Raw genomic sequence first — 50,005 nt, forward strand, 5'->3', positions numbered from 1 at the left:
GAATCGACTGGTTTAATGGTTACTATTTTATTTTCAAAGTTCATTTTTCTTTATTCATCAAGGCCTAAGCCCTTTTCTCAGTGGCGCCTGTGCGCTGCTGACTTGTACTATTATGCCCCATATAGATACATAAGTCAACCCCTTTTTCAAAAAAACTTCATCATTTTACGTTTTACGCCATTTTTCATAGACAAATCATCTACAAAGCACTGTTATATCAATATTTACCCCCTATTATCGTCCCTCTTTCTGATTATCTTTCTTCTATATAAATAGGTTCCTTCATAAACAAGTTTCTTCTGTTTTTTCTATAACCTTATATAAAACAGAAGAGGTTACCACTCTACATGGTATTCCTCTTCCAATGCTTTATTATGCATTAATTTGTTTTTTCTCTAATATATTTGAACTTATTCCGTAGGATAGTCCATAACAAATGAATATACCTATTAAAAAAACGATGCCTATTGAAGAAGGTATTTGAATTTGTGCAAATACCTCTGGTGTTTCAAATGGATTCACAATAACTTCCTTTATGATATTAATAACAACTGAACTTACTCCAAAGAGTACTCCATAAATTACAAACATCACCATACGCATTTTCATACAACCAAATCTTAAAATGATTGGAATAATAAGTGCTGTATAGAAAAGTGCTGATCCTATTAATATACTGCTCAAATTGATCCATCCCATTTGTTCAAATACTTTTATATACTCTTTCTCCATGACAAGTCCTGTACGTAGTACAAGGGTAACCCCAATACCTACTACTAATGAATACACCAATCCTAATAAGTACTTACTCATCCCTACTTCTTTTCTAGATACAGGTAATGTATGATTCAGCGCATTACTATGACTTTGTTCTTCATGTGCCATGACACCATATATTAAGAAGTAAGGTACAATAATTGTTGCTAACATACACATCTGTGGTGCAATTAAGGTAAAGACTGTCATAAATAATAAACTAATAATCCATGTAGACTTTAAGCATTTAAATAAATAGATTAATTCTTTTCTCATCAATAACCCTACATTACTCATTTACGATTTCCCCTTTCTAGATAAACCATTATATCTTCCAGACTAGCTTTGGCAAAAAGAAGATCTTTTCCAAACCGTCTTTCAAGTGTCTCTCTTTGATTGGTAAGTGCTTCAAATCCAAAAGCATTTTGATTAATTCCCTTTAATTCATTTCCTAAGCCCTTATCTAAAATTCTATTAGGTCCTTTAACCATAAAATATTTACTATCTATTGTTTCTTTATCCTCATACACGACTACTTTACCTTTTTGCAACATAACAATGTAATCACTCGCTTTATCTAAATCACTGGTAATGTGTGTAGAGTAAAAAGTTGAAACTTCTTCATTTTGCATATGTTCCATAAGTAAATCTAATATTTGATGTCTTACAACAGGATCTAAGTTAGCTGTAGGTTCATCTAATAATATAAGTTTTGGTCTATGTGACAATGCCATAATTAAAGAGAACTGTTTACCTTGACCTTGTGAAAGGTCCTTAATTTTTTTCTTAGGATCTAAGTCAAATAGTCTAGTATACTTATTGAACAGTGTCTCATCCCAAGCTTTATAGAATGGGGCTATCATTTTTTTTGTATCTTCTACAGTAGCTTCTGTTAAATAGCCCGTAGGTTCTCCTACATAGCCTATTAAGTTTCGTATAGCTACACCATCTTTTTTGACTGTCTTACCAAATATTTTAATTTCTCCTTGTTCTGGTGTAAGAAGACCCATGATAAGTCTAAGTGTAGTGGTTTTACCTGCTCCATTTTGACCAATAAAACCTGTGATATATCCTTCCTTAACAACTAAGTTTGGTATATCTAATGTAAAGCTTCCTAATGTCTTTTTTAAATTACTTATTTCTATTACATTCATTACAATTCCTCCTCATACATTAATTCAATACGCTCTTTTATCTCTTCTTTGGTAAGTCCTATACTTCTCGCACTTTCAATGACTTCACTCAACTTTTCTTCTATTTGACTAATTTTAGCTTCTCTTAAAATATCTACATTCACAGCCGCTACAAATGTTCCCTTACCTGGTAGTGTCTCAATAAATCCTTCTGCTTCTAGTTCCTCATATGCACGTTTAATAGTAATAATGCTTACTTTAAGTTCTTTAGCTAATCCTCTTATGGATGGTGTCATTTCTCCTGGTTTTAGAATTCCAGTAATAATGAGTTGCTTCATTTGCTCCATAATCTGTGAGTACAGTGGCACAATACTCTGATTACTAATAATAATATCCATCCAGTAACCTCTTTCTATATTTCTATTATATGTTTACTGCTTTTAAGTGTTCATAACTGTATATATTGAATATACACACATATTACATCCTTATTAATTCGTTGTCAATAGCCTTACCATACTTTTTAGCATGCAAAAAAGCCTACTTAAATCCATACCAACGTCATGGTTAAGTAGACTTTTTATAAGTTATAAAACCTTGCCTTCTACCCAAATTAACTTTAGGTAATTTAAATAGAAGGTTTATCTTTCTGGTGGCTCATCTCCAGCAGAAGAATCTGCTTTAGCCTCAGAGTTATGAATGCTTTGGTTAGTAGAACTTTTCATTGTACTTTCCTCCTACATTCAGGATTGGTTTTACAATAGTAGTTTATCCTGTATTTTCGTTTTTATACACAACACATTAAAATTAATTTAAATATGTTAATACTACAAACTCTGCTTCCACTAAATTTTTAAGCACTTCTGGTTGAAGTGTTACTTGAACCCCAACTTTACCCGCACTAAAAGTCATTTTTTCTAACTGAGTTGCTGACTCATCAACAAAAGTTTTCAATAACTTTTTCATACCTATAGGCGAACAGCCACCTCTTATATATCCTGTTGTCTTTTGCAAATCTACTAATGGTAACATATCTATATTTTTCTCACCAGTAAGTGTGCAAATCTTCTTAAAGTCTAATTCTTTACTTACAGGAATGACACACACATAGCAAGTTTTAGATTTACCTTGTACAATAAGTGTCTTAAAAACTTTCGATTCCTCTATACCAATTTTATGTGCTACTGCTACACCATCCATCTTTCCATCTTTCACTTCATATGTGCTACATTCGTAAGGAATCTTCTCCTTATCCAAAATACGAATTACATTTGTTTTGATAACTGCCATCCTTTCAGTCCTTTCGTATATCTCAAATTAAATTTAAGCCTATTATATCATAATTCACTTTAAATATTATCTTTCATAATTAAAAGGCCTAACCTGCTTTCTTCAGATTAAGCCTCTTAATTTTATTTTGTTGTATAAGTAGATTGTTTGGGCATTGTATGCTTAACGCGTTCATCTTGACTCATATTAGCTAATCGAATCACATCATTAAAATCTAATTTTAAAAATTGTGCAATGAGTTCTCCAAGTGTTTGGTCACATTTATAGAATAAAGCCGTTTCTCTATATTGCAAACTTAAATCTGCTTTTTTAAGACTGTTTACTACGTTATAAATGAGATGACCTTTACCTTCTTGATCTAGGTAATCTCTATAAAATTCTCCCGGCTGTATAAAGTCTCCTTCATCTGTCTCAATAGTATGGCGCTCAATTATGCCATCCACAGGAATAGGTGGTTGAGCATCTTGCGGTGTCACTTCCACATCGGCAAATGTAGTTGGATAATAATTAGGTGCATTACCCATATTGCCATTAACTTGCATAAATCCATCTCTTTGAGTGGTATAAATATTAGCATATTTCGGTGCATTAATAGGAATCTGCCTGCTGTTTACGCCTACTCGATAACGTTGTGCGTCTTGATATGCTAATAGCCTCCCTTGAAGGAGTTTATCTGATGAGGCCCATATTCCAGGAACAAAAGCTTGAGGACAAAATGCTGCTTGTTCTACTTCCTCAAAGAAATTAATAGGATTTTTATTAAGCACCATTTTTCCTAATGGTATAAGCGGATGGTCTTCCTCATACCATGTTCTTGTTACATCAAAAGGATTAACTGGATAGTTTACAGCTTCTTCAGGTGTCATAATCTGTACGTAGACTGACCAAGAAGGATACTCTCCTTTTTCAATGGCATTAAATAAATCCTTTGTAGAATAGTCAGGATCCATCCCATTCATTTGTTCTGCCTCTGCTGCTGTAAAGTTTTCTATCCCCTGATCTGTCTTAAAGTGATACTTAACCCATACATAATCTTTATTTTTGTTGTACCACATAAAGGTATGACTTCCGAACCCATCCATAAATCGTGGACTCTTAGGTGTACCCAAGTTAGAAAATAGTCTCGTAACTTGATGCAATGATTCAGGTGTAAGAGATAAGAAGTCCCAAAACATATTAGGATCTTTTAAATTGGTTTGAGGGTTTCTCTTTTGTGTATGAATAAAATCAGGGAACTTAATAGCATCTCTTATAAAGAATACAGGGGTATTATTCCCAACTAAATCATAATTTCCATCCTCTGTATAAAACTTAAGTGCGAATCCTCTAGGATCTCTAGCTGTATCAGCTGATCCTTTCTCTCCACCTACCGTTGAAAAACGTGCAAACATAGGTGTACGTTTACCTACCTTATTTAAGAACTTAGCCATTGTATAGTTTGATAAGTCATTAGTTACTTCAAAATAACCATGAGCGCCCATACCTTTTGCATGTACAACTCTCTCTGGTATACGTTCCCTATTAAAGTGCGCAAGCTTTTCATTTAAATAAGAATCTGCAAACAGTGTATACCCTACCTTCTTCCCTGTTGTTAGGGATGCTTGGTCATTAGTTACGGGTGTAGCTACTTCTGTAGTAAGCTGATTAACTTTATTTTTATCGTCGTTCACCTTACTTCCTCCTTATATATACTATCACCTTAAATCATATGAGGAGCTGCTCGTACACTATGTTTTATTTTATTCTACATTAATCTATCACTGTATCTATTTCTTTTTCTGTATAGACCTTAATATTATTCTTCTTTAATAATCTAGTGGTTAATCCATCCCCATCAACTAATGTCCCATTAAAATTTCCATCGTAAATTTTTCCACATCCACAAGAAGGACTTTTTGCTTTTAAAATAGCTACCTGCGCATTTAATACTCTCGCTATTTCTAATGTTTTTTCTGCTCCTATTATAAATTCAGATGTATATTCTTCCCCTGTTTCGCTTAATACCTTTTCTAAGCCATCTGCATCTTTTACTATTTCACAAGGTTTTCTAGGGATAGGTAATTCTCCAAATACTTCAGGACATACACTAATAGCCTTTCCCTCTTCAACTAACTTCACTACTTTTTCACAGGTATTATCTCTCCCATCATATCTACACTTCACACCAGCTAAACATGCACTTACAATATACATAACATCCTCCTTTATTTCTCAGGAAATACCATTTATATACTATTGATTATATTGTAGTATAACTTTTCAATCCTAACTTCGCAATTTTTCGATGCCTTCTTTACGTATTTTCTTAAGTGCTTTTTTAGACCCTCTAGTGATGTCATGTTCTAACTTACGTTCTTTATAGCTAGTAAATAAATTTTCTATCTCATAATCTACTGGATAAAGTTGTTCACACTTAAGATAGGGTTTCACAGCCTTTTCATGAACTTCTATAAACGCTTCCTTGTAAAATAAAATAATATGATTAAACTTATCCTGGTTCTGTACCACTTCCTATTTCATCAAATAGAAGCAACGTAGACTTATTCGTCTCTTTAATAATACTTGCTAAATTTTTTACATAAGATGAAAAAGTGCTTAAGGAATTTTCTAAGCTTTGGTCATCTCCTATATCTGCAAAAACTTTTTCATATACATGTTCATTCATTGCTTTCGATTCTCCTTTAAAATAACACTTAATTCAATTACTTATTTTTATAAAGATACCGAACTTAATCGGTAAATATCTTATTTTTGACATCAAAAAAGCAGCATACCTCGGTACACTGCATCAACTCAATTTATTATGCTCTATCCCCCTATTAAAAGGTATAAAGACATACAGCTCTCTAAATCATAAAAAGGATATAAAACTAAAGACTTCCGTTAGTTTTATATCCTTTTTATTTATAGATTAATCTACTTATTCACTTCCATAGAGTCTCTATGCATTAAGCAATAGTCTCTTTACTTTTTGTTCTTAAAGATTTTCAAATTTTTCAAAGCGTTCTTGTACTTTTTCTTCACCTAAAATCTGCATGATTGTGTATAGGTCTGGTGTATTACTTCTATGTGTTACAGCAGCTCTTACAGCACCTGCTACATCAGAAATCATTCCTTTGTAAGCTTCTGGATTGGCTTTGTACTCTTTACGGTTTGCACAGTATCCAAGTTCAACAGCAAAGTTTTTAAGTGTTTCAAACCATGTTTCTTGACTTTCTTCATTATGTTTGTACGCATCTTTGTAAGCTGCAATAATTTCTTTTGCAGTTTCAATTGTCATACCTTTTGGAAGTTCTACTTGCTCTGCTGTTTCTCCGTAGAAGAAATGATCGAAGAAGTATGCGATTTTTTCTTTTACTTCCATCCATTTAGCAAAGTCTTTTCTTGGTTTTAGGCCTTCTCTATCAATACTAAAAATTGCTTTTGACATTTCGGCATTAGCTGTTATAAGTTCATACATTTGTACATCATGTTCTTTAGCCCACTCTGTGTAAAGGTCATATACTTTTTCACCTGGCATTCTAGCAATAACATCTTTACTCACATCATTTAATTTAACGATATCAAAGAGGGCACCACTTTTGCTCATTTTATCAAGTGATACTTGGAAGTCATGGTAATCATCCATTGGGTTTTCTGTTCTCCACTCTTCATAAGTAGAGTTGATGATATTAAGAAGGTATTCAATAACACATACTGTTGGATAACCTTCTTCATCATAGTAGCTTACAGCACTTTCAGCATCTTTTCTTTTTGAAAGCTTACGTCTTGAATCTCCATCCATTTTCATGATTGTTGGAATATGTCCATATTCTGGTCTTTTGAATCCAAGGACTTCAAAAAGTTGTACGTGAATTGGAAGGGAGGATAACCATTCTTCTCCACGTGTAACGTGTGTTGTACCCATTAATGCATCATCAATTGCATGTGCAAAATGATAAGTTGGCAGTCCATCCCCTTTGATAATAACAATATCTTGATTATTTTCTGGGAATGAAGTATCTCCTTTAATAAGGTCATGGAACTCTACTCTTGTTTCTGGATTTCCTGGTGATTTAAGACGGATGATATATTTTTCACCTGCATTAATTTTTGCCATTGCTTCTTCTGGTGATAAGTTTCTATATTTTGCATACTCACCATAGTAACCTGGTGTTACTTTTTCTGCTGTTTGTTTTTCACGCAGTGCTTCTAACTCTTCTGGTGTTGCAAAACAGGGGTACGCTAAACCTTTTTGAATTAAAGCTTTTGCAAAAGCTTTATAGATGTCAGCTCTTTCACTTTGTTTGTATGGACCGTATTCACCGATTGATGTATCATCTCCTGTCATCCCTTCAGTGAAATTCATACCATATTTATTCATTGTACGGATTGTATCAGAAATAGCACCTTCTACTTCCCTTTTTTGGTCTGTATCTTCAATACGAAGATAGAATACACCTCCACTTTGTACCGCTGTTCTTTCAGCTACTAATGCAGCAAATACACCACCGATATGTTGGAATCCTGTTGGACTTGGCGCATATCTTGTTACACGTGCACCTTCTGGTAAATTTCTTTTTGCATAAGCATTAATATAGTCTTCTGGAGTTTTTTGAATGTCTGGGAAAATTAAATCTGCTAATTGGGTTAAGCTCATGTTCTTCTTCCTCTCATCTCTTATTATTTTATTTTGATTTACTAGATTAGTGATAGCAATCCTTTTCTTTTAACCTTCATATTTGTAGGCATAAAAAAAGCCCCTCATCCTAATCCTCTTAGGACGAAAGACACCTTCCGCGTTACCACCTAAGTTAACTAAGTCCTACTTAGCCCACTCTTAATCTTTAAGGGAATTACCCCATAAACTTACTCCTCACAAGTGAGATTTTCAGTTTATAGCTAAAGAGCTTCTTTCTAAATGATTCTAGCCTAGGTTCTCACCCTCCCTAAGTCTCTGTTCTTTCCTCAATTTATACTCTTCTCTTTAATTGCCTTACCTATATAATATATCTTCATTATACCTACCATATCTTTTATTGTAAAGGCTCATTATTTTAAGGCTATTCAACAAAGAATTTATTACCTATAATAAAGTTAAATAGATATATACTAGGGAGATTAGACTATGACTTTTTTAAAAGAAAATGATGTTATTCTGTTTCAAGGTGATAGTATCACAGATTGTGGTCGTAATAAATTAAAACGTACTGATTTGGGTGATGGATATGTCAATCTTATTCATCATTACTTAGAGACTCATTATAGTGACTTGCATACAACTTGTATGAATAAAGGTATTTATGGCAACCGTACAATAGATCTTAAACTGAGATGGCGCTTAGATTGTTTGCGCATTGAAAAAAATGTTCTTTCACTCCTTGCTGGTATTAATGATACTTGGAGACGCTATGATTTCAGTCTCGTAACATCTCCGGAAAGATTTGAAGAAAATTATCGTTATTTTCTAGAGAGTAGTTTAGAAAGAAATCCTAACTTACGTATTATATTACTTTCGCCCTTTTTACTTCCTCATAATGAAGACCAACTTAGATGGTTTGAGGACTTAAATCCTAAAATTGCTATTGTAAAAAAATTGGCTCAAGAATTTAACACCCTTTATATTCCTCTCCAAGAAATTTTCAATGAAGCTCTAACACCTGATCAAGATGTTTTTTACTGGACTATTGATGGTGTGCATCCAACACCTAAAGGTCATATGCTCATTGCAAAAGAATGGCTCAAAAGGAGTTTAACTTAATGGATAAAACTTTAATAGTTAAAGAAAGAGTTTACTTATTAGATAATCTTAAAGGACTTCTCATTTTTCTAGTTGTATTTGGACATTCTTTAGAACTTTTTAAAGACGATTACTTTGCAACTCAAGTCCTTTATACGTTTATTTACTTATTTCATATGCCTGCATTTGTATTTGTATCTGGTTACTTTTCAAAAAATCTAGATAAATCACGTGCTACTGCCTTCAAAAGTTTTCTTATGCCTTTCATTCTTTTTAATATCATTTGGAACCTTATAGCGGCAGTAGCTACATGGGATATGAGCCAATTTTCCTTCCTAACTCCAGGTTGGGCCCTATGGTATTTAATGAGTATGTTTTTCTGGAAAATCTTCTTAAAGGATTTGGTTAAAATTAAATATGTCTTACCTATTAGTTTTATTGTAGGGTTAGGTGCAGGCCTTTTTAGTGAGTTCAATGGCATTTTGTCTCTATCTCGTACACTTGTATTCTTTCCATTTTTCCTAATTGGTTATAAAACAAGTGAGGACAAGCTTTTTAGACTCAAAAAACCTACACGATTCTTTTCTTTTGCTATTACCTTACTTGCCTTGTCCTTTGCTATTTTTATATGCTACTTTAAAATATTTCCTATAGAGTTTCTCTATGGCAGTGATGCATTTGAGTCCTATACAGTACCTTTATGGCTCGGACTTATTAGCCGCATACTTCTCTATATTATAGGTTTCTCTTTTGTTTTTGTACTTGCAAATACTATGCCCGCTAAATCTACTTTCTTCAGCAAAATTGGTTGCAATACTTTACCTATTTACATTTTGCATACTTACTTGTTATGTATTCCAATTGCTATCAATTATTTTATTCCCTTTTTATGGGCTAAATTAGGTATTTCTCTTTTATCTTCTATTGCCATTACCTATTTACTTTCCCGTAATAAAACAAACTTTTATTTTATGAAGTATTTAAATGCTCTAATAAGTCATATGCTTCATCCTGAAAAAGATACTACTAAAAAGAAAACATAAAAAGAAGTGCAAGATTTTTATTCTTGCACTTCTTTTTGATGTACTGCCTCTTTCATTACTTCACAAGTCTTTTTAATCTCTTCATCTTTGCTATTAAGAGCTATTCCTTCAAATTAGTTAGGATCTTCCTTATAAATTTCTTTTAATATTTTATTCCTCTATTTCCCGAAGTTAATTTTAAATGCTGCTTCCTTAAAGGGCGTCAGCTCCGTACTATATAATTCTTCTTGCTTGATAAATTCTTGCATTTCTTCTATATCTTGTGTAAAAATTTTACTTAGTGAAGTAACTTGTAATACCACATCAATAAAAGCTCTTTTTAGCAACTTAAAAATCCTATGATTGAGGATTAGGAATTTGATATCTAAGCCGTTCTATTTATCAATAAATTGTTTTACTTTTTCCGATTCTATTCCTGCAGGAATGTAGTCACTATTTATCCACCTATATTTTTCTCGCAAGCGCTACAGTTTCCTAATCCTTGTACTACCTTTTTAGTGTCTATCTAATAATATACACAAAAAAACACTTTCATAACCTTACACATAATCCATCGTTTCATATTTGGGGTTTACACCTAGCATCATACAAATCTTTTCCCCTCCGGGTTTGAGTAAAGTAGGCTTTAATGTGCTAGGTATAATACCATAATCATGCTCTTTTCTTAAGGTTTGTTGAACAATAAGCTTGAAAAACTTGCATACTTCTAATAAATCAAATTTAAGATAAACAGTGACGCTCTTAGTTTAATCATTTTTATACACTTTATGTATTTAAACCATGTTCACCATTATATAACAATTACAGACGTGCAGATAAAAAGGGTGTATGCTTCAAGCCTACACCTTTTTTCTTTAATAATTATTGAGCGTTATTAAGGGTAATGATTTGATCAACAACTGCTGATGGATCTTCTGTTCCAGCTGCAATTCCTGAAACTTTACTTAATAAGTATTCCCAAGCTGGTTTTGCAAGCCATCCATCGATAGCTCCATCTACAGCTGTAGCATTACCTGCCATAGCAGCACCTGCAGCACCAAGTGGAGATAAGCCTGTAAGTTCACCAACATTAGCTGCTGGAGCACCACCACCTGCTAATGTTACCATTTCAGCAATCGATTCTGTTGTTGTCATAGCTTGAATAAATTTAACTGCTTCTTCACGTTTTGCTGGATCATCCCATGCTTTTTTTGTGATATAGAAACCACTTGAGAATCCTGAAATAAGTTCTTTACCATCACATTTACCATTACCTGTACCTGGCATTGGAAGAAGTGTAACTGTATCAGAATCACCAAATTTAGCTACACACCAGCTACCATCTACGAACATCGCAGCTTGTTTATTGATAAATTGAGCTTCTACAAGCTCATTTTGTGTTGTAGCTGTATCTACTGGGAATGCACCCATATCGTTAAATTTTTTGAAATAGGATAAAGCATTTACCCATGTATCTTTAACTGCAGTAATATCTCTGTTACTGTGATCTTTAACACCACCTTCAGCTAAGATAAGGTGCTCAATCCAGTAGTGTGGAATATGTCCTAATGCTACTGCAATAGGCGTAATATCTGTTTTAGCAAATTCTGTAATAGCATTTTCTAATTTAGTCCAATCTGTAGGAAGATCAATTCCATTAGCTTCAAATAGATCTGTATTTACATAGATACCTTCATAGTAACCATGTGTTGGAATAGCATATTGAACACCATCTGCACATGTAGCTGATGCTAATGCAGCCGGGTTAATATTTGACCCATAGTCTGGATATACTGCTTGAATTTCAGAAAGTGGCACAACTTTACCTTGCTCTACTATTGTTTTAGAGTTTACATCTGTAAAGAAATGAAGTACATCCGGTTCATTGCCTGCTGCAAAGTCTGTAAGTACATTTGATTTCCATGTTTCATCTGCTGTAGCTGCCTCAACCTCTAATGTAACATTTGCATTATCTTTTTGGAATTGATCAACTACTTTATCAAGTACTGCAGCCATTGGATCTGTACCACCAAACATTGATACAACTCTAAGCGTTACAGGGTCAGCTGATTTTTCTTCTGCTGGCTTCTCTTCTGCTGGTTTTTCAGTTACTGGTTGTTCTTCCGCTAGTTTTGAGTTACACCCTACAAATACTCCCCCAAGCATTGTAGCAGCTAATCCTAATGCTAATACTTTTTGAAATTTCTTCATTGAAATCCATCTCCTTTTACTTACTTAGTTTTTATAGATGATTTTATGTAAGTTAAATTATGTTCTACCAACGAGTCACCCCTCATAGTTATTCTGACAAATTGATTATAACATTTTATATAAATTTAGTAATAAGATAATTTTGCCTTTTATATTGTTTTCTTGGTGCAATTGTTAAATATCTATATAACACTCATTTCCATTTATTAACTCATATTTCTATTTTTTTATAGTTGCATTAGAAAAAGTCATTGAACCAGCTGCTTTAACTTTCTAGTTCAATGACTTTCTTAACGATACAAAATATTTCCAAGTTCAATATGAGAACTACTTAGTATCTCTCCATTATATACAATTTCTATACCATCTATCCAACTATAAGGGCTATTCCGTTGAAGCAAACTCTCTTCTAAAATAGTCATTGTAATCCCTGCTCCTGTTGAACCTTGGAAATATTGATTCATCCACTCTGATGTCTCTCCTATATCCTTTAAGTTAATTAAAGCTATTTTTTTATTTCCTATAGTCTTAATTTCTTCAACTTGTATTTTAAGTCCTTCAAATGCTAACCTTGAAATTTCATCTGCTATCTGTTGAATTTTCTCCTGTAAAGACATGTCTTTTTCTATTACTACATTACCTAGTTCTATAATTTCCCAAGAGTCTACATCTCTCGTATATAATATATAGTCCTCTTCTGATAACTTTTGCATTTCTGCTTTTAAATTTTTATTTTCTTCTATTAGTTGATTCACTTGTTTATTGAGCTTATCAATTTCTGCTTCTAACTGCTGCTTTTCTTCTTGTAGAACAATTATTTGCTTATCTGTGTCTTGTGGTGATTGTACTGGTTGTGTTGATATACATCCTGATAGAGCCATGATTCCAATAGAAAGTAAAATTATGCCGATTTTTTTATTCATGCTCTAGTCCTCCTATTTATATTTTGTTTAATTATAGCATATTTATTTTACAGTTTAATTAAGGTTACTCAACAACTCTATTACATCCCTAAGATAAACTTATTAATCACATATGCTACTCCATCTTCTTCATTAGATTTTGTTACAAAGTCTGCCATTTCCTTAACTTCATCAAAAGCATTTTCCATTGCTACTCCAAGCCCTGCATAGCGAATCATATGTTCATCATTTCCTGCATCACCCATGCAAATAATATCTTTTCTTTCAATATCTAAGATATGAGCCAATGATTCTACGCCCGTTCCTTTATTTACTTGTTTATGTAAAAATTCTAAGAAAAATGGTGCGCTTCTTACTACTGTATACTTTTCATAAACATCTTGTGGAAGTTGTGAAATCGCTTTTTCTAGTACATCAGGTTCATCTACCATCATAATTTTTATAATTTCTTCTTCTGGTGAAAGCTCGTTATAGTCTACTTCTTTAACCGGTATTCCATTAATTTCACCTTCATGAAGAGAATATTTACTCATCATTGGTGTAATACACCCTTCTTTTGAAAAGGCATGAATATTAACCCTTAATTTCTGTGCAAGTGTATAGAGCTCAACTAAATCTTGCCCATTTAAAGTAATTCGGCTAACAATTTCTTTTGTTTTTGTATTTTGTACAATAGCTCCATTAAAACTTATTACAAAATCTTGTCCGGATAATAAATCTAGTTCTTCTAAATAACGTTCAATTCCATCTATAGGTCTTCCTGATGCAAGCACAACCTTAACACCTCTATCTTTAGCTTGCTCTATTGCTTTTTTGGTAGCCTCTGATATTGTCTTATCATCTTTTAAAAGTGTACCATCCATATCTAGTGCAATTAATTTATACATAATAAATCTCCTAAGTTTCATTATTTTAAGTTAATCCTTTATATCTCCTAAAATGATTATACCAGTAATTATAGCAATCTCATACTTTTTGCTTACAAAATAAACTTTTCTAAGTTTATTTTTATAATTTATAGTTATTTAAACACTTCTAAATATCTATGTGATAGGAAATGTTTGATCTTATCAATTTTCTTTAAAGATTAATAAATGCAATGATTTTGTATACTTTAGCGTATAACCATATATATAAATAGACAAAAAACTTCCTTAAAACCTGGAACTTTGCCGCACTCATAAGCTACCTTATTTTAGTCTTAGTATTTGCCTGGAGTAGGCTACCTTAAGGTGGCTTATTGTGCCTTTCACATTAAATATCTCATGTATTACACGCAAAAAGGACTACTGCACTCAATTAGGCAATAGTCCCTTATCCGTTTATTGATTAAAAAAGATTGCACTTTTTTTAATCAACCATTTCAAATCATTTTCTCCAATATCTTTATCCTTCCATTTTGTCAACTCAGTTATAATTTTTTTATCTACTAATATTTTTAGTTGATCATCATAACTATTTTTTATTATTTCATTAACTAACTTTTGAATAATCGCTGTTGTATAATTTACGTTAAGCTTAGGTATCCAATCTGCCTTCGAATTAATAATCCCTCGTTTCACTAATATATCTACAGCTGTTTCATATTCTTTATCCACACCGTCTTTAACTACACTATCCTTAGCTACATCCTTGGAAGGTGTCTCATTAGGAGGTCGTTTACCACTATTTAAATCTTTGATAGATAGTCCAAAGGTATACTGAAAATGAGGTGTATCTGAAAATGATGACCAACTTCCTCCCCAGTCTAACCCTAAAGCTTCTCCTATTGTACCTACTTTAGCTAAAATACGCTTATCATATTCTGCTCCTTTTATATTCTGATAAACATCAAAAGCTAATCTCCATTGATGATAAGAGGACATACTACTCCCCCTAGCATTTGTCACAATACTTCCAGGTCTTGTTCTCCCTTGCTCATATAAATACTCCTGTCGTTCCATTGAGCGATATGTTTCACTAATCTTTATATTTAATCCTTGCTGTTGGCATTTATCTAGCAGTGCTTGTGCTAATTGTTTTACTTTAGGATGCAATTCATTTAAATCTCTACATATCTCTACCATTAATTTGCACTCCCTTTCCCTTATATATTCAATTATATTCCATAAATAAAGTTAAGGTTCATACTAAAGTTGTTTATTTTATAGATATAAAAAACGCTCCCTTATTGGGAGCGTTTTCATTAGGTTGGTATTATGAAATTTTACAGGTTGAATAGCATTACATACATCTTTATTATACCATATTTATCCATACTGTCTACATAATATCTGTATAAAAGTCTAAATAATTATTGTGTTTACTACATAAGTGGAGCAAAACATCTCATAATAGACCTCATTAATCTTATATACCATTTCACACGATAACATTCTTCTAGGGTTACAGCTATGCATTCTTCTAATGTACTCAAAAAATCATCTTTAATTTCTTGTATAGCCTCGGCTTTATACATAAATATACCACATTCAAAATGTAAATATAGGCTTCTAAAATCTAAATTAATTGTTCCTACCACTCCCAATTCATCATCTGCTACAAAGGTTTTGGAATGTATAAATCCTTGTGCATATTCATAAATTTTAACACCTGATTCTATAAGTTGTTGATAGTAGGCTCTTGTTAGTAAATGTACATACCACTTATCGGGAACATGCGGTGTTATAATTCTTATATCTACACCACCTTTAGCTGCTAATGTCAATGCTGTCATCAACTCATTATCAATAATAAGATATGGCGTATTGATGTATACATATTCTTTTGCTTTATGAATAATATTAAGATAGACATTCTCACCTACAGTTTCTTCATCCAAGGGGCTATCTGCATAAGGTTGGATATATCCATATCCCTCATATATTTGAGGTATTCTCACTAAATATTTCTCATAACTTTCTTTAAAGTCATCTTCTCTTAATCTATCGAAATTCCAACACTGTAAAAACATAATCGTCAAATTTTGAACAGCATCTCCTTTAAGTAAAATACTAGCATCTTTCCATTGTCCATAAGGATTCACTACATTAATATATTCATCTGCAAGATTTGCCCCTCCCATAAATCCTACTTTTCCATCAATTACTGTAATTTTTCTATGGTCTCGGTTATTAATTTTTAGAGATAATCTAGGCTTTAATTCATTAAATACCATAACTTCAATTCCTAATTTTTCAAGCTTTTCGTTATACTTATATGGCAATGTTTGAATACATCCTGCATCATCATAAATTAATCTGACTTCTATACCTTGATTTATCTTTTGTATTAATATTTCTAAAATGCTATCCCACATAATACCTTCTTCAATAATAAAATACTCCATAAAAATAAATTTTTGTGCCTTTTGAAGTTCTTCTTTAAGTATTTCAAAAAATTTTTCACCCGGAGTCAAATATTGAGTTGATGTATTTTTATGCATTGGAAAGCTTGAATATCTTCTTATATATTCTGTTTGATTTGAAATGTTTCTATCAACTTCTTGCAATTTGTTTATTATTTTTTCATCCTGGTATAAAAACTTTTTTGTATCTTCATAAGTCAATTGAACAGACCGTTTAAATTTAGCACCTGTTTTATCTCCACCAAATATAAGATAAAATAATCCTCCAAACACCGGAAATAATAAAATAGGAATTATCCACGCTAACTTATACGAAGGATTATCTTTTTTATTTAAAATATAAATTACAACTATTATACTTACAATAGTAAATACTACATAGAGATACACAAAATACTCACTTAGCTTCCAAATTCCTATACCTAATATAATCGTTTGCAAAAAAATTAATACTCCTACAATAAATAATCTACTAAATAACATTTTGAGTACTTTCTTCATATATCCGCCTCTATTCAAATCCCTATACTCTAAATAATATTATTTTTTACTTATTATATGCATTTTTATAAAAAAAAAATAAGTACTCAGATCAGCTCTGAGTACTTATTTCTCTTCTATTCTAAATCATAACTTCTACGTTAGCAATTAGTTATCTTATAAATTATTTTTAAGTTCTGTAATAAGGTTTTGTACCTCTTGTTCAATATCTACAATGTTTACTAGTTTTTTAACAGATTTATCTCTTGTCATAAGCTCAACTTGACCATTCTCAAGATTTCTTTCTCCTACTACAATGCGTACTGGAATACCCATTAAGTCTGCATCAGCAAATTTAGCACCAGGACCCATCTTACGATCATCTATGATTACTTCCCATTTATTATTTAAACGATTATAGATATCTGTACCCACTTCATTCATATCTACTTTTTTGCTACCTAATACACAAATGTGTACTTGCCATGGTGCAACTGAAATTGGCCATATTGGGCCATATTCATCATGATGAGATTCAATAATACATGCAAGTAAACGACCTACACCAATACCGTAACACCCCATAATAGGTGTCTTTGCTTTACCATCTTTATCTGTGTATGTCATTTGCATACTCTCTGTATACTTCGTTCCAAGTTGGAATATATTTCCTACTTCAACACCTCGTTTAAATTGAAGTTTTCCATCACAGCATGGGCATGTATGACCTTCATTAACTTCTGCTACATCATAGAAAGTCTCTACCTTAAGATCTCTTGGTACACTTACACCTGATAAATGATAATCTTCCTTATTAGCACCACATATAAGGTTTGTTTCACCTTCTAATGAACTATCAAATACAATTTGTGCATTTCCAGCTTCAAGTTCAGCAGGTCCCATAAAGCCAAAGCATAAGTTAGATTCTTCATAACTTGTAAATGGTGTTACATTTGCTTGTACAATCTTGCTAAGTTTTGATTCATTTACTTGTAAGTCGCCTCTGATAAATACAATAAGAGGTTCTTTTCTACCTTCTACTTCAAACACAGCAGCTTTTAATAATCTATGATTTGGTACATTAAAGAAATTTGCTAATGAATCAATATCCTTAATCCCTGGTGTATGATTTTCTTTTGTTTCTTCTTCTGCAATTTCATATTTATCAAGTTTAGAAGTAGCAACTTCCATATTAGATTGATAATCACAAGAATCGCAAATAATGATTGTATCTTCACCTATATCAGTTAGAAGCATAAATTCATGGGCCACTTTACCACCCATCATTCCTGTATCAGATTTTACACATACTACCTCTGGTACACCCGCTTTTCTAAACACATTATGATAAGCTTGTAAACAGCTATCATAGTATTGCTCTAAATCTTCTTGTGAAGTATGGAATGAATAAGCATCCTTCATAGTGAACTCTCTTACGCGGATAAGGCCACCACGTGCTCTTGGTTCATCTCTAAATTTAGTTTGAATTTGATAAATCATAAATGGATATTGATTATATGAACGAGCTTCCGTACGTGCTAAATGCACAGCTGCCTCTTCATGTGTCATCCCAAGCAACATATCTTTTCCACTACGATCTTTAAAACGTACAAGTTCATTCCCCACACTTTCAAAACGACCTGATTCTTGCCAAAGCTCAGCTGGCATTACAACCGGGAACATGACTTCTTGACCATCAATGGCATCCATTTCCTCACGAATAATGTCCTCAATTTTAGTTGCAATACGTTTTGCTGGCATTAAAAGTGAATAGATTCCATTAGACACTTGTCTAATATATCCTCCTCTTAAAAGATAAATATGGCTTATACTTGTTGCATCACCTGGTTTTTCTTTAATACGTTCGCCTAATAATTTACTAAGTAACATAATTTTTGTCCTCTTTTCTTCAATTTTATTATAATTAAATTATATACTTAAATATATTTATAAAAAACTTAAAGCTACTATAAAATTAAACGTTAATAAAAAAGTCCCTATGCAATATTGCATAGGGACCAAATTAACGTTTGGTGGTACCACCCTTGTTATAATAAAAGGCATTAAACCTCTAACTATCACTCTTTACTCTATATCGGGAGTATCCGTTACGCTTCATCACGTAATGCTCAGAGCTAGGACAATAAACCTTTTCTCTAGGAACCTCTCAGCCAGTGAATTCCCTTTCTGTTAAAGATTTTAATTCATTGATTTCTCTTCATCGCTGTATTATTATTCTAATCATATATTTTAATGAATTTTTCATAAAAAAGCAAGGATTCTTTTCTATTTTATTGTTAAATCCTCTATTTCTTTAATTAATGCTTCAGGTGTTGTTGTATTTGAGACATGAATACGCTTTATATCCGTTGTTTCAGTTTTTCCTTTATTTTTAATCAAATTAGTAGCTTGTAAGTCAATTCCTACACTTTGTGCCCACTCTTTAGTTTTTTTGTTATGCTGAAATTGTGGATATGCCAATACTTTTACATCACGTTCCCCTAATTGTTCTTCAATATGTGCAAAAGATGTACTTATTTGATATAATGCATCCCCTTTACCTATTTCATCTAATAATGCGTGTTGGAATGTATGACTTTGCATATCTATTAATCCGCTTTCTTCCATTTCCTGTGCTTGTTCCCATGTAAAATGAGGCATTGTCGTTTGTATTCCTACATATGCTGGTGTAATAAAATAGGTTGCTTGCATATCAAATTCTTTTAAGATAGGATATGCCTTTGTATAGTTACTCAAGTACCCATCATCTGTTGTAATAATTACTGGCTTATCTGGTAATCCCCCTACCCCATCTAAGTAATCTTTTAAAACTTTAAAGTTTATAGTTGTATATCCATTATCTTTAAGTTCTTGTAACTGCTCTCTAAAAAGTTGGGTCTCTACTGATATACTCTGTTCACTTTCTAAAGGCCCAACCTGGTCTTTAAATTCATGATACATCAATACTGGTATATAGTTTTTATCATAAATCATTGTATCTTTTTCAGTATATGCATTAGACTTTCTTTTAGCTCGTGGCTTTTTATTCACTGAATCACTACAATCAATATAATAATTTTGTACAACTGGATTTTCTTCATTTTTAAGTTTAATTATAATTTTTAATACATTTATTCCATCCATTAAGCTATAGTCTTCTGCATCCAACTTGAATGGATATCTGTAACTTGTAGTAAGTATATTTTCATTTAATTTATAGGTAACTTGTTCAATATTTTCATCAAAATTTAACATTAAATCTAAATTTTCTTGACTCATTACAATACTAATATCATCCTTATTTTCTAATTGTACTTCTATAGTCGCCTTATTTTGTATCGCCATATTATAAAGTTCAACAACTCTATAATGTGCCTTATTTATATCTGCTTGTTGAAATATCACTTCTATATTAGGTACTATTAATGGAATTTGGTAATATAAGCGGCTTATTAAATCTAATTGTTGGATTAAATCCTGTTGTTCTTCTAAGATACAGTCATTAATAATTATTTTAATACGATCTTTAAATTCTCCTGGTAATTCAGATAATACTTTAAGTTCTTCTTCTCCCTTAACATTTATATATGCATAGTTAATGTCTTGTTTCTTATATAATTTCAATGCATATTCAATAGGATATGCAACACTTAAATCAGCATATTTATCCTGTATATATTGAGTATGTTCAACGAGTTGATCTATACTTTTTTTATTCCAACTATCATCTATTTGAATAATTAAAATCACTTGTTGATTGCTATATTGATCTGCAATTTTCTGCAAATCTTTCTCTATATTAATTGTCGGTGTATACTTTATTTGTACATTCTCAAGACTAATCTTATGATTTTCTATCGTATCATCAAGACTAACCCATTCATATTTATTATTTTCGTTTAAAAATTTTTCATTAATTCCAATCTTAAAATTAGCTTCACTTTGAGTTCTAATTGCATATACATCTACTACGTTTTGTTTACCCTTACTTATTCCTATATAACTTCCTATTACTAAGATAGATACTCCAATAATTACACCTATGTATATCTTTTTTATAAGTTTTGACTTTTTCATTCCCTTCTCCTTTGAATCAATCATTAATCTTATTGTAACATACTTCTATTATTTTTTGCTTTATAATAATCTATTACAAAACACTTTATTATTAATAAAATGATAGTTATATTTTTTCCTCATTGACTTGTATAAAAAAATGAATTAATATAATTATAGATAATATATAATTATTATAAAACAAATTAATATTTATAAGTATGCTAGGGGAGCCCAAAAGGGCTGAGAGTGCATTTTGCAGACCCTCAGGACCTGTACACAGATAATGCTGCAGCAGGGAAGTGTGTAAACGATAAGTTAATAAACTGATGTGCTTAGTTGCATTTTTATTACTATGACTTTATATTAAATCCTCCCTTTCATATTTATAACAAAAGGGAGGATTTTTAATGTCTGATTTTTTAGTAGGGCTTCAAGAAACACCATCAATGATATGGGTATGTTTAGGTATCTTCTTAGTTATACTTGTTTGTATTAGCATTATCAAATTTAATAATCTAAAAGTATCTACACCAAAACTTACAACAAAGACTTTAGCTTTTGGTGGTATGTGTGTTGCACTATCCTTTATTCTTTCTTATATTAAATTATTTGAAATGCCTCAAGGAGGTTCTGTTACTTTAGTCAGTATGTTACCTATTATGCTTTTTGCCTTCGTATGTGGTCCTACTGCAGGTATTATTGCTGGCCTAGCTTATGGATTTCTTCAATTTTTCCAAGGTGCTTATGCTGCCCACTGGATTTCTATTCTACTAGATTATCCTCTTGCTTTTGCTTGGTTAGGCATCGTAGGTATCATTCCTAAAGCTATCAAATCTATACCTTTAAGGTTTGCTCTAGGATCTTTTATAGCTATTTTAGGTCGTTTCTTTATGCATCTACTTTCTGGTGCTATATTCTTTGGTGAATATGCTCCTGAAGGAATAAATCCTTGGATTTATTCTTCTGTATATAATGCTGGTTACTTATCTATTGAATTTATCACTACTTTAGTAATTGGAATTATTATTCTTACAACTCCTATTTATAAATATCTTAAGGTTTCTTTTGCATCATCTCATACTAATTCATTATAAATGTTTCACGTGAAACACTAGTATATATCTTTATTAATTCGCTCAGAGAGTATAGCTTCTATCTCTTTGGGCGTTTTATTTTGAGAATTAATCATCAGTACACCATGTCTAATGTTTACATGCTCATTATGTGCAAGATTAATTAAACTTTGCTGAATATCCTCAAAATTCTCTTCCTCTTTTTTTTCATAAATAAATGCATGGACTGGTCCAATATAATCTTCACAATTATAAATTTCATATTTGCCCGTACTTTCAAGATATTGCTTAATATAATATAAGTTTTTTTCTACAGTTACAATCATAGCACTCTCTCTTTTCATTTTTATCTTATTTTTTCCCATTCGTGCTAATTCATGCCTATAACTTATAAATAATTTTAATCTTAGGTAATAGTTGTGAGCTTACTATCGATAGATTCTCGCAAATTTATTATTGCGCTTTCAATTTATCTTTTCTAATCTAGTATATATTCTTTCTATTTTTATTATTCATGTTTACCCTTGAATAGTACATACTGTGCCTCTTTAGAGGCTCTTCCACCTATATGATTAAAAGGTATCAGGCCTAGCTATAATGGTACCTGTAATCTAGACAGCTAAATTTCTATTTCTTAATGAATCCTGTTATAATAACTTTAACTACAAAAGAACAGTATTCATATGAGAAAAAGACGAAATTTTACACCTGAGTTCAAAACTCAAGTTGTACTAACATTACTTAGAGAAGAAAAAGATCTTGCAGCACTCACTTCAGAGCATGATATTGCACCAAACATGCTTCGTAACTGGAAGAAGGAATTTTTAACAAATGTCTCTAGTGCTTTTTCTAATAAGAAAGAAGTTGCTTTTGAAGAAGAAAAGATTGCCTATGAAAATAAAATTGATCAGCTCTATAATACGATAGGTCAGCTCACTGTAGATGTGAACTGGCTCAAAAAAAATCTGAGCAAGCTCTTGGATCTGGCTGGGAAGAAATAACTGGTTACAAAGGACGATCCTAAACTTTCTGTATCCAAACAGTGTAAGCTGCTAGGCCTTAATCGTAGTAGTGTGTACTATAAGGAAAAATAATCCACAGAGCTTGAAATTCAGCTTAAACACGCTATCGATGAAATGCATACAGCTCATCCAGCTTGGGGAACTAGACGTATAACGGAAACCTTAGTAACGAAGGGCTATTGGGTAGGTCAGAAGCTTGTCAGACGCTATATGCAAGAAATGCGTATCTATGTCATCTATCCAAAACCAAACCTATCAATACTGAATAAACAGCATAAAGTTTATCCCTATCTTCTAAGAAATTTTTCTATCACCATACTGTAAGGTTACTTCCAAAACAATAAACTATTACACCTATTATATAGTAAAATATGGTTCATTAAGAAATTCTAAATAGTTGTCTTGACAAAGGAACCACTATATTATTTCTAATAAAACAGGCATAATCATCTTACTAAATACTAATTCTTTATTAGGTCTACTAAAGAATTAGTCGCAACTTCTATTTTAAAATAAAAAATCCGGTCTAAACATTATTACTTTAAAGTATATGTTTAGATCGGATTTTTTATTTTAGATAACTTGATTATTTTCCTGTGCTAGGCGAATAGCTTCTTTTTCTTCCTCAGATAGTTTATACGTAGATTGACCTGCCTTAACAGGTTTAGAGTAGATATAAGATCCATCTCTACTGTATATTCCATTTAATATGATTCCATTATTTTCTGCATCCATCATAGCAATTGCAAATGATAATTCTGCTCCTACATTTTCAATTGCATTATATCTTACTATCCCTACTTTTTGTGTACAGTATTTAAGTTGATTACTTAATTTATTAATCTCTTCCAGGATTTCTCCTTCTTTTTCTTTTACATGATTAACTTTTTTTGCATAATGAATAAGTAAATTTTCTAAGTCCACATCATCTTTTGTCATGAATGTTTCATATTTACGTTGAACTTTTTTAAATTTTGATAAGCTTACTAATAGTAAAACAAATAAAATCAAACAAAAAATTCCTAACCCAATTACAATATAGCCCATATACGGCTCCATCATACTAATTATACTTTCCATATTAAACTTGCACTCCCTTAGTCCTAATTACTGCTGTATTCTACTAATAATTCTTTCTAGCTCTTCACTACTGTAAAATTCTATCTCTATTTTCCCCTTACGTTTTCCTTGTGTGATACACACTTTTGTACCTAAGGATTTTTGGAGATTTTCTTGCACTTCGTTAATAAAAACATGACTTCCTGATTCTCTTTGAATCAGTTCTTCTACTTTTTTTTGTGCTTTTTTCTTATTTATTTCTTCTTGATTAAGTAACTGCTGAACATACTTTTCTGTATCACGTACAGTAAGTTCTTTTTCTATAATAAAATTAGCTGCTTCTTTTTGTATTTTGGGATCTTTTAAGATTAGTAAAGCTCTTGCTTGTCCATAGCTCAATTCTCCATCTCTAAGTTTTTGTTGTAGGTCTGTAGTGAGTTTAAGTAATCTCATAATATTCGTTACTTCTGACCTACTCTTACCTACTCTTTTAGCTACTTCTTCTTGAGTATAGTCAAATCTCTCCATTAATAAACTATACGCACAGGCCAATTCCATACTATTTAAATCAGCTCTTTGGATATTTTCAATAAGTGCTACTTCTAGTACTTGTTTATCATCAAAGTCTTTAATTAAGATCGGTACTTCTCTTATTTTTGCTAATCTTGCTGCACGATAGCGTCTTTCTCCTGCTACTATTTCATATTTATTATCTTTTACTCTCACAATAAGCGGTTGTAAAATGCCATGTTCTTGAATAGATGCCATTAATTCATTAAGTTCTTCTTGGTCAAAATTCTTTCTAGGCTGGTCATAGTTGGGCTCTACCTCATTAATATCTACCATCTTGATGCCTTCATTTTGATGACCTAGTACTACTTCTTCTGATAGTAATGCATTTAAGCCTTTTCCTAAACCTTTTTGTCTCATTTCTTTTTATTCCTTCCCAAAAATTCTTTAGCCAATTCTCTGTACTGTTCTGATCCCTTAGAACGCGTGTCATAGTTAATGCAAGACATTCCATAACTTGGCGCTTCACTCAACCTTACACTTCTATTAATTTTTGTTTCATATACAAATTTTGAAAAGTGATTATTAACTTCATTAACGACTTGTGTTGATAAGTTTGTTCTTGTATCAAACATCGTAAAAACAATGCCTTCTAATGTAAGATTTTTATTAGTAGATTCCTTTACTAATTTAATTGTTTGCATTAATTGTGAAAGGCCTTCTAACGCATAATACTCACATTGCATAGGAATAAGTACCGTCTCAGATGCTGTTAATGCATTAATAGTAAGAATATTGACTGCAGGTGGGCAATCAATAAAAATATAGTCAAACTTATCTTTTATACTTTCTAATGCTTTTTTTAGTATAAATTCTCGTTCTACTTTATCTACTATTTCAATCTCTGTACCTGCAAGATTCATATTAGAAGGAACAACTTTTATCTTTTCATTTGGTGATTCATAAATAACTTCATTTATGTCTCTATCCTCAGTGAATACATTATAAATTGTATAAGGTATACGATTTTTAACAAGACCACATCCACTTGTTGTATTTCCTTGAGGATCAATATCTACCACTAACACTTTTTTCTTTTTTTCTACTAGGGCAGCTGCCAAATTAATAACTGTCGTAGTTTTACCTACGCCCCCTTTTTGATTAACTACTGCAATGATTTTACTCATGTAGGTCTACCTCATTTTCTTAATTTATAACGCATATTTTATAATCAGTATATCATAAAATATTTAGTTATTACATTAATAATGCTTTTTTAGCATAAAATATCTCTTCTCTTTAATATAATAGAACAAGTCTTAAATTATTTTCGAATGTTTCACGTGAAACATTTGTCTTATGGAGAAGAAAAATGAAAAAAAATAAGTTTAATTTTTTATCAAAACTCTTAATTATTATTACAATCATATATGTTGTTATATTTATTATTTATCAATTTTATGGAGCTAATATTGGTACACTTAATATTTCTATCGCTAGTGATAAAGAACAGGTAGAAGCTGTTCAAATTTCTATTACTCCTACTAAAGATTTAAGACAATATTATCTTCTTATTTATGAAGACAACTTTTCTGATAGTTGGCTTTACTTTATTTCTAATACCTATAATAAAGATGCTCAACATATTTTAGAGGAAATTCTTCCTCCACATACTGATAAATATGTTTTTTTAGAAGGCTCTTCTCAAAAAAACACACATACTTTCACTATTAAATCAAAATATCCTATTAATCATCTCACTAATCAAGACCACGCTTTCCATGCCTATTTAATAGTTCCATATGAAATTTTTCCATTCCCTATATTTTATTATATTAAGCATCAAGTTTTCTTTATTAATATTGGAATTTAAGGAGTTAGCTTATGAAAACATTATTAGTTATATCTCTTATTATTTCTCTAACTTTAGAAGCTTCTAGACAACAAAAGGAACGAGAACCATTTTTTATTATTAAATGTGGAGCTTATCTATTTTGTAGTAGTATTCACTCTGTTATATTAGGTATTCCTGCACCTTTAGGTGCATTAATTATGTACTTTTGCTCCTTTTTTGATCCCAAGAATTATCACTTCAAACTAAAACTTATTCTATCTGGATTATTTATTTTTTTACTTTCTATTACAAGCTTTAGTAATTTTTCTGCACCTTTACAAAAAGCTTATTTAAATGCTAAGACTTATAATACTTCTAAAGTAGAAATATACAGTCAATTTAATGATCATTCAAAATATCTATTTTCTATTTCTACTGAACGCCAGCTCAATAAGTTAACTGATCTGCTTAACGATAGCATACCTTATATTAGCTGGTATCATAAATCTATTCCTGATGATATGGGATATTTACTTAAGCTTTATTCTTCTACTGGTATTACTGATATATATATAAGTCTATATTCAGCAAACAACTCAAATATTTATATTGGTAAATATTATTTATCCTATTACAATAAAGATATCATTCCCTACATAGATACACTATACTCTAGAAATCCATCTATTCTTACCTTAAATACCGCAAGAAATGCATCTATTAATATTACTAATTCTTCTTTATTATCTAATCTTTGGCGTTGTATCATATGGAATAAACCTATTGATGAGTTAAACCGTCCTGAGGAAAGCTTTAATATCCCTGGCTACTTATTTTTTGATAATTATCTTGGTTGTAATCTCAATTTTTCCTCTGATTTTAATTATGCACAGCTTTCTAATGGTGATATTATTGCTATTGCTCCTTTTCTACAGCATATGTTAAGTGAACAGCTTATTCTCTCTGAATTAGATTTAGTAAGTGAATTTCAGATATTTGATAGTGCACATACTTCTAATTATGATTCTGTTAATAGTAACTTCTCTATAGAGAGGGATCCTAATGACCAATACTATGGACTTTATCATTATAATTATAGAAAAGATGAAAAAGTATTTCTTCATACTGTGAATTCACCTTTTACAAAGTTTTTTATTCTGAAGTACCCATATATTCTTATCCTAGATCATGATATCAACTCAGAATATTATTTAATGCTTATTAATCAAAATGTGCCCGATAAGCATAGATATATTTCAAAGAATGAGGCCATTTTACCTAAATCCCTCTCAATTTGTCCTCAAAACACTAAATTTGCTTATATTACAGAACATGGTCAAAACTCCTCCTTATTTTTAGTAACAGACTATTATCATTCTCCTAAAGTAATTGCTACAGGAGGTATTATAGATTCTTTATTTCTATCCGATGACTATATTGTTTTTACACAAAAAATGAATGATTTAAATATCTTATGTGTCTATAGTATTGAACATGACCAGTTTATTAAATATACCCCTGTCCCTGGTGATATTACACTCATTAAAGCAACTGATAATAAAGTATATTTTTGTGTCCAACAAAAGAACCAAAATCATTTATATGAAAGTGTCTTTTATATCGATTTACTTTTAAAAATCTATAAAGTAAAATAATTAAAATCATTTCTTTTCAATAAAATAGACCTAAAGCTATTTAGTTTAACTTTAGGTCTATTTCTATTTGGGTAAATAAAATCTAATCAAATTTTGTTTTACTTCTATACTTAAAGGAAATTGTGGTCCCTCTTCCCCATCTATATCAGTAGCAAAATTTTTTTCTTGATTATGACATATAATATTCATTTTATCGGTTACCCAATAATCAATATTAGGATCTGTAAGATGTTCTCCTTGAAGTACTTTTAAAAATAGCTTTGGTATATCATGAATTTCTACCTTTTTTATACCAATAACATCAAATTTTCCATCTTCTATATTAGCATTTTTTGCAAGTCTAGTAAATCCACCTGCTGCTTTTCCATTAAAAATTAAAATTAATATATATTCATTTTTAATAGTTTTATTTTTTAATTGAATTTCTAAATTCATAGTTTGATAATTTTGTAATTCTTCGATTCCCTTTACATAATATGCAAGCTTTCCAAATTTCTTTTTTAACTCTAAATCTACAATATGAGATATTCCGCTAAAAAGTCCCATATTACATACATTAATAAAATATTGTTGATTTACTTTTCCAACATCTACATACCTAATTTCACCTTTTTCTACAAGTTTTAGTACACTATCTATATCATTAGGTATATGAGCACTATATGCAAAATCATTAGCTGTTCCTAATGGTAATATAAGAACTGGAATATCTATATGTTTATGTGCCATCCCATTAATACACTCATTAATCGTTCCATCTCCCCCAGAAATAATTATTAAATCTACTTGTTCTTCAGTAATGTTTTTAATAATATAACTTGTAATACTTCCCTTTTGTGCACTACGGTAAAGACTTAAGCTATATCCTTTTGCCTGTAAATATTCTGTAATATAATCTATATATCCTACAATCTGTCTATTTCCTGCCTTAGGATTATATAATAAAACTGCTCTTTTCATCTTATATCCTTTCATTTTCTATTATTTATTTTTGCTTGATTAGTCTCATTATTATTTATTCATCTATGTACTCATTTAATTTCTACTTTTTTATAATCTATTTTTTTTTCCTGTAAAACTAGTTCTATACTATATTTTTACAGTTTATTATTTATTTATTATTTATCTATTATACTATATTAAACAGATTTATTATAATTATATTTTTTTCTAATCAATGTGGATAATTTTAAATTTTAGTCTATCTAAGTCATTATTTGCAACCCTTGTAGATATTTACACTTATGCACACCCTTGTTGATAAGTGTAAATGAGTTTACTTTTTCTACTCAATGTGGATAATTTTAATTTTAAATTTTTATATTAGCTTATTATTAATTTTACTTAGTTTATCCACAACCTTATATTAATTTATTATGAATTATTTTATATATAAAAGAGGCAAGATAGTACTAGAAATCTTCTAGCCTATCTTGCCTCCCCTATCTAATTTATATACATTACATTTGTTCTGGTGCGTTAATTCCTAATAAGTAAAGTGCATTTTCAAGTACATATTTAATACTCATAACAATAGCAAGTCGTGCTTCTTTTACTCTTACATCTTCTACTAAGATAGCATTATCATGGTAGAATTTATTAAATGCTTGAGCGACATCTACTGCATATCTTGCCATATATGATGGTTCATATTTATTTGCCACTTCTTCAATAGTTGCTTTAAAATCAGCTAATTCTTTAATAACATTAACTGTTGCTTCATCTGTTAATACACTGTAATCAATAGTACCAAAATCATGTCCTGATTCAATTCCAGCTTTTCTAAGTACACTGCACGCTCTTGCATGCGTATATTGTACATATGGTCCTGTTTCTCCATCAAAGTTAAGTACACGCTCCCAAGAGAATTGTATATCTTTAATAATGTTGTTATACATATCATCAAAAATAACTGCTCCGATTCCTACTTGCAATGCAACTTCTTCTTTATTTGGAAGTTCTGGATTCTTCTCCTCAATTACTTTTCTTGTCTTTTCTACTGCTTCTCTAAGGATATCTTCTAATAGAAGAACATTTCCTTTACGTGTAGATAAAGAACCTGACTCCATACTTACCATACCAAAAGGTACGTGTACAAGATCTTTCGCCCAGTCATATTCCATCTTATCCATAACTTTAAACCACTGTGCGAAATGGAGATTTTGTTGAAGTGCAGTTACATAAATACATTTTTTAAAGTCATAAGTTTTTTTACGGTATTCTGCAGCTGTGATATCACGTGTTGCATATAGTGAGCTACCATCTTTTTTAGTAATAAGGCATGGCGCCATATTTTCATCATCTAAACGTACAATTTTAGCCCCATCGCTTACTTCGATAAGCCCTTTTTTCTCTAATTCTTCAATAACCGCAGCCATTTTATCGTTATAGAATGCTTCTCCATTATAACTATCAAATGTTACACCAAGCATTTTATACACACGCTCAAATTCTTTTAAGCTAATTTCTTTAAACCATGTCCAAAGTGCTAAAGATTTCTCATCGCCTTGTTCCATTTTTGTAAAATAATCACGTGCCTCTTGCTCAAGTTCTGGATTTTTTTCTGCTTCCTCATGGAATAATACATAAATTCTTAGAAGCTCTGCAATTCCTTTTTCTTCGATAGCTTCTTTACTAGAATAGTTTTTATAAGCTACAATAAGCTTTCCAAATTGTGTACCCCAGTCACCTAAGTGATTCACACCTACACAATTATAGCCTAACGCTTCATAAATACGATATAAACTATGTCCAATAACTGTTGAACGAAGATGTCCAACGTGGAAAGGTTTTGCGATGTTTGGTGATGAGTAATCGATTACTACATTACCTTTATCTTTTGTTACCTCTAAACCGTATTGATTTTTCTCTACTAATACACGTTCTAGTACACTCTTTACTAAATCTTCTTTATTTAAGAAGAAGTTAATATAGGCATTTACATTTTCTACTCTTGATAAGTAACTTACTTCTCTAAGTGATGCTACAATATCTTGTGCAATCATTGGTGGTGCTTTTCTTAACTCTTTTGCAAGTTTGAAGCAAGGAAATGCATAGTCACCCATATCAGTATTAGTAGGAACTTCAAGCATACTGTATATTTCATCTTGTGCTAAACAAGTAATATGTGTACTTAATAATTTAGCTATTTCTAATTTAAAATCGCTCATATCCGTTCTCCTTTTATTAGACTCTTTTGAATAGGCCTTCTTACATAATTATCTATTGTACATAATTATACATTAGATAGCAAGGTACTCTTATAAGCATTATCTTGTTTTGGGGTATTTAATCAGTTTAGTTGCACATAATAATTATATAACTAAATGTGTTTATTTAAAATTTATTTCAGGAGCTATCTTATGACTACTAAAAAATATACTTCACCTTCAAAAAATGGTATGACAGCTGAACCCATTACTCATGTTCCTATATTAAAAAACTGTAATTCTACACCTAATGGTCCTTCCCCAATCCGTAATGATGGTACTTTTATTGAATATACCGATTTACATGATGGATTTGCTTCTATTAATACTGTTCGCTATGGTGAAGAAGTAGATGTTGATGATTTTTAAAAAAGCTGTAAACTATAAAACGAGCTGTATATAACAGCTCGTTTTTCTATCCATCTTAATCGCTTATTTATTCATAGGTATTTTAATACGAATTTCATAGCCATCTTCTTCTTGCTTCATTGTATATTTAGCATCTATACCCGATTGTTGAATCATATCAACTGCCTGGGTAATTGTATTTGTAAAAAGTCTAATATCACGCACAAAGGCTCTAAACTTTTGGTTATTTTTCTTCTGCTCTACTTCTTGCTGTGTTAAGTGTACAAGAATTTGTTCAATCATTTGCTCTGTTTTCTTAACATTCAATTCATGTTTGCCTACTTTTTCAACAACTTCTAATTGAAGTTCTTCTGTTGGTAACTTAAGGAGAGCTCTTGCATGTCTTTCTGTCAAATTGTACTCAATTAATTTCTTTTTAACAGTTGATGGAAGTTTTAGGACTCTTAGCTTATTAGCTACCGTAGATTGATTTTTTCCAAGTGTTTTTGCAAGTTCTTGTTGTGTATATCCATAGTCTTGCATAATCGTTAAAAATGCTTCACTCTCTTCTAAAAAGTTAAGATTTTCTCTTTGAAGATTTTCAATAAGTGCAAGTACTGCACTATTTTTATTAGTGACTTCTACGATTACTGCTGGTATTTCAGTAAGTCCAGCTAGCTTAGATGCCTTCAGTCTTCTTTCCCCTGCTATAAGCTCATAGGAGTTACCTATCATACGAACTGTAATAGGTTGCATTAAACCGTGTTCTATTATTGAGTGTGCAAGTTCTTCTAACGCAACCTGTGAGAATACTTTTCTAGGTTGATATGGGTTAGGCCTTACACGATCCACGGCTATGTATTGTATAGTTAATTCTTTTTGCATCTGGTAATACTCCCCTCTTGAACTATTCATTGTACAATCATACATATTAGTATATCATATTATATTACCAAAAACTACAATTAACGATGTTAATTCTTCGTTTCAATTTTATATAATTTTATTTGATTAGCCCTACATAGACATTATTTTTATTCCATAATATTATTATATCTCTAAGTTTGTATTAGGAAAAACATTATTAAAATCGTATAAAGAAAACAGACTAGGATATATTCCTATCCTAGTCTGTTTTCTTTATTTTCCAAGCGGCGCTTTAGTTGGTTCTCCAGCTTTTCTTGGATATTTTTTAGGTGTTACTTTTACTTTTTTGACTTTGGCTATACGATGATTGAGATTTGTATAAGGAACAGCTACATCAAATATCTGGTCTATTTCGCCACCAAGAATTTGAAGTGCCTTTTCTCCTTCAGCTAACTCTTCATCCAACTTCTGTCCTTTTAAGGCAATAAGGTACCCATCTTTTTGAACAAATGGTAGTGTATATTCTCCAAGTACTGCTAAATTAGCTACCGCTCTTGATGCACATACTTCAAATTGTTCACGATATAACTTATTTTTTCCTAAGTCTTCGGCTCTACCATGCACACAGTCAATTTTTTCTAATCCTAACCTATCAATAACATGCTGTAAAAACTTAAGACGTTTATTAAGAGAATCAATTAATGTAATCTTTACATTGGGAAAAGCAATTTTAAGTACAAGCCCAGGGAATCCTGCTCCTGTTCCTACATCCACAAGTGTCTTAACTTGTGCAAGATCTATACTACTCTGTACAGTTAAACAGTCTAAAAAGTGTTTAGTTATCACTTCAAAATCTTCTGTAATAGCTGTAAGATTCATTTTTTCATTCCACTCTATAAGTAGCTCCTTGTACTGCATAAGTTGATCTGCTTGTTTGTCTGTCAACTGAACATTTAAGGCTTTTGCCCCTTCAATAAGTTGTTGTTTGATCTCCATAGATTATCCTCGTTAACTTTAATTTCTATTCTTACGTTGTTCTAAATAAACTAAAAGTACAGAAATATCCGCTGGGGATACACCTGAAATACGTGAAGCTTGGCCTATAGATACAGGACGTACTTCTTTTAACTTTTGTTTTGCCTCAAGCCTCAAACTATATACATCATCATAGTCTATACCTTCTGGAAGGATCTTTTTTTCTAACTTCTTAAACTGTTCTACTTGTTTAAGCTGTCTAGAAATATACCCTTCATATTTGAGTTCTATCATAGCCTGTTCTATAACTTCTTTTGTTAGGTCTGGTCTTGTCTCATCTACCTCTTTAAAGTCCTCATAGCTTAATTCTGGACGTTTAAGAAGCTCACAGAGTGCAATACCTGAACGAAGTGGTGTACTTTCTTTAGCTGTAATAATAGCTTGAACCTTTTCACTTGTTCCTACATAAGTATTTTTAAGTCTTTCAAGCTCTTCATCAATAGCTTTTCTTTTCTCAATAAATGATTCATAACGTTCTTTAGATACAAGTCCTACTTCATACCCTTTTTCACTTAAACGAAGATCAGCATTATCTTGTCTTAAAAGAAGACGATATTCAGCTCTTGAAGTCATCATACGGTATGGTTCTTTAGTCCCTTTTGTTACAAGATCATCAATAAGAACACCTATATAACCTTCCGAACGGTCAATAATGAGTGCTTCCCTATTATCTATTTTAAGTGCCGCATTAATTCCTGCGATTAGACCTTGGCAAGCTGCTTCTTCATACCCAGAACTTCCATTCATTTGACCACCACTAAAGAATCCCTCAATATGTTTAAATTCAAGTGAATGTTTAAGTTGTACTGGATTAATACAATCATATTCAATCGCATAACCCGTACGCATTACTTCAACCTGCTCCATCCCCGGCAAGCTACGTAACATCTCTAATTGCACTTCTTCTGGTAGAGATGAACTCATGCCTTGTACATACATTTCTGTTGTATCTTCGCCCTCTGGTTCAAGGAATACTTGATGGCGATCCTTATCTGCAAAACGTACTACCTTATCTTCAATAGAAGGGCAGTAACGTGGACCTGTCCCTTCTATAACTCCTGCATATAGCGGGGAACGATGAAGGTTATCACGAATGATTTGATGTGTTCTTTCATTGGTATACGTTAAATAACATGGATATTGCTCACGTTTAATTTGATTTTCTGTATTTTCAAAGGAGAATGGCACAATACTCTCATCGCCATGCTGTGGCTCCATCTGAGTAAAGTCAATTGTACGTGCATCCACACGAGCAGGTGTACCTGTTTTGAAACGTCTAATTTCAATACCTAGTTCCTGAAGTTGCTCGCTTAATACGATAGAACTTTTAAGCCCATTGGGACCTGTGTATTCAATATTTTCACCGGTTAAACAACGTGATTTAAGATAGGTTCCTCCAGCTAGTACAACTGCCTTACAGTTGTATTGCGCCCCTCTATTGGTTACAACACCTGTTACTTTTCCATCTTCTACTAACACTTCAACAATCTCTTGTTGCTTAATAGAAAGATTCGGTGTATTTTCCAATACCTTTTTCATTTCATCTGTATATTTTTTCTTATCTGCTTGCGCTCTAAGTGAATGTACAGCTGGTCCTTTAGCAGTATTGAGCATACGAGATTGAATGTAGGTCTTATCAATGTTTTTACCCATTTCTCCACCCAGTGCATCAATCTCTCTTACAAGATGTCCTTTAGATGTTCCCCCTATATTAGGGTTGCAAGGCATCATCGCTACACTATCTAAACTCATGGTAAACATAGTTGTTCTTTTACCCATGCGTGCTGCTGCAAGTGCAGCCTCACATCCAGCATGTCCACCGCCAATTACCGCAATATCAATTGTATCTGCAATATATGCCATGTGAACCTCCTTGATTATTCGATATTTATTTTTATATATTTAAATTTAAAAGCAGTATTTTAAAAAGCATTTTCTATTATACACTAATTTAATGTCTATGTGTTATAACACATCTTCCCTAAATCATTAGTAATCTATTTACCAAGACAGAATCTAGAGAACAATTCTCCTATAATCTCATCTTTTAGAGCTTCACCAACAATATTTCCTAAATGCCCATATGCATCATGTAAATCAATAGCAATACAATCCTCTGGCATCCCTATCTCAATAGTATCCTCTACTTTATTAAGACTCTCTATAGCCTTCACTAAGCTTTGTTTTTGTCTCTGATTAGAGATTGTTGCCTCTTGTCCAATACTTATACCTTGTTTAACAATAAAATGTTTCATAGATTGACGCAGTGCATCTAATCCATTTTGCTTCATAGCCGAGATCTGGATAATAGGATGATTTTTAGTATAGGTACTTAGTATTTCCTGGGTAATGACTGGCTCTAGGTCTACTTTGTTAAGAATAAATATCACATTCTTATTATTAATTTCTTCAATAATTGTTAATTCCTCTGTATCTAAAGCTCTAGAACTATCTATGAGCATAAGTATTAGATCTGCTTTTTCAATAGATTCTTTAGAACGTTCTACTCCTATTTTTTCAACTACATCATCTGTCTCACGAATTCCTGCAGTGTCTAGTAATAAGAATGGCATGCCATCAATATTTAAATAGGCTTCTACTACATCACGTGTTGTACCTGGTATATCGGTTACAATAGCCTTATTCTCTTCAAGTAGTGCATTTAGTAAAGAAGATTTACCTACATTAGGTTGACCTACAATAGCAGTTTTAACCCCTTCTCGAATCATCTTTCCCGTATCAGCTGTTGCAAGCAATTTTTTAAGCTGCTCATTAAGTACTTTAATATCATCTACAAAGTCATTAGCTAACGGTTCATCTTCATCATATTCTGGGTAGTCAATAGAAACCTCAATACGTGCAATAATTTGAATTAAAGTATCTTGATAATCTTTAATTTGTTTAGATAGCTTACCTTCAAGTTGATTAATCGCTTGAGATAAAGATACCTCAGTCTTTGCCTCTATAATATCCATAATGGCTTCTACTTGAGCAAGATCAATACGTCCATTTAAGAATGCACGCTTTGTAAACTCACCTGAATCAGCAAGTCTTGCTCCTTTTCTTATAACTTCCATTAATACTGCTTCAAGTGGTACTGGACCTCCATGACAGTTAATTTCAACTACATCTTCACGTGTAAAAGTCTTCGGAGCTTTCATTAACATAACAAGTACTTCATCGATTACTTTATCATCTTTATTCACAATATGGCCATAATGAATAGTATGACTAGGAGATTCTTGAAGTGACTTTTTATTTGCACTTCTAAAAACTTCATCTACTATTTGAACTGCATCCATTCCACTTACTCTAATAATGCCAATACCACCGACTCCTGGAGCAGTAGATATAGCCGCTATTGTATCGTTATAAATCATAAAACAAGCTCCTTTCAGCTTAACTCTAAAAATTACTATACTCTAATTTGTATACATAGACAAGCAGCAGAGCCTTCTTTCAAAGAGTGCTCTGCTGCTTTATTCAAAACTATTTATAGGACTTATTAATATTTAAAGGTGTAATAACAACACGTCTGAAAGGTTCTTTACCTTCACTATGTGTTTTGACTTGATGGCTCTCTTGTAATGCAGCATGAATAATTCTTCTGTCATACGGATTCATTGGTTCTAATATTACAGGGCGTTTTGTTTGAGTTGCTTTTTTTGCAAATTTATAAGCTACTTTACGAAGAGTTTCTTCTCTTCTACTACGATAATTTTCAGTATCAAGCATTACTTTTACATAATCATTATGACCTTTATTAACCACAATATTAGTTAAGTATTGTAAAGCATCTAATGTATCGCCTCTTTTACCAATGACCATTCCCATCTTGTCACCTGATATATTAATATACACTCTATCCTTTTCAATTTTAGTTTCAAAATTTGGTTCAATATCCATTTCTTTGAGTACTGATTTTAAGAATTCTAAAGATATTTGAATTGCAGTATCAATATTAACATTTACATTAATATTAACCTCATCATTTTCTTTTAAATCCTCTTTAATAGTTTCTTCTATTTCAACTAAGACATCTTTCTCTAAAGCAGATTGTAGCTTATCTTGGGTATCGGATAGTTCTTTAAGTGTCACTCTTACTCTAGCGTATTTAGCACCAAGTCCCAAAAATCCTTTTGAGCCTTTATCTAAAACTTCAATGTCAACTTGTTCTGTTGTTGCACCAATCTCTATTAGAGCATCGGTTATAGCATCATCAATTGTTTTGCCAGTTTTCTCTACACTCATCATTATTATCTACCCCCAGATTTATTAATCCTCTTTTTTGCTTGCTGATGTCTGATCTTCAACTACTTCTTTTGGCTTTTTAGGTCTCTTTGGACGTTCTTTTGTTTCAACTTCTGTTGCTATAACAACTTGTCCTTCTTCAATTTGTGGTTTTGGTCTCTTTTTCTTCTTCTTCTTAACCCCAGCCTTAGCCATTTCCGCTTCGCGGTCTTTTCTAAGTTGCTCTTCTAATACCGCTTGTTGTTTATCAACAATTTTGTTAACCCAAATTTGTTGCACCATCATAATAAGGTTACCGCATATCCAGTATAGTGCTAAACCATTGGCTACTTGATAAGAAAATACCCCCATCATAATTGGCATAATGATATTCATTGTCTTAATCATAGAATTTGCAGGATTAGAATCATTAGTTTGTGGTTGACTTGCTGCCATTGTAATCTTACTAAAGATAAATGTTGATGCACCTGCTGCAATTGGAATTAAAAAGGCTAAGTATTGTCCATTTGCTACAAGTTGAGCAGGTGAGTCTACTAAGTTTACTAAGAAATACTCAAACCCGTGTTTTACTTCAAGTAAATTCTCTAATAAGTTATAAACTTGAGGTGAAATCATATCTTGTAAAACTGCCCATTGGTCAGTTGTAAAGTGACTTAATTTATCTGAGAGCTGAGCTGCTTCTCCTAATCTTTGAATCTCAATCATTGCATTTTGACTATATGGAATCTTATCTATGACTTGTGTCATAACTTGATCCACATTTGGAATATTGCTTGTAAGAACCTCTGCAAGTTGTGTATATACATCATGTAACTTTGAAATATACTGACTTGGCATTCTAAGTACATTATACAATGCAATAATCAGTGGAAACTGAATAAGCATTGGCAAACATCCTGCAAATGGACTAATTTTATACTTTTTATAAAGTCCTTGCATCTCTTGGCTATATGCCATTTGTGATTGTTGATCTTTTTTGTTTTCATATTTCTTTTGAATCTTTTGTAGCTCAGGTTGAATCTTGCTCATAGCACGCGTCGTACGCATTTGTTTAATTTGTAGTGGCGTGAGTAAAAGCCTTGTTACAATAGTGAATACAATAATTGTAATACCTAATGTACACACTGGTGTAAGTATTGCTACACCCTCAAATATAATATTGAGGATCATGCCAAAAACGTTGTTTATAATTCCCATTAGGTTCCTCCTAGGTATTTTATTGACTTACTGACATTTTTTCTCTTTAGGCGGCACTGGATCATACATAGGTTTATGCAGTGGATTACACTTCAATATCCTTATAAGCCCTAAATAGCTTCCTTTGAAAAAACCATGCACCGAAATCGCTTCATACGTATAAGCTGAGCAGGTTGGTATAAACCTACATTTGGCGCCAAAGAGTGGTGAAATATACTTTTGATAACCCCGAATAACCCTTAATGCTATCCTTTGTAATATATTCTTCATTATTATACCTCTTTATCTCTCCAAAAACTACCTTTTATAAAGTATTACACATAAAATAAAAATATACACCTCAGTCACAGAAATGTATATTTAGCTGGCAGTTCTTATAATAGAAAGTATCAAACCTTACCTTCACTCTATATGTCATATAACTCATCATTATATTATCATATTTTCGTAGAAGTATTATGAATTTTCCTTAAAAACTTTTTGTTGTCTAATTAATTGGTCAAGTGCATCAGCAATATCCTTATAAGTAGCTTCCTTTGCTGCTGTACGTGCAATAATCACAAAATCCCAACCTGGTTGGTCTATAATTTCTTCTGATAATCTATAACTTTCTCTTATCAGCCGTGTTACTCTACTTCTTACAACACTATTTCCTACTTTTTTGCTTACTGATATACCTAATCGATTAATTTCTTTGCCATTCTTATACTTATATAGAACAAGAAATCTATTTGCAATAGATTTTCCTCTTCTATAAACACTTCTAAACTCAGGTGTTTTCTTAAGAGATATCGTATATTTCATCATTTATACTCCTAAATTTCTTGAGATAAGCAAAAGAAGGCCACCATTGGCGGCCTTAATTCTTATGCTGTTAAATTTTTTCTACCTTTTGCTCTTCTTCTAGCAACTACCGCTCTACCGTTTTTAGTTCTCATTCTTTTACGAAAACCGTGTTCTTTAGATCTTTGACGTTTCTTTGGTTGGTATGTCATTTTCATTATGAAGCACCTCCTTATATTAATAATAAAGTAGCCACATAATATGCACATAACTAAACACTAAATAATATAAAATAAAAAATTCGCACACACAACTCTATATAGAGTTAGTAGACAAATAAGCACTATTCATAGTATAGAAGATTTATAAAATCTCGTCAACCCTCTATTATTGGGAATTTTTACGCCTTACTCTTTGACTTTACGTCGGCTTTTGTACCTTTTTGTCATACTCTCTCTCTTAATATCCACTAAAAGTTTATTCACTGCCCTGTGGATATTTTTCTAAACCTGTTGCTTTTCAACAGTTATTTTGCTATTATTATTTTAGTTGTGTATAAGTTGTTGAAACCACAAAGTTATTCACATTCTGTTGATAAGCTTGTGCATAACTCATATCTTATCTGTTTTTCTCTTATTTTTTAACAAATTTATACTTATTTTTAAGTGGATAACTTGATTAAAACAAGAAGTTTTTATATTTTTTTCTTTACTTACTTAAATTAGTCCCAGATTGTTTATAAGAAATGATTAAATTAATCACATGTTGACAATACTAGAATAACTTGTGAATAAATTGTGTATTTGTAGGAGGAGTTTTATATGATGCACCATTATGATGACCAATGGAATGCTATCCTCTGTATTATTGAGCCCGAAACTTCATCTGTTAGCTTTAATACTTGGTTTAAAGAGACAAAGCTTATAGATATATTTGATAATACAATGGTAATTAGCGTTAAAAATGACTTTAATAAAGAAATTCTCAGTACTCGTTATCTCGAGCTTATTAAGAATAGTGTGCTTCAGGTTCTCAGTAAAGAATACAACTTTGACTTTGTTGTTGTATCTGAAGATGGCCAATACGTATCTAAAAAACCTTCTGCAAAAAAAGCATCTGCTATTGAAGATCCTTTAAATATAAGAAGTAACTTAAACCCTAGATACGTATTTAACTCTTTTGTAGTAGGTAATAGTAATCGAATGGCCCATGCAGCTGCACTAGCTGTTGCTGAAGCGCCAGCCAGAGCGTACAACCCCTTGTTCCTGTATGGTGGTGTTGGCCTAGGCAAAACTCATCTTATGCATTCTATTGCCCACTATATCTTGGATCAAAATCCAAGTGCTAAAGTCCTTTATGCCTCTTCAGAAAAATTCACTAACGAGCTTATTAACTCTATTCGAGATGACAAAAATGAGGCTTTTCGTAATAAATACCGAAATATAGATGTTTTACTTATCGATGATATTCAATTCATTGCAGGTAAAGAACGTACTCAAGAAGAGTTCTTCCATACATTCAATACTCTACATGAAGCTAACAAGCAAATTATCATCTCTAGTGATCGCCCTCCTAAAGAGATTGAAACTTTAGAAGAACGTCTTCGCTCTCGTTTTGAGTGGGGACTTATTGCAGATATTCAAAGCCCAGACTTAGAGACACGTATTGCTATTCTTAGAAAAAAAGCCGAACTTGAAAGTCTTTCTGTGCCTGAAGATGTCTTACTTTTCATTGCCAAAACAGTTATTTCAAATATTCGTGAGCTAGAAGGCGCATTAAACCGTATTTTGGCTTTTTCTTCTCTTGCTAATAGACCTATTACTGTAGAACTCGCCAATGAAGCTCTTAAAGATCTTATCTCTAAGGACAAACCTAAGATTATTACTGCAGACTACATCCAAGAAGTTGTAGGTGACTACTTCCATCTCAAGGTAGAAGAGCTTAAATCTGCTAAAAGAACACGAAATATTGCTTATCCTCGTCAAATTGCAATGTATTTATGTCGAAAGCTTACAGATCTTTCTCTACCTAAGATTGGTGAAAAGTTTGGTGGACGTGACCATACTACAATTATCCATGGATATGAAAAAATATCTAAAGATCTTACAAAGGATATTGAACTTTCACAAATTGTGACTGAACTTGAAAATAAAATAACTGGAAAATAATTATTCACATCTCTATGTTAATTTTATCTGGATGAGTTGTGGATAGTTATTAATTTTTTTTTTGTTTGTTGATACTGTTGATAACTCGCATTAATACACACCTATAATCCACAGACCTATATACATGGACAATTATCCACAAAATATAGGTTTTTGATGGTTATACACATTATCAACAGCCCCTATTACTATCATTGCTAAATTACTTTAATAATTATAAAAGATTTTCGAAAGGAGATTATCCACATGCGCATTCGCTGCAAACAAGATTTACTATTAAATAGCATTAACACTGTACTTAAAGCATGTTCAACTAAAACAACAATGCCCATACTTGAATGTATCTTACTTAAAGCTCATAACAATCAAGTTACTTTAGTTGGATATAACTTAGAACTTGGTATTGAAAGTACTATTGAATCTGAAGTTTTAGAAGAAGGTTCAATTGCTCTAGAATCAAAAATCTTCTCTGAAATTATCAGAAAAATGCCTAATCAAACGGTAGATATTTCAACTACGGCAAATCACATGACTAATATTACATGTGAGAAATCAAAATTTTCAATTGCTGGACAATTGGGTAATGAATTTCCTGATTTGCCTCAAGTGGAGCAAATGAATAAATATACAATCTCTCAAGTATCATTTAAAGATATGATCAGACAAACGATTTTTTCTGTAGCCCAAGAAGAATCAAGACCTATTCTTACTGGTGAGATGCTTCAGATCAAGGATAGCAGTTTTCATATGGTTACAGTAGATGGTTATCGTATCTCGTATAGAAAAATACCTTTATCAAATGAGAATCAAGAGTATGAAGTTGTCGTTCCTGGGCGTACACTAAATGAGATTAGTAAGATCCTTTCTGGTGATGAGCATGATCAGATGGATATTTACTTCGAAGATAAACATATTTTATTTGACTTAGGTGAAAGTAAAGTTGTTTCTAATTTACTTGAAGGTGAATTCTTAAAGTACGAACAAGTATTTTCTTCAGATTATGAAACAAAGGTTAAAGTAGATCGCAAAGAATTTTTAATGAGTATTGAACGGGCTGCTTTGATTTCACGTGAAGGGAAGAAAAATCCAATAAAAATAGAAATTGATGGAGATAATATGATTATTACCTCAAGAGCAGAACTTGGAACTGCACTTGAGGAAGTTGCAATTGAACTTGAAGGTAATAACTTAAGTATTGCATTTAATCCTAAATATCTTATCGATGCTTTAAAATCTATTGATGATGATGAAGTAAATATTACATTTATTTCTTCACTTACCCCTTGTATTATTCATCCAATAGAGGGTGATCATTATAAATATCTTATTTTACCAATTCGTTTACCTTCAAACGCGTAAATAAGACATAACGATAATCGCTCTTTGTTTCTTGGTTGGAAGCATAGAGCGATTTTATTCCTATATACAAAATAATTAAAATCAAAGGAGAAAAATTAATGAAACAAATTAAAATTTCAACAGAATTTATTAAACTAGACCAACTTATGAAGTATGGTGAAATGGTACAAAGTGGAGGAGAAGCTAAAATGTTAGTTGCTCAGGGATTAGTACTTGTAAATGACGAGATTTGTACACAAAGAGGTAAAAAAATTAGAGTAGGCGATAAAGTTGAATTTGATGGGAATGAATATGAAATTATCTAGAAGATAGACGTCACATAAAGGAGGTCTCATGTATATTCAAGAAATCACTTTAAGTAATTTTAGAAATTATAACGAAGTGCAATTGAAACTTGATAAAGGTATTAACATTTTCAAAGGGGATAACGCACAAGGTAAAACTAATATATTAGAGGCTATTTACTTATGTGCTACAGCTAGATCACATAGGACATCTCAAGAAAAAGAAGTGATTATGTGGAATGAACAAGCTGCACATATTACTTTGGATGTACAAAAAAGAACTTTTGAGGATAAGATTGATTTTCATATTACTCAAAAAGGAAAGGCTGTTGCAATCAACAAAATGCCAGTAGCAAAGTTAGGAGAACTCTTTGGAACACTTACCGTGGTAATGTTTTCACCAGAAGACTTACAGTTGATTAAAAAAAGTCCGAAAGAACGTAGAAGGTTTATTGATATTGAGTTATGTCAATTCAATAAAATGTATTACTATGCTCTGAAACAGTATTATAAAGTGCTTAAGCAAAGAAATAATGCGTTGAAACAATACAATCATAATCCTAATGCTGAAATGTTAGATGTTTGGGATATGCAGTATGTTGAGTATGCAAAGGAAGTTGTTAAGCGTAGAAGTGAGTTTATCGAAGAAATTAATACAGTAGCGAATAGAATACATGCAGATATATCAGGTGGGAAAGAAGAACTTCAAGTTGTTTATGAGCCGAATGTAACAAGTGAACAGCTAGAAGACAAAGTAAGAAGATATAGGTCGAAAGATATTATGACACAAAGTAGTACAGTTGGCCCTCATCGGGATGATTTAAAGTTCTTGATTAATGGAATGGATGTAAAAGTATATGGTTCACAAGGACAACAGCGAACGGTTGTTCTATCTATGAAATTAGCAGAGCTTTATTTGATGCAAGAACATCTAGGCGAAGCGCCTATATTGTTGCTAGATGATGTCTTATCTGAGTTGGATGATAATAGACAAAGATATCTATTTTCCTATACTGAAAACATTCAAACCTTAATTACATGCACAGGCGTAGAACAAAGTGTATGGAATAACCAAAAAATTGGTAAACTATATAATGTCATAAAAGGCATCATATCTTGACAAGGTTTGCCTTTGGAAAGGATTTGAGGTATAATAAAGTTTGGTATATTATGCATATTCGAGAATTTAAAGGAGTGAGATCTTATTATGGCAGCAACGTATAATGAAAATCAAATACAAATATTAGAGGGGCTGCAAGCGGTACGAAAAAGACCAGGTATGTATATTGGTAGTACTTCTTCAAAAGGTCTTCACCACCTAGTTTATGAAATAGTAGATAATGCCGTTGACGAAGCATTAGCTGGAGAGTGTGATACTATTGTAGTTTCAATTCATCCAGATAACTCAATTTCTGTTCTAGATAATGGACGAGGCATTCCAGTTGGTATTCACGCTCAAAAGGGAATTCCAGCGGTTGAGGTTGTATTTACTATACTTCATGCAGGAGGCAAGTTTGGTGGAGGAGGATATAAAGTTTCCGGAGGTCTACATGGTGTAGGTGCTTCGGTTGTTAATGCATTATCGGAATGGCTTGTAGTAAAAGTATATACAGATGGTCAGATTCATGAGGAAAAATTTGAACGTGGTCATGTTGTAACTCCTCTTACAGTTGTTGGAGATACAGATAATACAGGGACATTTGTCCACTTTAAACCAGATTATCAAATTTTTGAAGAAATTATTTATGAGTTTAATATACTCAAACAACGTTTACAAGAGACAGCCTTTTTAACTAAGGGATTAAAAATAGAATTAATAGATTTAAGAGAAGAGAACAAACATAAAGTATTCCATTATGAAGGTGGAATTAAAGAGTTTGTAAGTCATCTTAATAAACATAAAACACCAATCTATGAAGAGATTTTTTATGGTGAAGGTGAAAAAGATGGTATCAATGTAGAGGTTGCATTCCAACACAATGATAGCTACGTAGAAAATGTATTTAGTTTTGTAAATAACATTAATACATCAGAAGGTGGTACACACTTATCTGGATTTAGAGCTGCTATTACAAAAACATTAAACGACTATGGCAGAAAAATGGGTTTTTTAAAACAAGCAGATACTAATTTAAGTGGTGAAGATATTCGAGAAGGTCTAACTGCTATTATTAGTGTTAAAATAGGTGAACCTCAATTTGAAGGACAAACTAAAACAAAATTAGGGAATAGTGAAGCACGTGGCGCAGTAGAAAGTGTATTTACAGAACGACTTACTTACTTCCTAGAACAAAATCCAAATGTTGCAAAAATGATTATTCAAAAGGCAACAATGGCAGCACGTGCACGTGATGCAGCTAGAAAGGCAAGGGAACTTACTCGTCGTAAAAGTGTATTAGAAAGTACAGCATTACCTGGTAAGCTAGCAGATTGCTCTGAAAAAGATGCAAGCAAATGTGAAATTTATTTAGTCGAAGGGGATTCTGCGGGTGGATCAGCTAAAAGTGCAAGATCCCGTCAAACTCAAGCAATTTTACCACTTAGAGGTAAAATTTTAAATGTTGAGAAGGCTAGAATTGATAGGATGCTTGAAAGCGAAGAAATTCGTAACATGATTACTGCATTTGGTGCAGGGATTAGTGAAGACTTTGATGTAAGTAAATTAAGATATCATAAAATTATTATTATGACTGATGCCGACGTAGATGGTGCACATATTCGTACACTTCTATTAACATTCTTCTATAGATACTATAGACCACTTATTGATAATGGATTTATATATATTGCACAACCACCGCTTTACTTGGTGGAGAAGAATAAGAAAAAGCATTATGCTTATGATGATAGAGAGTTAGAAAAAATATTAGAAGAAATAGGTAGAACAGGTATTTCAAGAATGCAACGTTATAAAGGTCTTGGTGAAATGAATCCAAACCAACTTTGGGAAACAACTATGAATCCTGAAACAAGAACTTTAGTGAGGGTAGATGTTGATGATGCAGCAGCAGCAGATGAAATCTTTACAGCACTAATGGGAGACAAGGTTGAACCGAGACGTGAGTTTATTCATGAATATGCACCTAAAGTTACAAACTTAGATATATAGTAGGAGAGGAGGAATAAAATGGACGAATTTAATGAAGGGTACGACAAGATTATATCAATAGATATTGAACAAGAGATGAAAAAGTCTTATATAGACTATGCAATGAGTGTTATTGTATCTCGTGCACTACCAGATGTTAGAGATGGATTAAAACCTGTGCATAGAAGAATTCTATATGCCATGGACGAATTAAACTTAGGACCAGATAAACAATACAGAAAGTCAGCACGTATTGTTGGGGATACCATGGGTAAATATCACCCACATGGTGACTCCTCTATATATGATGCTATGGTTAGAATGGCTCAAGATTTCTCTATTCGTTATCCGCTAGTAGATGGACATGGTAACTTTGGTAATATCGATGGCGATAGTGCAGCAGCTATGCGTTATACAGAAGCTAGAATGAGTAAGATTACTATGTCTATGCTTGCAGATATTGAAAAAGAGACAGTTGACTTTAGACCTAACTTTGATGAATCTTTAAAAGAACCAGTAGTACTTCCATCACGTTTTCCTAACCTACTAGTAAATGGATCTTCAGGTATTGCTGTAGGTATGGCAACGAATATACCACCACATAACTTAGGTGAAGTTATTGATGGAGTATTAAAGATGATTAATAACTATATGGGCATTAATGATGAAGAGGAAGTACGTGAGACAGAAGTTGAAGAGCTTATGGAGATAATTAAAGGTCCAGACTTTCCGACAGGTGCTACAATTCAAGGTCGCTATGGTATTGACCAAGCTTATCGTACAGGTAAAGGAAAAGTTAAGGTAAAAGCTACAGCGGAAATTGAAGAAATGCAAGCTGGTAAATCACGCATTGTCGTAACAGAAATCCCATACATGGTTAATAAATCAAGGCTAATTGAAAAGATTGCAGAATTAGTTAAGATTAAAAAGATAGATGGCATTACAGACCTTCGAGATGAGTCAGATAGAGATGGTATGAGAATAGTCGTTGAACTTAGAAGAGATGTTAATTCAAGTGTAATATTAAATCAACTATATAAATATACTCAATTACAAGAAACGTTTAGCATTAATATGTTAGCCCTTGTAAATGAACAGCCCAGAGTACTTAACTTAAAACAAATATTAGAAGAGTACTTAAAACACCAAAAAGAGGTTGTAACTAGAAGAACTCAATACGATCTTAGAAAAGCAGAAGACCGTGCGCATATCGTCGAGGGACTTAGAAAAGCTTTAGATAAGATTGACCTTATCACTCAGCTTATTCGTTCTTCAAAAACAGTACAAGAAGCAAAAGAGCGTATCATGGAAGAGATTCAACTTACAGAAATACAAGCTCAAGCTATTGTAGATATGCGTTTACGTGCATTAACTGGACTTGAAAGAGAAAAGTTAGAGCAAGAGTACCAAGATTTATTAGGGAAAATAGCCTACTATAAAGAAATTCTAAGTAATGAAAATAGACTTTATGAAGTTATTCAAGAAGAAATCCAAGAAATTCGTAACAAGTATGCAGATGGAAGAAAAACTGACATTACAATTTCAGACGATGACTTTGATATAGAAGATCTTATTGATGAAGAGCAAGTTATTGTAACAATGACCCACTTAGGATATATTAAACGTATCCCATTAACTACGTATAAGCAGCAAAATCGTGGTGGCAAAGGAATTATTGGTGTTAATACAATTGATACAGATTTCATTGAACAGTTATTTGTAACAAGTAATTTAGATGAAATTATGTTTTTCACTAATAAAGGAAAAGCTTATAAGATTAAAGCTTATAGAATACCAGAAGCAAGTAGAACAGCAAGAGGCATGGCAATTATTAATCTTTTACAACTTGATAAAGATGAAAAGATTAGTGCGGTATTCCCTGTACAGAAAAAAGAAGAAGAAGTATTCTTAACCATGATTACTAAAAAGGGTCAAATTAAGAAAACCTCTTTAGATGCATTTAAAAATATCCGTAAAGGTGGAATCATTGCGCTTACGTTAGCAGAAGATGATGAACTTATGGGAGTTTATGAAACTACACCAGAAGATATTATTCTTGTATGTACAAAACAAGGCAAAGGTATTATGTTCGAAGGAACAGATGTAAGGCCTATGGGTAGAACAGCAAGAGGTGTTAGAGCAATTAACCTAGGTGAAGATGATGAAGTTATAGGGGCAACAGTTCCAAAAGAAGGTGAGCAAATTCTTGTAGCATCAGAAAATGGACTAGGCAAACGTACACGTGTAGATGAGTTTAGAGCTCAAAAACGTGGAGGTAAAGGACTTAAAGTTTACAATATTACTGAAAAAACAGGATGTGTTGTAGCGATTAACTCTGTAAAAGAAGATGAAGAGCTTCTTCTAATTAATTCATTGGGAGTTATCATACGTATTAACGTAGCTCAAATCTCTTCTGTGGGTCGTTACGCACAAGGAGTAAAACTTATTAACTTAGATGAAGGTGTACAAGTAGTATGCCTAGCTAAGATTAAAGAAGAAGCTCTAAAGGAAATTGATAAAGAAGATGAAGAATAAGAGCGCAAATATATTGTAAATAATCAGTTAAAATGATATGATTGAGATGGAAATATGATTTTCTTATTTAGAAAATACTCGATTAACCCATTAGAAATGAAATCTATATAAATAGGTGCAAATAACAACTTTTTTATAAGGGTAAAAGGGTAAATATTTTCAAACTTTTTTATCAATGAACCGATATTCCAACTACAAAGATAGTACCTAGAAGGAAAAACCTATAGGTACTATCTTTTTTGTAATTTTCAATAGATAGAGTTTTAGCGTATAAAGGGATTAGGAAGTAGAGAGTAAGATTAAATAGCTTATTAATAGAATAAAGATGAAGATGATAATATAAGATTTTATAGATATACATCTAAAATAAAAAAGTAAAAAAGAAGAATAAATGGTCTAGAAACCTAGAAAACACAATGATTTAGATAAGTTAAAGAAATTTAGAAGATAAAAATAAGAAAAAGGGTTGACATATAGAAAAAATATTGGTATCATAAATCTTGCGTTGAGGGAGCACAAGCGAAATCAACATAAACTTAATAACTTATTATAATTCGGAGAAGTACTCAAGTTGGCCGAAGAGGTGCCCCTGCTAAGGGTATAGGTCGGGTAACCGGCGCGAGGGTTCGAATCCCTCCTTCTCCGCCATTTTAATTCTTTTAAAATGGACAAGCTAAAAAGTTATTGACATAAGTAAAAAAGTATGTTAGAATAATACTTGTCTTTGAGAAATCTTGAACATTGAAAATAAAATAGTAACCATTAAACCAGTCGATTCAAAAGTCACTT

At 32.0% G+C, this 50,005-nt stretch carries 46 protein-coding genes, 1 tRNA gene, 1 riboswitch and 1 other annotated feature; of the genes, 15 read left to right on the plus strand and 32 right to left on the minus strand.

All coding sequences use genetic code 11. The annotated features are described in order from the left end of the window. Nucleotides 1-372: 372 nt before the first annotated feature. The 9 genes from RRY75_RS07375 to gltX all read right to left on the minus strand — a co-directional run bounded on the left by RRY75_RS07375 (nucleotide 373) and on the right by gltX (nucleotide 7,818). Nucleotides 373-1,053 carry an ABC-2 transporter permease gene (locus RRY75_RS07375; RefSeq protein ID WP_332528054.1) on the minus strand — a complete coding sequence of 227 codons (681 nt, stop codon included), beginning with the start codon at nucleotides 1,051-1,053 and terminating at the stop codon, nucleotides 373-375. Then, on the minus strand, nucleotides 1,050-1,910 hold the full coding sequence (locus RRY75_RS07380; protein WP_332528055.1) for an ABC transporter ATP-binding protein: 861 nt from the start codon (nucleotides 1,908-1,910) through the stop codon (nucleotides 1,050-1,052). The genes RRY75_RS07375 and RRY75_RS07380 overlap by 4 nt, the downstream gene beginning before the upstream one ends. Beyond that, complete coding sequence (locus RRY75_RS07385; protein ID WP_332528056.1) at nucleotides 1,910-2,287, minus strand: GntR family transcriptional regulator; 378 nt, start codon at nucleotides 2,285-2,287, stop codon at nucleotides 1,910-1,912. Before RRY75_RS07385 ends, RRY75_RS07380 begins: the two co-directional genes overlap by 1 nt. A 409-nt stretch (nucleotides 2,288-2,696) precedes the next feature. Further along, nucleotides 2,697-3,179, minus strand: a complete 483-nt coding sequence (gene ybaK / locus RRY75_RS07390; RefSeq protein ID WP_332528057.1) for a Cys-tRNA(Pro) deacylase — start codon at nucleotides 3,177-3,179, stop codon at nucleotides 2,697-2,699. Nucleotides 3,180-3,301: 122 nt separating this feature from the next. Next, complete coding sequence (locus RRY75_RS07395; protein WP_332716156.1) at nucleotides 3,302-4,849, minus strand: catalase; 1,548 nt, start codon at nucleotides 4,847-4,849, stop codon at nucleotides 3,302-3,304. A gap of 79 nt (nucleotides 4,850-4,928) precedes the next feature. Then, entirely contained in the window at nucleotides 4,929-5,372 is a 444-nt protein-coding gene (locus RRY75_RS07400; RefSeq protein ID WP_332527999.1) for a DUF523 domain-containing protein, read from the minus strand. Between the two features lie 72 nt (nucleotides 5,373-5,444). Beyond that, nucleotides 5,445-5,687, minus strand: coding sequence for a hypothetical protein (locus tag RRY75_RS07405; protein WP_332527998.1), 243 nt, complete (start codon nucleotides 5,685-5,687; stop codon nucleotides 5,445-5,447). Further along, complete coding sequence (locus RRY75_RS07410; RefSeq protein WP_332528614.1) at nucleotides 5,668-5,844, minus strand: MutS-related protein; 177 nt, start codon at nucleotides 5,842-5,844, stop codon at nucleotides 5,668-5,670. Before RRY75_RS07410 ends, RRY75_RS07405 begins: the two co-directional genes overlap by 20 nt. Before the next feature lie 312 nt (nucleotides 5,845-6,156). Continuing rightward, on the minus strand, nucleotides 6,157-7,818 hold the full coding sequence (gltX, locus tag RRY75_RS07415) for a glutamate--tRNA ligase (RefSeq protein WP_332527996.1): 1,662 nt from the start codon (nucleotides 7,816-7,818) through the stop codon (nucleotides 6,157-6,159). A gap of 116 nt (nucleotides 7,819-7,934) precedes the next feature. Then, nucleotides 7,935-8,159, minus strand: a binding site (T-box leader). A 127-nt stretch (nucleotides 8,160-8,286) separates the two neighbouring features. Here gltX and RRY75_RS07420 point away from each other — a divergent pair. Then, complete coding sequence (locus tag RRY75_RS07420; protein ID WP_332527995.1) at nucleotides 8,287-8,919, plus strand: SGNH/GDSL hydrolase family protein; 633 nt, start codon at nucleotides 8,287-8,289, stop codon at nucleotides 8,917-8,919. Further along, complete coding sequence (locus tag RRY75_RS07425) at nucleotides 8,919-9,941, plus strand: acyltransferase family protein (RefSeq protein WP_332527994.1); 1,023 nt, start codon at nucleotides 8,919-8,921, stop codon at nucleotides 9,939-9,941. The genes RRY75_RS07420 and RRY75_RS07425 overlap by 1 nt, the downstream gene beginning before the upstream one ends. 158 nt (nucleotides 9,942-10,099) lie before the next feature. On the opposite strand, the gene RRY75_RS07430 is transcribed toward RRY75_RS07425, so the two are convergent. From RRY75_RS07430 to RRY75_RS07465, 8 genes are all read right to left on the minus strand, one after another. Beyond that, entirely contained in the window at nucleotides 10,100-10,267 is a 168-nt protein-coding gene (locus tag RRY75_RS07430) for a hypothetical protein (RefSeq protein WP_332527993.1), read from the minus strand. 535 nt (nucleotides 10,268-10,802) lie between these two features. Continuing rightward, complete coding sequence (locus RRY75_RS07435) at nucleotides 10,803-12,131, minus strand: ABC transporter substrate-binding protein (protein WP_332527992.1); 1,329 nt, start codon at nucleotides 12,129-12,131, stop codon at nucleotides 10,803-10,805. Nucleotides 12,132-12,421: 290 nt separating this feature from the next. Continuing rightward, a complete protein-coding gene (locus RRY75_RS07440) occupies nucleotides 12,422-13,054 on the minus strand; it encodes a hypothetical protein (RefSeq protein WP_332716163.1) in 633 nt (210 codons plus the stop codon). Nucleotides 13,055-13,134: 80 nt separating this feature from the next. Beyond that, nucleotides 13,135-13,941 (minus strand): sugar-phosphatase, encoded by an 807-nt coding sequence (yidA, locus tag RRY75_RS07445; RefSeq protein ID WP_332716166.1) that lies wholly within the window; start codon nucleotides 13,939-13,941, stop codon nucleotides 13,135-13,137. Nucleotides 13,942-14,376: 435 nt separating this feature from the next. After that, nucleotides 14,377-15,120 carry a M15 family metallopeptidase gene (locus tag RRY75_RS07450; RefSeq protein ID WP_332716169.1) on the minus strand — a complete coding sequence of 248 codons (744 nt, stop codon included), beginning with the start codon at nucleotides 15,118-15,120 and terminating at the stop codon, nucleotides 14,377-14,379. Nucleotides 15,121-15,359: 239 nt separating this feature from the next. Further along, nucleotides 15,360-16,901, minus strand: a complete 1,542-nt coding sequence (cls, locus tag RRY75_RS07455; RefSeq protein WP_332716172.1) for a cardiolipin synthase — start codon at nucleotides 16,899-16,901, stop codon at nucleotides 15,360-15,362. A 156-nt stretch (nucleotides 16,902-17,057) separates the two neighbouring features. Continuing rightward, a complete protein-coding gene (locus RRY75_RS07460) occupies nucleotides 17,058-18,770 on the minus strand; it encodes a proline--tRNA ligase (protein ID WP_332716175.1) in 1,713 nt (570 codons plus the stop codon). A gap of 396 nt (nucleotides 18,771-19,166) precedes the next feature. Then, nucleotides 19,167-20,957 carry a polysaccharide deacetylase family protein gene (locus tag RRY75_RS07465; protein ID WP_332716178.1) on the minus strand — a complete coding sequence of 597 codons (1,791 nt, stop codon included), beginning with the start codon at nucleotides 20,955-20,957 and terminating at the stop codon, nucleotides 19,167-19,169. Between the two features lie 195 nt (nucleotides 20,958-21,152). Beyond that, nucleotides 21,153-21,254: riboswitch (TPP riboswitch) on the plus strand. A gap of 92 nt (nucleotides 21,255-21,346) precedes the next feature. Between RRY75_RS07465 and thiT the strand changes: the two genes are divergently transcribed. After that, the gene (gene thiT, locus RRY75_RS07470; protein ID WP_332716181.1) at nucleotides 21,347-22,033 is read left to right on the plus strand and encodes an energy-coupled thiamine transporter ThiT; all 687 of its coding nucleotides are present in this window, start codon (nucleotides 21,347-21,349) and stop codon (nucleotides 22,031-22,033) included. A gap of 17 nt (nucleotides 22,034-22,050) precedes the next feature. On the opposite strand, the gene RRY75_RS07475 is transcribed toward thiT, so the two are convergent. Further along, a complete protein-coding gene (locus RRY75_RS07475; RefSeq protein WP_332716184.1) occupies nucleotides 22,051-22,338 on the minus strand; it encodes a YkuS family protein in 288 nt (95 codons plus the stop codon). A 357-nt stretch (nucleotides 22,339-22,695) separates the two neighbouring features. Between RRY75_RS07475 and RRY75_RS07480 the strand changes: the two genes are divergently transcribed. Then, nucleotides 22,696-23,013: a transposase gene (locus tag RRY75_RS07480; protein ID WP_332716187.1), complete on the plus strand. Its 318-nt coding sequence runs from the start codon at nucleotides 22,696-22,698 to the stop codon at nucleotides 23,011-23,013. 108 nt (nucleotides 23,014-23,121) lie between these two features. Beyond that, nucleotides 23,122-23,358, plus strand: coding sequence for an IS3 family transposase (locus tag RRY75_RS14265; RefSeq protein ID WP_442935438.1), 237 nt, complete (start codon nucleotides 23,122-23,124; stop codon nucleotides 23,356-23,358). 249 nt (nucleotides 23,359-23,607) lie between these two features. Here RRY75_RS14265 and RRY75_RS07485 read toward each other — a convergent pair whose 3' ends face one another. From RRY75_RS07485 to RRY75_RS07495, 3 genes are read right to left on the minus strand one after another with little or no spacing between them, the layout of a single operon-like run. After that, nucleotides 23,608-24,081 (minus strand): DUF4446 family protein, encoded by a 474-nt coding sequence (locus tag RRY75_RS07485; protein WP_332716190.1) that lies wholly within the window; start codon nucleotides 24,079-24,081, stop codon nucleotides 23,608-23,610. 60 nt (nucleotides 24,082-24,141) lie between these two features. Continuing rightward, nucleotides 24,142-25,023, minus strand: coding sequence for a ParB/RepB/Spo0J family partition protein (locus tag RRY75_RS07490; protein ID WP_332716192.1), 882 nt, complete (start codon nucleotides 25,021-25,023; stop codon nucleotides 24,142-24,144). Next, nucleotides 25,020-25,790 carry a ParA family protein gene (locus RRY75_RS07495; protein WP_332716195.1) on the minus strand — a complete coding sequence of 257 codons (771 nt, stop codon included), beginning with the start codon at nucleotides 25,788-25,790 and terminating at the stop codon, nucleotides 25,020-25,022. Before RRY75_RS07495 ends, RRY75_RS07490 begins: the two co-directional genes overlap by 4 nt. Nucleotides 25,791-25,975: 185 nt before the next feature. Between RRY75_RS07495 and RRY75_RS07500 the strand changes: the two genes are divergently transcribed. Together RRY75_RS07500 and RRY75_RS07505 are read left to right on the plus strand one after the other, a co-directional pair. Continuing rightward, on the plus strand, nucleotides 25,976-26,476 hold the full coding sequence (locus tag RRY75_RS07500) for a hypothetical protein (RefSeq protein WP_332716198.1): 501 nt from the start codon (nucleotides 25,976-25,978) through the stop codon (nucleotides 26,474-26,476). An 11-nt stretch (nucleotides 26,477-26,487) separates the two neighbouring features. After that, nucleotides 26,488-28,092, plus strand: coding sequence for a hypothetical protein (locus tag RRY75_RS07505; protein WP_332716201.1), 1,605 nt, complete (start codon nucleotides 26,488-26,490; stop codon nucleotides 28,090-28,092). Between the two features lie 63 nt (nucleotides 28,093-28,155). Here RRY75_RS07505 and RRY75_RS07510 read toward each other — a convergent pair whose 3' ends face one another. Further along, nucleotides 28,156-29,052 carry a diacylglycerol/lipid kinase family protein gene (locus RRY75_RS07510; RefSeq protein ID WP_332716204.1) on the minus strand — a complete coding sequence of 299 codons (897 nt, stop codon included), beginning with the start codon at nucleotides 29,050-29,052 and terminating at the stop codon, nucleotides 28,156-28,158. A gap of 500 nt (nucleotides 29,053-29,552) precedes the next feature. Further along, nucleotides 29,553-31,262, minus strand: a complete 1,710-nt coding sequence (gene argS / locus RRY75_RS07515; RefSeq protein WP_332716207.1) for an arginine--tRNA ligase — start codon at nucleotides 31,260-31,262, stop codon at nucleotides 29,553-29,555. A gap of 192 nt (nucleotides 31,263-31,454) precedes the next feature. On the opposite strand from argS, the gene RRY75_RS07520 reads away from it, so the two are divergent. Beyond that, a complete protein-coding gene (locus RRY75_RS07520) occupies nucleotides 31,455-31,670 on the plus strand; it encodes a hypothetical protein (protein WP_332716210.1) in 216 nt (71 codons plus the stop codon). Between the two features lie 63 nt (nucleotides 31,671-31,733). Here RRY75_RS07520 and noc read toward each other — a convergent pair whose 3' ends face one another. From noc to rpmH, 9 genes are all read right to left on the minus strand, one after another. Then, complete coding sequence (gene noc / locus RRY75_RS07525) at nucleotides 31,734-32,534, minus strand: nucleoid occlusion protein (protein ID WP_332716213.1); 801 nt, start codon at nucleotides 32,532-32,534, stop codon at nucleotides 31,734-31,736. Nucleotides 32,535-32,789: 255 nt separating this feature from the next. Further along, a complete protein-coding gene (gene rsmG / locus RRY75_RS07530; RefSeq protein ID WP_332716216.1) occupies nucleotides 32,790-33,512 on the minus strand; it encodes a 16S rRNA (guanine(527)-N(7))-methyltransferase RsmG in 723 nt (240 codons plus the stop codon). An 18-nt stretch (nucleotides 33,513-33,530) separates the two neighbouring features. Further along, a complete protein-coding gene (gene mnmG, locus RRY75_RS07535; RefSeq protein WP_332716219.1) occupies nucleotides 33,531-35,414 on the minus strand; it encodes a tRNA uridine-5-carboxymethylaminomethyl(34) synthesis enzyme MnmG in 1,884 nt (627 codons plus the stop codon). A gap of 134 nt (nucleotides 35,415-35,548) precedes the next feature. After that, the gene (mnmE, locus tag RRY75_RS07540; protein WP_332528415.1) at nucleotides 35,549-36,931 is read right to left on the minus strand and encodes a tRNA uridine-5-carboxymethylaminomethyl(34) synthesis GTPase MnmE; all 1,383 of its coding nucleotides are present in this window, start codon (nucleotides 36,929-36,931) and stop codon (nucleotides 35,549-35,551) included. 109 nt (nucleotides 36,932-37,040) lie between these two features. Further along, entirely contained in the window at nucleotides 37,041-37,805 is a 765-nt protein-coding gene (gene jag, locus RRY75_RS07545; RefSeq protein ID WP_332528414.1) for an RNA-binding cell elongation regulator Jag/EloR, read from the minus strand. A gap of 21 nt (nucleotides 37,806-37,826) precedes the next feature. Further along, nucleotides 37,827-38,999 (minus strand): YidC/Oxa1 family membrane protein insertase, encoded by a 1,173-nt coding sequence (locus RRY75_RS07550; protein WP_332528413.1) that lies wholly within the window; start codon nucleotides 38,997-38,999, stop codon nucleotides 37,827-37,829. 27 nt (nucleotides 39,000-39,026) lie between these two features. Continuing rightward, a complete protein-coding gene (yidD, locus tag RRY75_RS07555; protein WP_442935437.1) occupies nucleotides 39,027-39,269 on the minus strand; it encodes a membrane protein insertion efficiency factor YidD in 243 nt (80 codons plus the stop codon). Nucleotides 39,270-39,455: 186 nt separating this feature from the next. Beyond that, complete coding sequence (gene rnpA, locus RRY75_RS07560) at nucleotides 39,456-39,803, minus strand: ribonuclease P protein component (RefSeq protein WP_332528412.1); 348 nt, start codon at nucleotides 39,801-39,803, stop codon at nucleotides 39,456-39,458. A 62-nt stretch (nucleotides 39,804-39,865) separates the two neighbouring features. Then, nucleotides 39,866-40,000: a 50S ribosomal protein L34 gene (gene rpmH / locus RRY75_RS07565; RefSeq protein ID WP_332528411.1), complete on the minus strand. Its 135-nt coding sequence runs from the start codon at nucleotides 39,998-40,000 to the stop codon at nucleotides 39,866-39,868. 603 nt (nucleotides 40,001-40,603) lie between these two features. Between rpmH and dnaA the strand changes: the two genes are divergently transcribed. The 7 genes from dnaA to RRY75_RS07600 all read left to right on the plus strand — a co-directional run bounded on the left by dnaA (nucleotide 40,604) and on the right by RRY75_RS07600 (nucleotide 49,864). After that, nucleotides 40,604-41,950: a chromosomal replication initiator protein DnaA gene (gene dnaA / locus RRY75_RS07570; RefSeq protein ID WP_332528410.1), complete on the plus strand. Its 1,347-nt coding sequence runs from the start codon at nucleotides 40,604-40,606 to the stop codon at nucleotides 41,948-41,950. 246 nt (nucleotides 41,951-42,196) lie between these two features. Then, entirely contained in the window at nucleotides 42,197-43,309 is a 1,113-nt protein-coding gene (gene dnaN, locus RRY75_RS07575) for a DNA polymerase III subunit beta (protein ID WP_332528409.1), read from the plus strand. 98 nt (nucleotides 43,310-43,407) lie between these two features. Then, nucleotides 43,408-43,614, plus strand: a complete 207-nt coding sequence (locus RRY75_RS07580; protein ID WP_332528408.1) for an RNA-binding S4 domain-containing protein — start codon at nucleotides 43,408-43,410, stop codon at nucleotides 43,612-43,614. Nucleotides 43,615-43,642: 28 nt separating this feature from the next. Further along, the gene (recF, locus tag RRY75_RS07585) at nucleotides 43,643-44,713 is read left to right on the plus strand and encodes a DNA replication/repair protein RecF (protein ID WP_332716228.1); all 1,071 of its coding nucleotides are present in this window, start codon (nucleotides 43,643-43,645) and stop codon (nucleotides 44,711-44,713) included. Between the two features lie 87 nt (nucleotides 44,714-44,800). Then, on the plus strand, nucleotides 44,801-46,702 hold the full coding sequence (gene gyrB, locus RRY75_RS07590) for a DNA topoisomerase (ATP-hydrolyzing) subunit B (RefSeq protein ID WP_332716231.1): 1,902 nt from the start codon (nucleotides 44,801-44,803) through the stop codon (nucleotides 46,700-46,702). Between the two features lie 18 nt (nucleotides 46,703-46,720). Next, on the plus strand, nucleotides 46,721-49,216 hold the full coding sequence (gene gyrA, locus RRY75_RS07595; protein ID WP_332716234.1) for a DNA gyrase subunit A: 2,496 nt from the start codon (nucleotides 46,721-46,723) through the stop codon (nucleotides 49,214-49,216). Between the two features lie 556 nt (nucleotides 49,217-49,772). After that, a tRNA-Ser gene (locus RRY75_RS07600) sits at nucleotides 49,773-49,864 on the plus strand. The last annotated feature ends 141 nt before the right edge of the window (nucleotides 49,865-50,005 follow it).

Origin of the sequence: Niameybacter sp. (genome assembly GCF_036655075.1) — a bacterium.
Taxonomy (GTDB): Bacteria; Bacillota; Clostridia; order Lachnospirales; family Cellulosilyticaceae; genus Holtiella.

What these genes read in the sequence shown, in the direction of transcription:
- RRY75_RS07440 (WP_332716163.1), bottom strand. Translation starts at nt 13,054, where the DNA reads ATGAATAAAAAAATCGGCATAATTTTACTTTCTATTGGAATCATGGCT.
- recF (WP_332716228.1), top strand. Translation starts at nt 43,643, where the DNA reads ATGTATATTCAAGAAATCACTTTAAGTAATTTTAGAAATTATAACGAA.
- RRY75_RS07380 (WP_332528055.1), bottom strand. Translation starts at nt 1,910, where the DNA reads ATGAATGTAATAGAAATAAGTAATTTAAAAAAGACATTAGGAAGCTTT.
- gyrB (WP_332716231.1), top strand. Translation starts at nt 44,801, where the DNA reads ATGGCAGCAACGTATAATGAAAATCAAATACAAATATTAGAGGGGCTG.
- RRY75_RS07490 (WP_332716192.1), bottom strand. Translation starts at nt 25,023, where the DNA reads ATGAGACAAAAAGGTTTAGGAAAAGGCTTAAATGCATTACTATCAGAA.
- mnmE (WP_332528415.1), bottom strand. Translation starts at nt 36,931, where the DNA reads ATGATTTATAACGATACAATAGCGGCTATATCTACTGCTCCAGGAGTC.
- rnpA (WP_332528412.1), bottom strand. Translation starts at nt 39,803, where the DNA reads ATGAAATATACGATATCTCTTAAGAAAACACCTGAGTTTAGAAGTGTT.
- RRY75_RS07465 (WP_332716178.1), bottom strand. Translation starts at nt 20,957, where the DNA reads ATGAAAAAGTCAAAACTTATAAAAAAGATATACATAGGTGTAATTATT.
- RRY75_RS07580 (WP_332528408.1), top strand. Translation starts at nt 43,408, where the DNA reads ATGAAACAAATTAAAATTTCAACAGAATTTATTAAACTAGACCAACTT.
- RRY75_RS07520 (WP_332716210.1), top strand. Translation starts at nt 31,455, where the DNA reads ATGACTACTAAAAAATATACTTCACCTTCAAAAAATGGTATGACAGCT.
- RRY75_RS07485 (WP_332716190.1), bottom strand. Translation starts at nt 24,081, where the DNA reads ATGGGCTATATTGTAATTGGGTTAGGAATTTTTTGTTTGATTTTATTT.
- RRY75_RS07495 (WP_332716195.1), bottom strand. Translation starts at nt 25,790, where the DNA reads ATGAGTAAAATCATTGCAGTAGTTAATCAAAAAGGGGGCGTAGGTAAA.
- rpmH (WP_332528411.1), bottom strand. Translation starts at nt 40,000, where the DNA reads ATGAAAATGACATACCAACCAAAGAAACGTCAAAGATCTAAAGAACAC.
- RRY75_RS07460 (WP_332716175.1), bottom strand. Translation starts at nt 18,770, where the DNA reads ATGTTACTTAGTAAATTATTAGGCGAACGTATTAAAGAAAAACCAGGT.
- RRY75_RS07400 (WP_332527999.1), bottom strand. Translation starts at nt 5,372, where the DNA reads ATGTATATTGTAAGTGCATGTTTAGCTGGTGTGAAGTGTAGATATGAT.
- RRY75_RS07420 (WP_332527995.1), top strand. Translation starts at nt 8,287, where the DNA reads ATGACTTTTTTAAAAGAAAATGATGTTATTCTGTTTCAAGGTGATAGT.
- RRY75_RS07410 (WP_332528614.1), bottom strand. Translation starts at nt 5,844, where the DNA reads ATGAATGAACATGTATATGAAAAAGTTTTTGCAGATATAGGAGATGAC.
- RRY75_RS07550 (WP_332528413.1), bottom strand. Translation starts at nt 38,999, where the DNA reads ATGGGAATTATAAACAACGTTTTTGGCATGATCCTCAATATTATATTT.
- noc (WP_332716213.1), bottom strand. Translation starts at nt 32,534, where the DNA reads ATGCAAAAAGAATTAACTATACAATACATAGCCGTGGATCGTGTAAGG.
- thiT (WP_332716181.1), top strand. Translation starts at nt 21,347, where the DNA reads ATGTCTGATTTTTTAGTAGGGCTTCAAGAAACACCATCAATGATATGG.
- yidD (WP_442935437.1), bottom strand. Translation starts at nt 39,269, where the DNA reads ATGAAGAATATATTACAAAGGATAGCATTAAGGGTTATTCGGGGTTAT.
- RRY75_RS07510 (WP_332716204.1), bottom strand. Translation starts at nt 29,052, where the DNA reads ATGAAAAGAGCAGTTTTATTATATAATCCTAAGGCAGGAAATAGACAG.
- RRY75_RS07450 (WP_332716169.1), bottom strand. Translation starts at nt 15,120, where the DNA reads ATGGTAGAGATATGTAGAGATTTAAATGAATTGCATCCTAAAGTAAAA.
- gltX (WP_332527996.1), bottom strand. Translation starts at nt 7,818, where the DNA reads ATGAGCTTAACCCAATTAGCAGATTTAATTTTCCCAGACATTCAAAAA.
- rsmG (WP_332716216.1), bottom strand. Translation starts at nt 33,512, where the DNA reads ATGGAGATCAAACAACAACTTATTGAAGGGGCAAAAGCCTTAAATGTT.
- RRY75_RS07480 (WP_332716187.1), top strand. Translation starts at nt 22,696, where the DNA reads ATGAGAAAAAGACGAAATTTTACACCTGAGTTCAAAACTCAAGTTGTA.
- ybaK (WP_332528057.1), bottom strand. Translation starts at nt 3,179, where the DNA reads ATGGCAGTTATCAAAACAAATGTAATTCGTATTTTGGATAAGGAGAAG.
- RRY75_RS07375 (WP_332528054.1), bottom strand. Translation starts at nt 1,053, where the DNA reads ATGAGTAATGTAGGGTTATTGATGAGAAAAGAATTAATCTATTTATTT.
- RRY75_RS07500 (WP_332716198.1), top strand. Translation starts at nt 25,976, where the DNA reads ATGAAAAAAAATAAGTTTAATTTTTTATCAAAACTCTTAATTATTATT.
- yidA (WP_332716166.1), bottom strand. Translation starts at nt 13,941, where the DNA reads ATGTATAAATTAATTGCACTAGATATGGATGGTACACTTTTAAAAGAT.
- gyrA (WP_332716234.1), top strand. Translation starts at nt 46,721, where the DNA reads ATGGACGAATTTAATGAAGGGTACGACAAGATTATATCAATAGATATT.
- jag (WP_332528414.1), bottom strand. Translation starts at nt 37,805, where the DNA reads ATGATGAGTGTAGAGAAAACTGGCAAAACAATTGATGATGCTATAACC.
- RRY75_RS07475 (WP_332716184.1), bottom strand. Translation starts at nt 22,338, where the DNA reads ATGATTGTAACTGTAGAAAAAAACTTATATTATATTAAGCAATATCTT.
- mnmG (WP_332716219.1), bottom strand. Translation starts at nt 35,414, where the DNA reads ATGGCATATATTGCAGATACAATTGATATTGCGGTAATTGGCGGTGGA.
- argS (WP_332716207.1), bottom strand. Translation starts at nt 31,262, where the DNA reads ATGAGCGATTTTAAATTAGAAATAGCTAAATTATTAAGTACACATATT.
- RRY75_RS07435 (WP_332527992.1), bottom strand. Translation starts at nt 12,131, where the DNA reads ATGAAGAAATTTCAAAAAGTATTAGCATTAGGATTAGCTGCTACAATG.
- cls (WP_332716172.1), bottom strand. Translation starts at nt 16,901, where the DNA reads ATGAAGAAAGTACTCAAAATGTTATTTAGTAGATTATTTATTGTAGGA.
- RRY75_RS07385 (WP_332528056.1), bottom strand. Translation starts at nt 2,287, where the DNA reads ATGGATATTATTATTAGTAATCAGAGTATTGTGCCACTGTACTCACAG.
- dnaN (WP_332528409.1), top strand. Translation starts at nt 42,197, where the DNA reads ATGCGCATTCGCTGCAAACAAGATTTACTATTAAATAGCATTAACACT.
- RRY75_RS07505 (WP_332716201.1), top strand. Translation starts at nt 26,488, where the DNA reads ATGAAAACATTATTAGTTATATCTCTTATTATTTCTCTAACTTTAGAA.
- dnaA (WP_332528410.1), top strand. Translation starts at nt 40,604, where the DNA reads ATGATGCACCATTATGATGACCAATGGAATGCTATCCTCTGTATTATT.
- RRY75_RS07425 (WP_332527994.1), top strand. Translation starts at nt 8,919, where the DNA reads ATGGATAAAACTTTAATAGTTAAAGAAAGAGTTTACTTATTAGATAAT.